Genomic DNA, 55,712 nt, shown 5'->3' with positions numbered 1-55,712 from the left:
TGCTGCGGGCGATGGTGTCATCGGCGCGCAAGGTGAAGATTTCGTAGCCCGTGGCTGTTACCGCCAAGGTGTGTTCCCACTGTGCCGACAGCTTGCGGTCCTTGGTGATGGCGGTCCATCCGTCGCCCAGCACTTTGGTGTCGGCCTTGCCCTGGTTGATCATCGGCTCGATGGTGAAGGTCATGCCTTCCTTGAGTTCCATGCCTTCGCCAGCGCGACCGTAATGCAGAATCTGCGGCTCTTCGTGGAAGACCTTGCCGATACCGTGGCCACAGAACTCGCGCACCACCGAAAAACCGTTCTTTTCCGCGTGCTTCTGGATCACTTCACCGATGTCACCCAGATGGCAGCCGGGCTTGACCCGTTCAATGGCCTTGTACAGGCATTCCTGAGTCACCTGGGACAGCCGTTCGGCCCAGACCGGCACGGTGCCAACGTGGAACATGCGGCTGGTATCGCCGTGGTAGCCGTCCTTGATCACCGTGACGTCGATGTTCAAGGTGTCGCCGTTTTTCAGCGGCTTGTCTCCGGGGATGCCGTGGCACACCACGTGGTTGATCGAGGTGCAGATGGACTTGGGAAAGCCCTTGTAGTTGAGCGGGGCAGGGATGGCGCGCTGCTCGTTGACAATATAGTCATGGCACAGGCGGTCCAGTTCTTCGGTGGTCACGCCAGGCTTGACGTAAGAGGCAATCATCTCCAGTACGTCGGCGGCCAGCTGGCCGGCGATGCGCATTTTCTCGATGTCCTCGTGGGTCTTGATGGTGACGGTCATTACAGGCTCTCTCGGCGCTCGCGGGCGCGGGTGAATACACAAGGCGACCATTCTACCAGAGCACGGGTATGGGATGATTGCTTCTATATAAAGGCTTGATAGGGTGCATTGTCGCGTGATTCAAGGGCTCGCGCCACGGTCCCGCCACCGCTCGACGGAAAAGCCTTGCTGATCAACACCATTACGGGTTTATCTGGCCAGGAATCTGTGATATAAAATGCGCCGCTTTGCGAGGCTTGCCATTGGCGGGCCCGGAAGCATGAACCCCACACACGTGTCGACACGATGACCTGGGTGCCTTCGATGAAAGTCGCTGGTTGGTCATTGGGATACGTGGAGGCCTAACCCGACTTATCAAGGAACTATCATGTCCCAAGTCAATATGCGCGATATGCTGAAGGCCGGTGTGCACTTCGGCCACCAGACCCGTTACTGGAACCCGAAAATGGGCAAGTACATTTTCGGCGCGCGCAACAAGATCCACATCATCAACCTCGAAAAAACCCTGCCAATGTTCAACGAAGCGCTGACTTTCGTTGAGCGCCTGGCTCAGGGCAAGAACAAGATCCTGTTCGTCGGCACCAAGCGTTCCGCTGGCAAGATCGTTGCCGAAGAAGCAGCACGCTGCAACTCGCCGTACGTCGACCATCGCTGGTTGGGCGGCATGCTGACCAACTTCAAGACCATCCGTGCTTCGATCAAGCGTCTGCGCGACCTGGAAACCCAGGCCGAAGATGGCACTTTTGCCAAGCTGACCAAGAAAGAAGCCCTGATGCGCACCCGTGATCTGGAAAAACTGGATCGCAGCCTGGGTGGTATCAAGGACATGGGCGGCCTGCCCGACGCACTGTTCGTCATCGACGTTGATCACGAGCGCATCGCGATCACCGAAGCCAACAAGCTGGGTATCCCGGTCATCGGCGTCGTCGACACCAACAGCAGCCCTGAAGGTGTTGACTACATCATCCCAGGCAACGATGACGCGATCCGCGCCATCCAGCTGTACATGGGTTCGATGGCCGACGCTGTCATCCGTGGCCGCAACCACGTCGCTGGCGGTACTGAAGAGTACGTCCAGGACGCTCCGGCTGCAGCAGTAGAAGGCTGAGACTAGACGCCAGGCGTTTACTCAGTACGCAAAAAGGGGGCTAGGCCCCCTTTTTGCCACCTCAAGAATCAGTCCAAGAGGATTTTAGAAATGGCAGAGATTACTGCAGCGCTGGTCAAAGAACTGCGCGAGCGTACCGGCGAAGGCATGATGGATTGCAAAAAGGCCTTGACCAAGGCTGGCGGCGACATCGAAAAGGCAATCGACGACATGCGCGCTTCCGGCGCCATCAAAGCCGCCAAGAAAGCAGGCAACATCGCTGCTGAAGGCGCTATCGCTGTCAAGGTCGCCGCAGACGGCAAGTCCGCTGTGATCCTGGAAGTCAACTCGCAGACCGACTTCCTGGCTCTGCAGGAAGACTTCAAGAACTTCGTCGCTGCCAGCGTTGAAAAGGCGTTCGCCGACAAGCTGACCGATGCTGCTCCCCTGATCGCTGCTCAAGAGCCTGCTCGTGAAGCCCTGGTGGCCAAGGTTGGCGAAAACGTCAACATTCGTCGTCTGGTTCGCGTTGAAGGCGACGTGGTCGATGCTTACCTGCACGGCGGCAAGATCGGTGTTGTGGTTGCCCTGAAAGGCGGCAACGCCGAACTGGCTCGCGACATCGCCATGCACGTGGCGGCCAGCAACCCTGAGTTCCTGCTGCCATCGCAGGTTTCGGCCGAAGCGATCGAGCGCGAAAAAGGCGTGTTCCTGAGCCTGAACGAAGACAAGATCAAGGGCAAACCTGCCGAGATCGTCGAAAAAATGGTTGGCGGTCGTATCAGCAAGTTCCTGGCTGAAGCCAGTCTGGTCGAGCAAGCCTTCGTCAAGAACCCTGAGATCAAGGTCGGTGACCTGGCCAAGAAAGCTGGCGCTGAAATCGTTTCCTTCACCTACTTCAAAGTAGGCGACGGCATCGAGAAGCCGGTCGACAACTTCGCTGACGAAGTTGCCGCCCAAGTGGCTGCTGCCAGCAAGCAATAAGACGGCGCTTCACCTGCCGTCCCAAAGAGGCCGCCCGCTCACGCGCGCGGCCTCTTTTACAAATGGTGACAAGGTTTTTTGCGGCAATGGGTTCAGCCTCACGGGTGGGGTGGAACCTATTGGCCGAAAGTGGTCAGATGCCGACGTGCGCTCAAGGCGACTAAAGTGGATGGCGTGTACACTGCCGATCCATTGCAGGATCTGTTTCACATGAACAAGCCAGGCGCCCTGCTGAAAAGAGTGGTGGATGGCGCCGAAGTAACTCTGATCGAGGAAGGCGAGCAATGATCAACGAAATCAAGAAAGACGCTCAGGCGCGTATGCAGAAGACCCTGGAATCGCTGGCTCACGCGTTCAGCCGCATTCGTACCGGGCAGGCACATCCGAGCATTCTGAGTGGTGTGATGGTGCCTTACTACGGTTCCGACACCCCGATCAACCAGGTGGCCAACGTCACCGTCAAGGACGCTCGCACCTTGCAGGTCGTGGCATTCGAACGCAATATGCTGGGCGCCGTCGACAAGGCTATCCAGAGCTCGGGCCTGGGTTTCAACCCGACCAACCTGGGCGAGCTGCTGCTGATCTCCATGCCGGCCCTGACCGAAGAAACCCGCAAGGGCTTCACCAAGCAGGCCCGTGATGCTGCCGAAGATGCCCGCGTGGCTGTGCGCAACATCCGTCGTGACGCCCTGAGCCAATTCAAGGATCTGGTCAAGGAAAAGGAAATCAGCGAAGACGAAGAGCGCAAGGCTGCCGACGATATTCAGAAGCTGACCGACAAGTTCGTGGCTGAAATCGAAGTGGCCGTGAAACAGAAAGAAGCGGATCTCATGGCCGTATAAGGACCAGCACTTTTTCATGGAAAAGACCAAGCTGGCAGTGCCTGCCACCGTGCCGCGTCATGTTGCGATCATCATGGACGGCAATAACCGTTGGGCCAAGAAACGTCTGTTGCCGGGTGTCGCCGGGCACAAGGCCGGCGTTGACGCCGTGCGCGCCGTGATCGAAGTGTGCGCGCAGGCCAAGGTAGAAGTGCTGACGTTGTTCGCCTTTTCCAGCGAAAACTGGCAGCGCCCGGCCGAAGAGGTTGGCGCGCTGATGGAGCTGTTCTTCTCGGCTCTGCGCCGGGAAGCCAAGCGGCTCAATGAGAACCGGATCAGCCTGCGCATCATCGGCGACCGTTCCCGTTTCCATCCCGAGCTGCAGGCGGCCATGCGCGAGGCCGAGGCGCTGACCGCCGGTCCCGGGCGTTTCATCCTGCAGATTGCTGCCAACTACGGTGGTCAGTGGGACATTGCCCAGGCTGCCCAGCAACTGGCCCGCAAGGTCCAGGCCGGGCATCTGCAGCCTGAAGAAATTACCCCGCAGTTGTTGCAGACCTGCCTGGCCACCGGCGACCTGCCGGTGCCGGACCTGTGCATTCGCACAGGCGGGGAGCACCGAATCAGCAACTTCCTGCTGTGGCAGCTGGCTTACGCCGAGCTGTACTTCTCCGACCTGTTCTGGCCGGACTTCAAACACGAGGCCATGCGCACTGCCTTGGCCGATTTTGCCTCGCGTCAGCGTCGCTTCGGTAAAACGAGTGAACAAGTCGAGTCTGGAGCCCGCGTTTAATGCTTAAACAACGCATCATCACTGCACTGATCCTGCTGCCCGTTGCTCTGTGTGGGTTCTTCCTGCTCAGTGGCGCCGGTTTTGCCCTGTTCATCGGTCTGGTCGTGACCCTGGGTGCCTGGGAATGGGCGCGCCTGTCCGGCCTTGAAGGCGAGGTCGCGCGGGTGGTGTTTGCGCTGGCAGTGGCCGTGCTGCTGTCCTTCCTTTATCACTCACCAAGCCTGGCGCCGTGGTTGCTGACCGCGGCGGTGGTCTGGTGGGGGCTGGCGACCGGCCTGGTGGTCACCTATCCGCGCACCGCTGCGCGTTGGGGTGGCTTGCCGGGCAAGCTGCTGATCGGTCTGCTGGTGCTCCTGCCGGCCTGGCAGGGCCTGGTGCTGATCAAGCAATGGCCGTTGGGCAACTGGCTGATCATGGCGATCATGGTGCTGGTCTGGGGGGCGGACATCGGTGCCTACTTCTCGGGCAAGGCTTTCGGCAGGCGCAAGCTGGCCCCTGAAGTCAGCCCGGGCAAGAGTTGGGAAGGTTTCATCGGCGGCATGGCCCTGTGCCTGGTGATTGCCTTGGTCGTCGGTCTGTCGCGCCATTGGACGGCTCGCGAATTGGTACTGGGCCTGATCGCGACCGCCATTGTCGTCGCGATCTCGGTGGTGGGCGACCTCACCGAAAGCATGTTCAAGCGTCGCGCCGGGATCAAGGACAGCAGCAATCTGCTGCCAGGCCACGGCGGCGTGCTGGACCGTATCGACAGCCTGACCGCAGCCATACCGGTGTTCACCGTGCTGCTCTGGGCGGCTGGCTGGGGCGCCTTGTGAGCCTGGTACAACGCATTACCGTGTTGGGCGCCACTGGCTCCATCGGCCTGAGTACCCTCGACGTCATCGCCCGGCACCCTGACCGCTATCAGGTATTTGCCCTGAGTGGTCATTCTCGCCTTCAGGAACTGCTGGGCCTGTGTGTGCGTCATCGCCCGCAAGTAGCGGTGGTGCCTGATGATCAGGCGGCCGAGTGGCTGACCACCGGCTTGCGGGCCGAAGGGTTGGTCACCGAAGTACTGGTCGGTGAGGCGGGCCTGTGCGATGTGGCGGCCGCTCCCGAGGTGGATGCGGTGATGGCGGCCATCGTCGGCGCAGCTGGGTTGAGCCCGACCCTGGCCGCCGTGCGCGCTGGCAAGAAAGTGTTGCTGGCCAACAAGGAAGCGCTGGTCATGTCCGGCGCGCTGTTCATGCAGGCCGTGCGCGATAGTGGGGCGGTTCTGCTGCCCATCGACAGCGAGCACAACGCGATCTTTCAATGCCTTCCCGGTGACTTCGGGCGCGGCCTGGAAAAAGTGGGTGTGCGGCGCATTCTGTTGACGGCTTCCGGCGGCCCGTTTCGTCGCACGCCCTTGGCTGAGCTGGCCGAGGTCACCCCCGAGCAGGCCTGCGCCCATCCGAACTGGTCCATGGGCCGCAAGATTTCCGTGGACTCGGCCAGCATGATGAACAAGGGCCTGGAACTGATCGAGGCCTGCTGGCTGTTCGATGTCCGGCCCGAACAAGTGGAGGTCGTGGTGCACCCCCAGAGCGTGATTCATTCTCTGGTGGACTACGTTGACGGTTCGGTGCTGGCGCAATTGGGCAATCCTGACATGCGCACGCCCATCGCCAATGCTTTGGCCTGGCCTGCACGTATCGACTCCGGTGTCGCGCCCCTCGACCTGTTCGCCATCGCGCGGCTGGATTTCGAAGCCCCGGACGAGGTGCGGTTTCCGTGCCTGCGCCTGGCGCGCCAGGCGGCGCAGGCCGGCCAAAGCGCCCCGGCGGCGCTCAATGCGGCCAATGAAGTGGCCGTCTCGGCATTTCTCGAACGTCGCATCCGCTATCCCGAGATCGCGGGTATGATCGAGGACGTGTTGAACCAGCAGGCCGTGGTCCCGTTGGCGGATCTAGGCGCCGTGTTCGACGCCGACGCCCGGTCCCGGCAGTTGGCCGAGCGCTGGCTGCAGCAGCATGGACGTTAGTCGATGAGTACAGTGGCAAAGATTCGGAGAGAGCCATGAGCGCGCTATACATGATTGTCGGCACCCTGGTGGCCCTGGGTGTGCTGGTGACGTTTCACGAGTTCGGTCATTTCTGGGTCGCGCGACGCTGTGGCGTCAAGGTCCTGCGTTTTTCGGTGGGTTTCGGCACACCGTTGTTGCGTTGGAAGGATCGGCAGGGTACCGAGTACGTAGTAGCGGCCATCCCCTTGGGCGGCTATGTGAAAATGCTCGATGAGCGCGAAGGTGAAGTGCCCGAGGCCCTCCAGGAACAATCCTTCAACCGTAAATCCGTACGCCAGCGCATCGCGATCGTCGCGGCGGGCCCTGTGGCAAACTTTCTATTGGCGCTGGTGTTCTTCTGGATCCTGGCGATGCTTGGCAGCCAGCAGCTGCGGCCGGTCATCGGCACGGTGGAGGCGGGGAGTCTTGCCGCCAGTGCCGGGCTGGTCGGTGGTGAAGAAATCATCGCCGTCGATGGTGAACCGACCGTGGGCTGGTCTGCCGTGAATCTGCAGCTGGTACGCCGCCTGGGCGAGTCCGGCAGCTTGCTGTTCAGCGTCCGCGATCAGGCCTCAGGGGCTGAATCGGACAAGCGTCTGACGCTGAACGACTGGCTCAAGGGCTCCGACGAGCCCGACCCGATTCGCTCGCTGGGTATCCGCCCATGGCGTCCTGCGGTGGCCCCGATCCTGGCCGAGTTCGACCCCAAAGGCCCGGCCCAGGCGGCCGGCTTCAAAGCGGGCGATCGCCTGCTGAGCCTTGACGGCCAGCCGCTGACGGACTGGCAGCAGGTGGTAGACAAGGTTCGTACACTGGCTGATACCCGAATTGTGCTGCAAGTGGAACGCGACGGTGCTCCAATCGACATCCCTGTCACCCTGGCCAGCCGCGGCGAGGGCAAATCGGCCACTGGATACCTGGGTGCCGGGGTGAAAGCCATTGATTGGCCGCCTGACATGCTGCGCGAAGTTCGCTTCGGCCCGTTGGACGCCGTGGCCGAGGGGGCTCGACGGACTTGGACCATGAGTGTCCTGACCCTTGATTCTTTGAAGAAAATGCTGTTCGGCGAGCTCTCGGTAAAAAACTTGAGTGGACCGATAACCATTGCTAAAGTGGCGGGCGCTTCGGCCCAGTCGGGCATGGGAGATTTCCTGAATTTCCTTGCCTATCTGAGCATTAGCCTGGGGGTTTTGAATTTGTTACCCATTCCGGTACTGGATGGGGGGCATCTGTTGTTCTATCTGATCGAGTGGGTGCGTGGTCGCCCGGTCTCTGATCGGGTGCAAGGTTGGGGGATTCAAATCGGTATCAGTCTGGTGGTTGGAGTCATGCTCCTCGCCCTGATAAACGATTTGGGTCGACTGTAATGCGTCGCTCGATTGCGAACCTGCCGCATATGCGGCAGTTTGTTTATTGCCAGTTGGAATAAGAAAGGACTTCATGAAACGTCTGTTGCTAACTGCGGTTCTTTCCGTATTGATGATCGCTGAAGTTCAAGCCGAGACCTTCAAGGTCTCCGATATCCGTGTCAATGGCTTGCAGCGGGTTTCCGCCGGCAGTGTCTTTGGCGCCTTGCCGTTGAACGTCGGTGAGGAAGTGGATGACAAGCGCCTGGTGGAATCCACCCGGGCACTGTTCAAAACCGGCTTTTTCCAGGACATCCAACTGGGTCGCGACGGTAACGTCCTGGTCATCAATGTGGTGGAGCGCCCCTCTGTCTCGGCTATCGAGATCGACGGCAACAAAGCTATCACTACAGAAGACCTGCTCAAGGGCCTGAAAAGTTCCGGCCTGGCTGAAGGCGAGATCTTCCAGCGTGCCACCCTCGAAGGCGTGCGTAACGAATTGCAACGCCAATATGTCGCCCAGGGTCGTTATTCGGCCAGCGTCGATACTGAGGTGGTGCCGCAGCCGCGTAACCGCGTGTTGCTGAAAATCAAGATCAACGAAGGCGAAGTCGCCGCGATCAAGCACATCAACGTGGTGGGCAACACCGTGTTCTCCGAGGAGGAGCTGACCGATCAGTTCGAACTCAAGACCACCAACTGGCTGTCGTTCTTCAAGAACGACGACAAGTATGCCCGCGAGAAGCTGTCGGGAGATTTGGAGCGTCTGCGTTCCTACTACCTGGACCGAGGCTATATCAACATGGATATCGCCTCGACCCAGGTCTCGATCACCCCGGACAAGAAAAGCGTCTACATCACGGTCAACATCAACGAGGGCCAGAAGTACTCGGTTCGCAGCGTCAAGCTCAGCGGTGACCTGAAGGTGCCTGAAGATCAGGTCCGTGCCCTGTTGCTGGTACAGCCTGGCCAGGTGTTCTCGCGCAAGGTCATGACCACGACGTCCGAACTGATCACCCGCCGCCTGGGTAACGATGGCTACACCTTTGCCAACGTCAATGGCGTGCCGACCCCGCACGACGATGACCACACCGTCGACATCACCTTCATGGTCGATCCGGGCAAGCGTGCCTACGTGGACCGCATCAACTATCGCGGCAACACCAAGACCGATGACCAGGTGCTGCGTCGCGAAATGCGCCAGATGGAAGGCGGCTGGGCTTCGACCTACTTGATCGATCAGTCCAAGACCCGCCTCGAGCGCCTGGGCTACTTCAAGGAAGTGAAGGTCGAGACGCCGGCCGTACCGGGCGTCGATGACCAGGTCGATGTCAACTATGCCGTGGAAGAACAAGCCTCGGGTTCCATCACCGCCAGCGTCGGTTTCGCTCAGGATGCCGGTCTGATCCTCGGTGGCTCGATCAGCCAGAACAACTTCCTCGGTACCGGTAACAAGGTCTCGCTGGGTCTGACCCGCAGCGAATACCAGACGCGCTACAACGCCAGCTACGTCAACCCGTACTTCACCCCGGATGGCGTGAGCCTGGGTTACAACGCGTTCTACCGCAAGACCAACTATGACGACCTCGATGTCGACATCGCGAGCTACTCGGTCGACAGCGTTGGCGTGGGCACCACCTTTGGTTACCCGATCAGCGAGACCTCGCGTCTGAACTTCGGCTTGACCGTACAGAACGACAAGATCAAGACCGGTACCTACACCGTTGAAGAGATTTTCGACTTTATCGATAAAGAAGGCTCGAACTTCACCAACTTCAAGGGCTCGGTAGGCTGGTCTTCCTCTACGTTGAACAAAGGCACCTTGCCGACCCGTGGTGCCTCTCAGAGCGTGACTGGTGAAATTACCTTGCCGGGCAGTGACCTGTCCTTCTACAAGATCGATTACCGCGGTCAGATGTTCCATCCCATCACTGATAACCTGACCCTGCGTCTGCACAGCGAGCTCGGCTACGGTGATGGCTATGGCAGCACCAACGGCCTGCCGTTCTACGAGAATTACTATGCGGGTGGTTTCAACTCCGTACGTGGCTTCAAAGACAGCACCTTGGGCCCTCGCAGTACGCCAAGTCAGCTGAACGCGGCCCGTGGCACCCTGGCAGACCCTGATCAGTCGCCGCTGGCCTTTGGTGGTAACGTCCAGATCACCGGTGGTGCGGAAGTCATGTTCCCGATGCCTTTCGTCAAGGATCAGCGCTCGCTGCGCACCTCCCTGTTCATGGACGTGGGTAACGTGTTTGACTCCAATTGTTCGGGCAGCACAGAGACGGCAACCGGCGAGAAGATCAAATGCGTCAATATCGACGTCAGCAACATGGCCGTTTCTGCTGGTCTGGGCGTGACCTGGGTCACCGCACTGGGTCCACTGAGCTTCAGCCTGGGCATGCCGATCAAGAAACCGGCGTACTCCGAAACCCAGATCTTCCAATTCTCTCTTGGCCAGACCTTCTAAGGGTCTGAGTCCAGACAACAGCAATGAATTCTGTAGGAGTGTAACGTGCGTAAGTTGACTCAAATGATCGTTCTGGCCGCCACCCTGACTGCTGCACTGGGTGCCACACCAGCGTTTGCCGACATGAAGATCGCGGTACTGAACTACCAGATGGCCCTGCTCGAGTCTGATGCGGCCAAACAGTATGCCGTGGATGCCGAGAAGAAATTCGGCCCGCAACTGACTCAGCTCAAGGCTCTGGAAAGCAGCGCCAAGGCGATTCAGGACCGCCTGAACGGCACCGAGAAGTTGTCTCAGAACGACCGTGACAGCCTGGAGCTGCAATTCAAGCAGAAGGCCCGGGACTTCCAGGTCAACTCCAAGAACCTCAACGATGCCAAGGCTTCCGCCGACCGCGACATGTTGAAAGTCCTCAAGCCTCGTCTGGATGGCGCTGTGGAGGAAGTGATCAAGAAAGGCGCCTTTGACCTGGTGCTCGAGCGTGGCGCGGTAATCGATGTCAAACCTCAGTACGACATCACCCGCCAGGTCATCGAGCGCATGAATCAGTCCAAGTGACGATGACGGCGACCATGAAGCTCGGCCAGTTGGCCGAGTTCCTCGGCGCCACCTTGCGTGGCGACGGGGAAAAGCAGATTACCGGGCTGGCGACTCTTCAAGAGGCCGGCCCGGCTCAGTTGAGCTTTCTGGCAAACCCCCAGTACCGCAAGTACCTCACTGACACGTCGGCCGGCGCTGTGCTGCTCAAGCAGGCGGATGCCGAAACCTATGAAGGTGATGCGCTGGTGGTCCCGGATCCGTATCTGGCTTACGCCCGCATCTCGCATCTGTTCGATCCCAAACCTCGTGCTGCGGCCGGCGTGCACCCCAGTGCGGTGGTTGCTGCCGATGCTCAGGTCGATCCGGCCGCCAGTATCGGGCCATTCGTGGTGATCGAGAGTGGCGCCGTGATTGGCGCCGGTACCACCATCGGCGCACATTGCTTCATCGGCGCGCGCTGTGTGATCGGTGAGGGCGGCTGGCTTGCGCCGCGGGTCACGCTGTATCACGACGTACGGATCGGCCAGCGGGTCGTGGTGCAGTCGGGTGCGGTGCTGGGGGGCGAAGGTTTCGGCTTTGCCAACGAGAAGGGCGTGTGGCAGAAAATCGCCCAGATCGGCGGTGTCAGCATCGGTGACGACGTTGAGATCGGTGTCAACACCGCCATCGACCGCGGCGCCCTGGCGGATACGGTAATCGGTAACGGCGTGAAACTGGACAACCAGATCCAGATCGCCCACAACGTGCAGATTGGCGACCATACCGCCATGGCGGCCTGCGTCGGCATCTCCGGCAGCGCCAAGATCGGTCGACACTGCACCTTGGCCGGTGGCGTCGGGCTGGTGGGGCACATCGAGATCTGCGACAACGTTTTCATCAGCGGGATGACCATGGTCACTCGTTCCATCACCGAACCGGGGGCTTATTCCTCGGGTACGGCGATGCAGCCGATCGCCGATTGGCGCAAGAGTGCGGCGCGGATTCGTCAGCTTGACGACATGTATCGCCGTCTCCAGCACGTCGAAAAGCGTGTCGATTCGGTGACCCAGGACGGCAAAGCATCATCTGATGGCTAAGCCCTTGCTTTGGCAAGGGCATTTTTCAAGTGCAACAGCGGCTAAACTGCCTCCTTCGATGCAACAGGAGTGCTGCGCGTCGGTCGCGCGCTCCCTATCTTTTATACAGGCTTCCCCCAGAAATGATGGACATCAACGAGATTCGCGAATACCTGCCCCACCGTTACCCGTTCCTGCTTGTGGACCGGGTCGTGGAGCTGGATATCGAAGGCCAAAGTATCAGTGCCTACAAGAATGTCAGCATCAACGAGCCTTTCTTCAATGGCCATTTCCCTCAGCACCCGATCATGCCCGGTGTACTGATTATCGAAGCCATGGCTCAAGCGGCGGGGATCCTCGGTTTCAAGATGCTCAACACCAAGCCGGCTGATGGCACCCTGTACTATTTTGTCGGAACCGACAAACTGCGCTTCCGCCAGCCCGTGCTGCCGGGTGACCAGCTTGTGCTGGAAGCGAAATTCCTGCGCAAGAAAGGTCAGATCTGGCGCTTCGCCTGCCGTGCGCTGGTCGATGGAAAGCCTGTATGCTCGGCTGAAATCGTCTGCGCGGAACGCGAGCTATGAGTTTGATTGACCCTCGCGCCATCATCGATCCATCGGCTGTACTGGCCGATGGCGTTGAGGTCGGCCCTTGGTCGATCGTCGGCGCTGGTGTGGAAATCGGCGAGGGTACTGTCATCGGGCCGCATGTGGTGCTCAAGGGCCCGACCCGGATTGGCAAGCATAATCGGATCTACCAGTTTTCCTCGGTCGGCGAAGACACGCCTGATCTCAAATACAAAGGTGAAGACACCCGCCTGGTGATCGGCGACCACAACGTCATTCGGGAAGGGGTGACCATTCATCGGGGCACCATCCAGGACCGCGCGGAAACCACGCTGGGTGATCACAACCTGATCATGGCCTATGCCCACATCGGTCACGACAGCGTCATTGGCAACCATTGCATTCTGGTGAACAACACCGCGCTGGCCGGCCATGTGCATGTGGACGACTGGGCGATCCTCTCCGGTTTCACCTTGGTGCACCAGTTCTGCCATATCGGCGCCCACAGCTTTTCCGGCATGGGCACTGCGATTGGCAAGGACGTGCCGGCCTACGTGACGGTGTTCGGCAACCCGGCCGAGGCGCGCAGCATGAATTTCGAAGGCCTGCGCCGCCGCGGTTTCGGCGATGATGTCCTGCATGCCTTGCGTCGCGCCTACAAAGTGGTCTATCGCCAGGGCCTGACGGCCGAACAGGCGGTGCTCGAGTTGAGCGAGCCGGCGGCCAAATATGCTGAAGTGGCGATCTTTCGAGATTCCATCGTCAACTCCACTCGCGGTATCACTCGCTGATGGTCGAGCTGCAAGGCTTGCGAGTGGCAGTGGTGGCGGGGGAGGCCAGTGGCGATATCCTCGGTGCCGGCCTCATGCGCGCGCTCAAGGCGCGCCATCCGCAGATCGAGTTCATCGGTGTCGGCGGCCCCCTGATGGAGGCTGAAGGTCTGGTCTCGATCTTCCCCATGGAGCGGCTGGCCGTCATGGGGTTGGTGGAGGTACTGGGGCGGTTGCGCGAGCTGCTGGCCCGGCGCAAGGCGTTGATCGAGACCCTGATCGCAGCCCGGCCCGATGTGTTCATCGGTATCGACGCGCCCGACTTCACCCTCAATATCGAACTCAAGCTGCGCCAGGCCGGCATCAAGGCGGTGCACTATGTCAGCCCGTCAGTGTGGGCCTGGCGGCAGAAGCGTGTGCTGAAGATTCGCGAAGGCTGCGACCTGATGCTTACGCTGTTCCCCTTCGAAGCCCGGTTCTATGAAGAAAAGGGCGTGCCGGTGCGTTTTGTCGGCCATACCCTGGCCGACGCCATCCCCCTGCAAGCCGACCGCAGCGCGGCCCGCGCCGCCATCGGCTTGCCCGAGCAAGGCTGCGTCGTGGCGCTGATGCCCGGCAGTCGCGGCGGCGAGGTGGGGCGTCTCGGCGCGCTGTTCTTCGATGCGGCCGAACGGCTGCTGCAGGTGCGCCCACAGGTGCGTTTTGTCCTGCCTTGCGCCAATGCGAACCGTCGCGCCCAGCTGGAAGCCCTGCTGGTCGGTCGTGATTTGCCGATCACCTTGCTCGACGGCCGCTCTCACGACGCCTTGGCCGCCTGTGATGCGGTGCTGATCGCCTCCGGCACCGCCACCCTGGAAGCCTTGCTGTACAAGCGTCCGATGGTGGTGGCCTACCGAGTGGCACCGGTCACTTACTGGATTCTCAAGCGCATGGTGAAAAGTCCTTACGTGTCGCTTCCCAACCTGTTGGCCCAGCGTTTGCTGGTGCCCGAGTTGCTGCAGGACGCCGCCACGCCGCAGGCACTGGTGGACACCTTGCTGCCGTTGCTGGAAGAAGGCCGCGGGCAGACGGACAGTTTTGATGCCATTCACCGCACCCTGCGCTGCAATGCATCGGAGCAGGCGGCAGACGCGGTGCTTGGCTTGATCGAAGGAAAGCTGACATGAGCCGACAAATAGAAATGGGCCTGAACTTCGACCTGGTCGAAGCGTTGGTCTGCGGCGTCGATGAAGTCGGCCGCGGACCGCTGTGCGGTGCCGTGGTAACGGCGGCGGTGATCCTTGATCCTGCGCGGCCGATCCTCGGGCTCAACGACTCCAAGAAGCTCACTGAAGCCAGGCGCGAGCGTCTCTACGAGGAAATCATCGAGAAAGCCCTGAGCTGGAGCATCGCCCGCGCGGAAGTGGCCGAAATCGATTCCCTGAACATCCTCCACGCCACCATGCTGGCCATGCAACGCGCCGTTGAAGGCCTGCACATCACCCCGCGTCACGCGATGATCGACGGCAATCGTTGCCCGCGATTGAGCATGCCAGCTTCGGCGGTGGTGCAGGGCGACGCCTTGGTACCCGCCATCGCCGCCGCGTCGATTCTGGCCAAGGTCAGCCGCGATCGAGAAATGGCGGCATTCGAATTGATCTACCCGGGCTATGGCATTGGCAGTCACAAGGGCTATCCGACGCCCGTTCATCTGGAAGCCTTGGCCCGGATGGGCCCTACACCTATCCATCGGCGCAGCTTCGCCCCCGTGCGGGCGGCCTACGAGGCGCGGGCCCATCTGGATACTGATTTCGCAACGGTCTGACCGGCTGATGTTTTCACCGAGGCCCGGTACAATCCGGGCCTTGTCGTTTTCTGCGCATCTATAGGATCAACATGTCGGTCTCATTTGTTCATCTGCGCTTGCACACCGAATATTCGCTGGTCGATGGCCTGGTGCGCATCAAGCCGCTGGTCAAGGCGCTGAACGGTCTGAACATGCCTGCCGTAGCGGTCACCGACCAGAACAATATGTGTTCGCTGGTCAAATTCTACAAAGCCTCCATGGGCGCAGGCATCAAACCCATTTGCGGCGCCGACCTGTGGCTGTCCAATCGCGATCCGGATGCGCCTTTGAGCCGCATCAGCCTGCTGGCGATGAACGCCGTTGGCTATCGCAACATCACCGAACTGATCTCCCGTGGCTTTATCGACGGGCAGCGCAATGGCCAGGTGATCATCGAGCGCGAATGGGTGGCCGAAGCCAGCGAAGGGGTCATTTGCCTCTCTGCGGCCAAGGAAGGCGAGATCGGCCGTGCGTTGCTCGACGGCAACCCCGATGAAGCCCAGCGTCTGCTGGGCGAGTGGATGGCGGTCTTCCCCCAGCGCTTCTATGTCGAAGTGCAGCGCACCGACCGCGCCAACGACGAAGAATACCTGCACATGGCGGTGGGGTTGGCCGACCGTCTTGGTGCACCGTTGGTGGCCACCAATGATGTGCGCTTCATCCGCCAGGAAGACTTCGAGGCTCACGAAACCCGTGTCTGCATTGGCGAAGGCCGAGCCCTGGATGACCCCCGGCGCTCGAAAAACTACAGCGACCAGCAGTACCTGAAAAGTGCCGACGAGATGGCCGAGCTGTTCAGTGACCTGCCCGAGGCCTTGGCCAATACCGTCGAGATCGCCAAGCGCTGCAACATCGAAGTCAAGCTGGGCAAGCACTTCCTGCCGGACTATCCGATTCCGGACGGCATGACCATCGACGAGTATTTCCGCAAAGTATCATTCGACGGCCTCGAAGACCGTCTGAGTGTCCTGCTGCCCCGCGAGACCACCGAAGACTACGAGGCCAAGCGCCAGGTCTACGTCGATCGGTTGAATTTCGAGCTGGACATCATTATTCAGATGGGTTTCCCCGGCTACTTCCTGATCGTGATGGATTTCATCCAGTGGGCCAAGAGCAATGGCGTGCCGGTGGGGCCGGGCCGTGGGTCGGGTGCGGGTTCTCTGGTGGCCTATGTGCAGAAGATCACCGACCTTGACCCGTTGGAATACGACCTGCTGTTCGAGCGCTTCCTCAACCCGGAGCGGGTTTCCATGCCCGACTTCGACGTCGACTTCTGCATGGACGGTCGCGACCGAGTCATCGAATACGTGGCCGAGAAATACGGCCGCAATGCGGTCAGCCAGATCATCACCTTCGGTTCCATGGCCGCCAAGGCCGTGGTCCGCGACGTGGCGCGGGTCCAGGGCAAGTCCTACGGGCTGGCCGATCGCCTGTCGAAGATGATTCCGTTCGAAGTGGGAATGACTCTCGAAAAGGCCTACGAGCAGGAGGAGATCCTGCGCGACTTCATCAAGATCGATGAGGAGGCGGCGGAAATCTGGGAGATGGCGCGCAAGCTCGAAGGCGTGGTGCGTAACGTCGGCAAGCATGCCGGGGGCGTGGTGATTGCGCCCACCAAGCTGACCGACTTTTCGCCCATCTACTGCGACGAGGCCGGCGACGGTCTGGTAACCCAGTTCGACAAGGACGACGTGGAGGCCGCCGGGCTGGTGAAGTTCGACTTCCTCGGCCTGCGTACCCTGACCATCATCGACTGGGCCTTGAAGACCATCAACCGCGAGCGCGCCAAGGTCGACGAAGCGCCGCTGGACATCGCCTTCATCCCCCTGGATGACAAGCCGACCTACCAGTTGTTGCAAAAAGCCGAGACCACCGCGGTGTTCCAGCTCGAGTCCCGCGGCATGAAGGAGCTGATCAAGAAGCTCAAGCCCGACTGCCTTGAAGACCTGATCGCCCTGGTGGCGTTGTTCCGTCCGGGCCCGCTGCAGTCCGGCATGGTGGACGACTTCATCAACCGCAAGCACGGCCGCGCCGAGCTCGCCTACCCGCACTCAGATTATCAGTACGAAGGCCTCAAACCGGTGCTGGCGCCGACCTACGGCATCATCCTGTATCAGGAACAGGTGATGCAGATCGCCCAGGTCATGGCCGGCTACACCCTCGGCGGTGCCGACATGCTGCGCCGTGCGATGGGTAAAAAGAAGCCCGAAGAAATGGCCAAGCAGCGCGGCGGTTTCATCGAGGGCTGCGCGACCAACAACATTGATGCGGACCTGGCGGGCAACATCTTCGACCTGGTGGAGAAGTTTGCCGGTTACGGTTTCAACAAATCTCACTCCGCCGCCTATGGCCTGGTCTCCTATCAGACCGCCTGGCTGAAGACCCACTACCCGGCACCGTTCATGGCCGCGGTACTGTCAGCGGACATGCACAACACCGACAAGGTCGTGACCTTGATCGAAGAAGTGCGGACCATGAAACTGCGCCTCGATGCGCCGGACGTGAACACCTCGGAGTTCAAGTTCACGGTCAACGACGACGGCCGTATTGTCTATGGCCTGGGCGCCATCAAGGGCGTCGGTGAAGGGCCGGTGGAGGCGATCATCGAGGCCCGTGCCACCGGGCCGTTCAGCGACCTGTTCGACTTCTGCAGCCGGGTTGACCTCAAGCGTATCAACAAGCGCACCCTCGACGGGCTGATCCGCAGCGGTGCGCTGGACCGTCTCGGCCCGCACTTTCACGATGAGCCCAAGCAGTACCAGGCCAGCATCGACAGCAACCGCGCGGTGCTGCTGGCCGCCATGGAAGAGGCGATCAAGGCGGCCGAACAGACCGCACGCACCCACGACAGTGGTCACGCCGACCTGTTTGGCGGGTTGTTCGTCGAGGAAGATGCGGATGTCTACGCCAACCATCGCAAGGCCAAGGAGCTGACGCTAAAGGAGCGTCTGCGCGGCGAAAAGGAGACCCTGGGGCTTTACCTCACCGGCCACCCTATCGACGAATACGAGGGCGAGATTCGCCGCTTTGCCCGGCAGCGCATCATCGACCTGAAACCGGCCCGGGACACGCAAACCGTGGCGGGCATGGTCATCGCCCTGCGAGTGATGAAGAACAAGAAGGGCGACAAGATGGGCTTTATCACCCTCGACGATCGCTCCGGGCGCATCGAGGCGTCGTTGTTCGCCGATGCGTTCATGTCCGCCCAGTCGCTGCTGCAGACCGATGCCATGGTAGTGGTCGAGGGCGAGGTCAGTAATGACGACTTTTCCGGTGGCCTGCGCCTGCGGGTCAAGCGCGTCATGAGCATGGAGGATGCGCGCACCGCGCTGGCCGAAAGCCTGCGCCTGAAGGTGCGCGCCGAAGCGCTCAAAGGTGACCGACTGAGCTGGCTGGGGGATCTTTGCAAGCGCCATCGAGGCGCCTGCCCGATCACCATGGAATACACCGGTCTCGATGCCAAGGCCATGTTGCAGTTTGGCGAGGGCTGGCGGATCGACCCGGCGGACAGTCTGATTCAAGCCCTGCGTGACCAGTTCGGGCGTGAGAACGTCTTTCTGCAATATCGTTGAAACCTGGTACCGGGCCAGTGGTCTTTTCTAGACCAGGCCGGGTGCGCAGGTTCAACGCTGATTATTAAACTCGACCTGAATGCGCCTGTTCCTTTAAGGTATGGCGCCAAACGGATCAACCGGCCGGCCGCCTGGCCGTCGACCCAAGACGGAAGACTATGAACCCGAATTTTCTGGATTTCGAACAGCCGATCGCTGACCTGCAAGCCAAGATCGAAGAGCTGCGGCTGGTGGGCAACGACAACTCGCTGAACATCGGCGACGAGATCTCCCGCCTGCAAGACAAAAGCAGCACGCTGACCGAGAGCATTTTCGGCAATCTGACCAGCTGGCAGATCGCTCGGCTGGCGCGTCACCCGCGTCGCCCGTACACCCTGGATTACATCCAGCACATCTTCACCGAGTTCGATGAACTGCATGGCGATCGGCATTTCTCCGATGACGCGGCCATTGTCGGCGGCATTGCCCGACTGAACGAGCAGCCGGTCATGGTCATTGGCCATCAGAAAGGCCGTGAAGTGCGCGAGAAAGTCCGCCGCAACTTCGGCATGCCGCGTCCTGAAGGCTACCGCAAGGCCTGCCGCCTGATGGAAATGGCCGAGCGTTTCAAGATGCCGATCCTGACCTTCATCGACACCCCGGGTGCCTACCCTGGCATCGACGCCGAAGAGCGCAATCAGAGCGAAGCCATCGCCTGGAACCTGCGGGTCATGGCTCGCCTGAAAACCCCGATCATCGCCACGGTGATCGGTGAGGGCGGTTCCGGCGGTGCGTTGGCCATCGGTGTCTGCGATCAGCTGAACATGCTGCAGTACTCCACCTACGCGGTGATCTCGCCGGAAGGCTGTGCCTCGATCCTGTGGAAAACCGCCGAGAAGGCGCCGGACGCGGCCGAGGCCATGGGTATCACTGCCGAGCGCCTGAAAGGCCTGGGCATTGTCGACAAGGTGATTGGCGAGCCTCTGGGCGGCGCCCACCGTGACCCGGTCACCGCTTCGGCCTCTATCCGCGCGGAATTGACCTCGCAGCTGGAAATGCTCAAGGGCTTTGACACCGAGACCCTGCTCAAGCGCCGTTATGATCGCCTGATGAGTTACGGGTTGTAATCCAGCCGCCGGTGGTGCGCCTATCGCGGGCAAGCCCCGCTCCCACAGATTGAACCCAGTCTCGGGCCCACGCTGTGGGAGCAGGGCTTGCCCGCGATAGCCGTTGCACGGTTTCACAGGGGGACTCGCTTTGCACGAATTGTTGACCTCCCACCTCAACGCCCCCCGCTGGCACATTGCCTTTTCCGGCGGCCTGGACTCCACCGTGCTGCTGCACAAGCTCGTCGAGCTTTCCCGTCAGCAAACGCTGCCCGCACTCCACGCCGTTCACATCCACCACGGCTTGCAAGCTGCGGCCGACGCTTGGCCCGCCCATTGTCAGACCGTCTGCGATGCACTGGGCGTGCCCCTCACGCTCATTCATGTCCAGGTTCAGCCCGGTGCCAGTCTCGAACAGGCCGCTCGTCTGGCCCGCTACGCTGCATTCGAGCAAGTGCTGGGCGTCGACGACGTCTTGCTGACCGCCCAGCACGGCAACGACCAGGCCGAAACCTTGCTGTTTCGCCTGCTGCGCGGCGCCGGGGTGCGTGGTCTCGCGGGTATGCCCAGTCAGCGCGCATTGGGGCAAGGCTGGCTGGTGCGGCCGTTGCTGGGTGAGTCGCGGGCTCAACTTGAGGCCTACGCTCGGGAATACGGGTTACGGGCTATCGAAGACCCGTCCAATCAAGACCTGCGTTACTCGCGTAACTACCTGCGCCAGCAGGTCGTCCCAGTGCTGGAGCAGCGTTGGCCGCAGGCAACTGCGACTATTGCGCGCAGCGCCGGGCACTTGCGCGAAGCCTTGAATCTGCTGGACGAACTGGCGATGGAAGATCTGCGCGCGGCCACGGCCCCAGGCACCTTCGACTGGCTGGGGCTGCCTTCACTTCTGCTGGGCCCCTTGGCGGCGCTGTCCACGGCCCGTCAGCGCAATGCCTTGCAGCATTGGCTGGCCCCGCTGACGCGGCTGCCCGACAGCGTGCATTGGCAAGGCTGGGAGGATTTTCGCGAGGCCGGGGCCAGCGCCCGCCCGATCTGGGCGCTAGGGGATGGCCAGATCCATCGCGGGGCAGGGCGCCTGTGGTGGCTGGCGCCGCTGTGGCAAGCGCCGACTTCGGCCGTTCAGCCCTGGATCGAAGGCTCGGGCTCACAGGTCTTGCCGGGCAATGGCGAGGTCAGGCTCGCTGGCGCACGGCCCGCCGGCCGGTTGCAGATCGGTTACCGCCAAGGCGGCGAAACCCTCGCACTACCGGGCCGTGGCCGGCGCGATCTCAAGCGCCTGCTCAACGAAACCGGGCTGCCGGCCTTTGCTCGTGGGCGCCTGCCGTTGCTGTTCGTCGACGGGCAGTTGCAGGCGGTGGCCAACTTCCCCGGCTTGAGTGCCAGCGAGGCCCGCCTGGACTGGTTGCCACCGACGAACGCGCAACGTTTGAGATGAAACGGTGTTTCCGGTAGACTACGCTCCCTTCTTGATACAACTTCTGTGGATTCTCCTGAATCGCAGTGGTTGCTGATTGCCAGGCACTTTTTTCACGAAAAGGTCAGGCCATCGGGGGCTTCGGCCTTCCTTCGCTTTCCCAGGCGGCACCAGCCGCTATAACGCAGACTTCTAGGGTTTTTCATGACGCGCTACATCTTCGTCACGGGCGGTGTTGTTTCTTCATTGGGGAAAGGCATTGCCTCGGCTTCATTGGCGGCCATCCTGGAGGCGCGGGGGCTTAAGGTCACCATGCTCAAACTGGATCCGTACATCAACGTCGATCCGGGGACCATGAGCCCTTTCCAGCACGGCGAAGTGTTCGTCACACACGACGGCGCCGAGACCGACCTGGATTTGGGTCATTACGAGCGGTTCATCCGCACGACCATGACCCAGAACAACAACTTCACCACGGGCCGTGTCTACGAGCACGTGCTGCGCAAGGAGCGCCGTGGTGATTACCTGGGCGCGACCATCCAGGTCATCCCGCACATCACCGACGAAATCAAGCGCCGCATCATCAAGGGAGCCGGTGACGCCGACGTGGCCATGGTCGAGATCGGCGGCACGGTGGGCGACATCGAGTCCCAGCCGTTCCTTGAGGCGATCCGCCAGCTGCGGTTCGAAGTGGGCTCCAAGCGCGCCATGCTGATGCACCTGACGCTGGTGCCTTACATCGCCACCGCCGGCGAGACCAAGACCAAGCCCACCCAGCACTCGGTCAAGGAACTGCGCTCCATCGGCCTGCAACCCGACGTGCTGGTGTGCCGCTCCGACCACCCGATCGATGTCTCCTCGCGCCGCAAGATCGCCCAGTTCACCAACGTTGAAGAACGTGCGGTGATCGCCCTGGAAGACGCCGACACCATCTACAAGATCCCGGGCATTCTGCACTCCCAGGGTCTGGACGATTTCGTCGTCGAGCGTTTTGGCCTGCAATGCGGCAGCGCCGACCTGTCCGAATGGGAAAAGGTCGTCGATGCCAAGCTCAACCCCGAGCACGAAGTGACCATCGCCATGGTCGGCAAGTACATGGAGCTGCTCGACGCCTACAAGTCGTTGATCGAAGCCATGAGCCACGCCGGCATCAGCAACCGCACCAAGGTCAACCTGCGCTACATCGATTCCGAAGACATCGAAAATCAGGGTACTGGCCTGCTGGAGGGCGTGGACGCCGTTCTGGTGCCGGGCGGCTTCGGTCTGCGGGGTGTGGAAGGCAAGATCACCGCGGTGCAGTTCGCCCGTGAGAACAAGGTCCCGTACCTGGGCATCTGCCTGGGCATGCAAGTGGCGGTGATCGAGTTCGCCCGTAACGTCATGGGCTGGACCGATGCCAACTCCACTGAATTCGACCGCAGCAGCGGCCACCCTGTGGTCGGCCTGATCACCGAATGGGCGGATGCCACTGGCGCTGTCGAAACCCGTACTGAAACCTCGGACCTGGGCGGTACCATGCGTCTGGGTGCGCAAGAGTGCCAGCTGGAGGCCGGTTCCAAGGTCTTCGATTGCTATGCCAAGGAAGTGATCGTCGAGCGTCACCGCCACCGCTATGAGGTGAACAACAACCTGCTGCCACAAATGCTGGAAGCCGGCCTGATCGTCTCCGGCCGCTCCGGCGACGGCGCCCTGGTGGAAGTGGTCGAGGGCCAGGATCATCCGTGGTTCGTGGCCTGCCAGTTCCACCCGGAGTTCACTTCGACGCCGCGTGACGGTCACCCGCTGTTCACGGGCTTCGTCAAAGCGGCGCTGGTCCAGCATCAGAAGAAGGCCTGACCCATGGTTCAGAAGACGATTCGCGTCGGCAACATCGAGATCGCCAACGACAAGCCGATGGTTCTGTTCGGCGGCATGAACGTGCTGGAGTCGCGGGACATGGCCCTCAAGGTCTGCGAAGAGTACGTGCGGGTCACCGAGAAACTCGGCATCCCGTACGTATTCAAGGCCAGTTTCGACAAGGCCAACCGCTCTTCGGTCAGCGCCTACCGTGGCCCGGGTCTGGAAGAGGGCCTGCGTATTTTCGAAGAGATCAAGCGCACGTTCAACGTGCCGCTGATCACCGACGTGCACGAGCCGCACCAGGCCGCGCCGACGGCCGAAGTGTGCGACATCATCCAGCTGCCGGCCTTCCTGTCGCGGCAGACCGACCTGGTGGTGGCCATGGCCAAGACCAACGCGGTGATCAACATCAAGAAGGCGCAGTTCCTGGCGCCCCACGAGATGAAGCACATCCTCGCCAAGTGCGTAGAGGCCGGCAACGATCAGCTGATCCTGTGCGAACGCGGTTCGAGCTTCGGCTACAACAATCTGGTGGTTGACATGCTCGGCTTCGGCATCATGAAGTCGTTCGAGTATCCGGTGTTCTTCGACGTGACCCATTCCCTGCAGATGCCGGGTGGTCGTGCCGACTCCGCCGGTGGCCGCCGCGCCCAGGTCACCGACCTGGCCAAGGCGGGCATCAGCCAAAGTCTGGCCGGGCTGTTCCTCGAGGCGCACCCCGATCCTGACCACGCCAAGTGCGATGGCCCATGCGCCCTGCGCCTGGACAAGCTGGAACCTTTCCTGGCCCAACTCAAGGCCCTGGACGAACTGGTCAAGAGTTTTCCGACGGTAGAAACCGCCTGATCGCTCAAACTCCGGTAAAGTGCTGCTCGTTTGAATGCTCTGGCCTGCGGGCCGGGGCGTGATCGCCCAAGGGCCTGCCCTGTTGTACTGCGCCCGGCGGCGGTTAATGGATTTCCCTCAGCTGCGTCGTTTTCGTCAACTTTGGAGTGTTCACAACAATGGCAAAAATCGTCGACATCAAAGGTCGTGAAGTTCTCGACTCCCGTGGCAACCCCACCGTGGAGGCTGACGTACTTCTGGACAACGGCATCATCGGCAGCGCTTGCGCACCGTCCGGCGCCTCGACCGGCTCGCGCGAAGCACTGGAACTGCGCGATGGCGACAAGAGCCGTTACATGGGCAAGGGCGTGCTGAAAGCTGTGGGCAACATCAACGGCCCGATCCGTTCCGCACTGCTGGGCAAGGACCCTGTGGACCAGAAAGCGCTGGACCGCATCATGATCGACCTCGACGGCACCGAGAACAAGGCCAGCCTGGGCGCCAACGCGATTCTCGCCGTGTCCTTGGCGGCCGCCAAGGCCGCTGCCCAGGATCAGGACCTGCCGCTGTACGCGCACATCGCCAACCTCAACGGTACGCCGGGCGTGTACTCGATGCCGGTGCCGATGATGAACATCATCAACGGTGGCGAGCATGCCGACAACAACGTCGACATCCAGGAGTTCATGATCCAGCCGGTGGGCGCGAAGACCTTCTCCGATGCGATGCGCATGGGCACCGAGATCTTTCATCACCTCAAGGCTGTGCTCAAAGGGCGTGGTCTGAGCACCGCCGTCGGTGACGAGGGCGGTTTCGCACCGAACCTGGCGTCCAACGAAGACGCACTGTCGGCCATCGCCGAAGCCGTTGGTAACGCCGGTTACAAACTGGGCACCGACGTGACCCTGGCGCTGGACTGCGCAGCGAGCGAGTTCTACAAGGACGGCGTCTACGATCTGGCTGGCGAAGGCCACAAGTTCGACGCGGCCGGCTTCGCCGATTACCTGGCCGGCCTGACCGAGCGTCACCCGATCATCTCCATCGAAGACGGCCTGGACGAGTCCGACTGGGCCGGCTGGAAAATCCTCACCGACAAGATAGGTGAGAAGATTCAGTTGGTGGGCGACGACCTGTTCGTGACCAACACCAAGATCCTCAAGGAAGGCATCGACAAGTCGATCGCCAACTCGATCCTGATCAAGTTCAACCAGATTGGCACGCTGACGGAGACGCTTGAAGCCATCCAGATGGCCAAGGCCGCGGGTTACACCGCCGTGATTTCCCATCGTTCCGGTGAAACAGAAGACTCGACCATTGCCGACCTCGCCGTGGGCACTGCAGCAGGTCAGATCAAGACGGGTTCGCTGTGCCGTTCTGACCGTGTGTCCAAGTACAACCAACTGCTGCGTATCGAAGAGCAGTTGGGCGCCAAGGCTGTCTACAATGGCCGCAGCGAGTTTCGCGGTTAAGCCAGAGATGTTAAAAAGACGTCTGCGCTGACTGAATCACCCGCCCAGGCCCGGTTTGCTCACAATGCGTGCGCCGGGCCTGGTATCCAGAAACCGGGATGCCACAAGCCGCAGGCTGGCGCGGTCGTCTTTTTACAGTGGCTTTATTTTCAGTGGATAGAGTGATGCGCAGTCCTTATTGGTTGTTCCTGGTTCTGCTCCTGCTGCTCGGCGGCTTGCAGTACCGTCTGTGGGTGGGTAACGGCAGCCTCAAGCAAGTGGCCGAACTCCAGGCACAGATTGCCGATCAGCATCACGAGAACGAACAGTTGCTTGAACGCAACCGCGTGCTCGACGCCGAAGTGGCCGAATTGAAAAAAGGCATGGAAACCGTCGAAGAACGTGCCCGGCATGAGCTGGGTATGGTCAAGGACGGCGAAACCCTCTACCAGCTTGCACAGTGATCTCCCCTAATTGACAACCCCCTCTTTGACCGGCTTCTGGGCAGTCGTCCCAGCGGCAGGCGTCGGTGCGCGTATGGCTGCCGACCGTCCCAAGCAATACCTTACCCTGGGTGGACGAACCATCCTGGAGCACAGCCTGGATTGCTTTCTCGGCCATCCCGCGCTCAAGGGTTTGGTGGTCAGCCTTGCGCCTGAGGACCCTTATTGGCCGAGCCTGGCGTGCGCCGCCGACCACCGAATCCAGCGAGTGGCAGGTGGCAGTCAGCGGGCTGATTCGGTGCTCAATGCATTACTGCATCTGCACGCCAGTGGCGCCGACGATGACGACTGGGTGCTGGTACACGATGCTGCGCGACCGAACCTGGCGCGCGACGACCTCGACCATCTGTTGCTCGAGCTGGCCGAAGACCCCGTGGGCGGACTGCTGGCAGTGCCGTCCCGCGACACCCTGAAACGCGCCGACGCCAGCGGGCGGGTAGTCGAGACGGTAGACCGCAGCGCGATCTGGCAGGCTTTCACGCCGCAGATGTTCCGCTTGGGGCCGCTGCATCGGGCACTGGCAGACAGCCTGGTGGCCGATGTGGCAATCACCGACGAAGCCTCGGCCATGGAGTGGGCGGGTTCCGCGCCTCGCTTGATCGAGGGGCGCAGCGATAACATCAAAGTGACCCGGCCCGAGGATCTGGAATGGCTGCGCGCGCGCTGGACGCGGTCGTTATAGATCCAGGCAGGACATCGATGGCGGGTGGCAACCCTGCAGGACCGAGCGTGCTCGGGAACCCGGTGCCACCTTCCGTGCGCGCTCGGTCCTGCAAGGCCAGTGTCTCCCTCAGGTTTTGTACTCTGCCCGCCCGGCCAGGCCCTCGCGCAGATAATCCACCAGTTTCCTGACCTTCGGCGATAGATGCCGCTGTTGCGGATACAACCCCCACACCGCCGTATCCGGCGGCTGATGCCCTTCAAGCAGAGACACCAGCGCGCCGCTGTGCAGGTGTTCGAGCACGTAATAGTCCGGCAGCTGACACAGTCCGACCCCGGCCAGCGCGGCCTCCAGCACGGACTGGCCGCTGTTGCAACGCCAGTTGCCCTGGACTCGGTGGGTTGCGTCACGGCCGTCCTGCACCAATTGCCATAGGTCAGAACTGCCCACCAGGCAATTGTGGCGCGCCAGTTCCGACAGGCTATGGGGGCGGCCGTAGCGTTCCAGATAGGCCGGGGATGCACACAGATACAGGCGCCGCGGCGCCAGGCGCGCCGCCACCAGCCGAGACTCTTGCAAGCGACCCAGGCGAATGGCCAGGTCCATCCCCTCATGCAACAGGTCGAGCGGACGGTTGCTCAGTTCGATGTCGACCCGCAACTGTGGGTACAACGTCATGAAGCGCGTCACCAGCGGCACGATGAAGCGCTCACCGTAGGCCACCGCGCAGGTCATGCGCAGCAGCCCCTTGGGCTCGCCGCCCAGGTCGCTGATGGCGCGCAGGGCTTCTTCGCGGCTGTCCTGCAAGCGCTGGCAGTGGTGCAGAAATGTCTGGCCGGCTTCGGTCAGGGTGACGCGACGGGTGCTTCGATAGAGCAGGCGAGTCTGCAAGCGCTCCTCCAGGCGCGCCACCTGACGGCTGATGTGAGACGACGAAACCCCCAGGCGTTCGGCGGCGGCGGTGAATTGGTTGGACTCGGCGACGGCGACGAACTCGTCGATGCCTTCCCAGCGGCTTTCCATCCGATTGTCCCTGTATGGCAATAATATTTTGCTAACTGCCTGATTATTCATCAGTAGGCGATGAATTACACTCCTCGTCTTATTTATCCTTGCTGGAGTCGACTTCATGATCAAGTCCCGTGCCGCCGTAGCCTTCGAAGCGAAAAAGCCGTTGGAAATCGTCGAGGTCGATGTCGCCATGCCCAAGGCCGGTGAAGTGCTGTTGCGCGTGGTTGCTTCCGGCGTTTGCCACACTGATGCCTACACCCTCTCGGGCGCCGACCCGGAAGGCATCTTCCCGTCCATCCTTGGGCACGAAGGCGGCGCCATCGTCGAAGCCATCGGTGAAGGCGTGAACTCGCTGGCCGTGGGCGATCACGTGATTCCGCTGTACACCGCCGAATGCCGTCAGTGCAAATTCTGCCTGTCGGGCAAGACCAACCTCTGTCAGGCGGTCCGCGCGACCCAAGGCAAAGGCTTGATGCCCGATGGCACCAGCCGTTTCTCCTACAAAGGCCAGCCGATTTTCCACTACATGGGTACCTCGACCTTCTCCGAGTACACCGTGCTGCCGGAAATCTCCGTGGCCAAGATCCAGAAAGAAGCGCCGCTGGAAAAAGTCTGCCTGCTGGGTTGCGGCGTGACCACCGGGATCGGCGCCGTGCTCAACACCGCCAAGGTCAAGCCCGGTGACACTGTGGCCATTTTCGGCCTGGGCGGGATCGGCCTGTCGGCGATCATCGGCGCAGTCAAGGCCAAGGCCAGCCGCATCATTGCCATCGACATCAACCCGGCCAAATTCGAAATCGCCCGTCAACTGGGCGCCACCGACTGCATCAACCCCAAGGAATATGACCGCCCGATCCAGGAAGTCATCGTCGACTTGACGGATGGCGGTGTGGACTTTTCCTTCGAGTGCATCGGCAACGTACAACTGATGCGCGCGGCGCTGGAATGCTGCCACAAGGGCTGGGGCGAATCGGTAATCATTGGCGTGGCCGGGGCAGGGCAGGAAATTGCCACCCGTCCGTTCCAGCTGGTGACCGGTCGCGTCTGGCGCGGTTCGGCGTTCGGCGGCGTGCGCGGCCGTACCGAGTTGCCGAGCTACGTCGAGATGGCCGAGAAGGGTGAAATCCCGCTGGACACCTTCATTACTCACACCATGGGTTTGGAAGATATCAACAAGGCATTCGACCTGATGCACGAAGGCAAGAGCATCCGCTCGGTCATCCACTTCTGATCATCGCTCAAGGAGTGCGGCCATGAGCCTGGAAAACCTGTCCAGCCAGAAGAGTTTTGGCGGTTGGCACAAACGTTATCGCCATGCTTCCAAGGTGCTGGGTTGCGACATGACCTTTGCCGTCTACCTGCCACCCCAGGCAGAGCACAACGCCCGGCTGCCGGTGCTGTACTGGCTGTCGGGGCTGACCTGCACCGACGAAAACTTCATGCAGAAGGCGGGTGCTCACCGGTTGGCGGCCGAGTTGGGTCTGATCCTCGTCGCGCCGGACACCAGTCCGCGGGGCAAGGACGTCCCGGGTGATCCTGATGGCGCCTGGGATTTCGGCCTGGGTGCCGGCTTCTACCTCAATGCGACCCAGGAGCCTTGGGCACGCCATTATCGGATGCATGATTACGTGGTGCGGGAACTGCCTGCTCTGATCGAGACGCATTTTCCGGCCTCGGACCGGCGCGGTGTGAGCGGCCACTCCATGGGGGGTCACGGCGCCTTGGTCTGCGCTTTGCGCAACCCAGGTCGGTACCGGTCCGTGTCAGCGTTTGCCCCCATCAACAATCCGATGGATTGCCCGTGGGGCCAGAAAGCATTCTCGCGCTTTCTCGGCGAAGACCGCTCGCGCTGGAAGGAGTGGGACGCCTGTGCGTTGATTGCCCAGGCCGCCGAGAAGCTGCCGTTGCTGGTGGATCAGGGTGATCGTGACGACTTCCTGGCCACTCAGCTGAAGCCCGAAGCGCTGGCGCAAGCCTGCAAGCAGGCCGGTCATGACCTTGAGTTGCGCTTGCAGCCAGGGTACGACCACAGCTATTACTTCATCGCCAGCTTCATTGATGAGCATCTGCGTCATCACGCAGCGGCCTTGCAGGGCTGAGAGGGCGTCAAGCAGATTTGACGCCAGAACTCATCGCCTTGAGAAATGTTCGCAGCGACAAGGTAGAATCTCGCCCTGACTCAATCGGGGCGTTTTATTTTATGCGTATTGGCCACGGCTACGATGTGCACCGTTTCACCCAAGGCGAATTCATCACGCTGGGCGGCGTCAAGATCGCCCACAGCTTCGGCCTGCTGGCGCACTCCGACGGCGACGTGCTGTTGCATGCGTTGAGCGATGCCTTGCTGGGCGCGGCAGCCCTGGGGGACATCGGCAAGCATTTTCCCGACACCGACCCGCAATTCAAAGGCGCAGACAGCCGGGTGCTGTTGCGCCATGTGGTGTCGATTGTCGAGGCCAAGGGCTGGAAAGTCGGCAACGTCGACGCCACCATCGTTGCCCAGGCACCGAAGATGGCACCGCACATCGAGGCCATGCGCGCGAGCATCGCCGCCGACCTGAATGTCGACATCGACCAGGTCAACGTCAAGGCCACGACCACTGAAAAACTGGGCTTTACGGGGCGCGAAGAAGGCATTGCCGTGCATGCTGTCGCCTTGTTGCTGCGCCCATGAACGAACTTGACCTGTTAGGCCCTCTCGCCAGTGGCGCAGCCTTGGGGACGGCGGTACTCAAAGCCACGGCCGAAGATTTCCAGGTTGATGAAGTGCTGGATATTCCGCTTTCCGGGGAAGGCGAACATCTCTGGCTGTGGGTAGAAAAACGCAACCTCAATACCGAAGAGGCCGCGCGCCGTCTGGCCAAGGCGGCGGGTGTGCCCTTGCGCACGGTCAGTTATGCAGGCCTGAAAGACCGCCAGGCCTTGACCCGGCAATGGTTCAGCCTGCACCTGCCGGGCAAGGCCGACCCGGAGCTGGTCGCTGCTGAAAACGAAAGCCTGAGCATCCTCAAGCGCACCCGTCATCAGCGCAAGCTGCAACGCGGTGCCCATGCGGCGAATGGCTTCACCCTGCGTCTGACCCAACTTGTCGCCGACCACGTTGCCCTCGATGCGCGGCTCGAACACCTGAAAGTGAGCGGCGTTCCGAACTATTTCGGCACCCAGCGTTTTGGTTATCAAGGCGGCAATCTGGTCGACGCGCGCCACTGGGCCGAGCGCCAGGCGCTGCCCGAGCAGCGCAATGTGCGTTCGCGGCTGCTGTCCACCGCCCGCAGCTATCTGTTCAATCGGGTGCTGGCGGCGCGCGTCACGAACGGCACGTGGTGCCGGGCGCAGGTGGGCGATCTGCTGGCCTTTACCGACAGTCGCAGCTTTTTTTCGGCCGGAGAGGCCGAGTGCAGCGATCCGCGCCTGGCGATTCTCGACCTGCACCCGACCGGTCCCTTATGGGGCGAAGGTGACTCGCCGGCCAGCGGCGAGGCGTTCGCGCTCGAGCAACAGATGGGTTTGCGCGAGGCCGAACTGGCCACGTGGTTGAAAAAAGCGGGCATGGCGCAAGAACGCCGCATCCTGCGACTGCCCATTAGCGGTTTGTCGTGGCATTATCCGGAGCCTGACATTCTGCAACTGGAATTCGTCCTTCCGGCCGGATGCTTCGCCACCGTCGTGGTGCGCGAACTCATCGACCTGGTCTCGGCAGGGCAGACGGACAGCTCATGCGTATTCTGATATCCAACGACGACGGGGTCAGCGCTCCCGGTCTCGCCGCGCTTCATGCTGCGCTGGCGGATTATGCCGAGTGCGTGGTGGTGGCCCCCGACGGCGACCGTAGCGGCTCCAGCAGCTCGCTGACCCTCGACCGTCCGCTGCACCCGATTACGTTGCCCAACGGCTTCATCAGCCTGAATGGCACGCCGACGGACTGCGTGCACCTGGGCCTCAATGGCCTGCTGGCGGAGGAACCGCACATGGTGGTCTCAGGCATCAACATGGGCGCCAATCTCGGCGACGACGTGCTGTATTCCGGGACAGTGGCGGCAGCCCTGGAGGGGCGCTTCATCAACGGCACCTCCCTGGCGTTCTCGCTGGCCTCGCGTCAGGTCGACAACTTGCCGACGGCGGCTCATTTCGCGCGTCTGCTGGTGGAAGCCCAGGCGCAGTGGCATCTGCCTGCGCGCACGGTGTTGAACATCAACATCCCCAATCTGCCCCTTGACCACATTCGCGGGATTGCCCTGACTCGGCTCGGCCATCGAGCTCGTAGTGCGCGGCCCAACTACGTGGTCGATCCACGAGGCAAGCCGGGCTACTGGATCGCTGCGGCCGGGGATGCCGAGGACGGCGGCATCGGCACCGATTTTCATGCTGTGATGCAAGGTTATGTGTCCGTCACGCCCTTGCGGCTCGATCGAACTTTCAACGAGGCGTTTGGTGCCCTTGAAGGCTGGCTCGAGGAGCTGCACTGATGCGCGAGCAGGATGACTTGCAGCGTCGGGGCATCGGCATGACCTCGCAACGGACCCGCGAGCGGCTGATCCAGCGCCTCTATGAGGAGGGTGTCACCAATAACCATGTGCTGGATGTCATCCGGCGTACGCCCCGCCACCTGTTCGTGGATGAGGCCCTGGCACACCGGGCCTATGAAGATACGGCGCTGCCTATCGGTCACAACCAGACCATTTCCCAGCCCTACATGGTCGCCCGCATGAGCGAGCTGCTGCTGGCGGCGGGCCCCCTGGACAAGGTCATGGAGATCGGTACGGGCTCGGGTTATCAGACCGCCGTGCTGTCGCAACTGGTCGAGCGGGTGTTCTCGGTGGAGCGCATCAAGGTGCTTCAGGACCGGGCAAAGGAGCGGCTGATCGAACTCAACCTGCGCAACGTGGTGTTTCGCTGGGGTGATGGCTGGGAGGGCTGGCCGGCGTTGGCCCCATACAACGGCATCATTGTCACCGCCGTGGCGGCGGACGTGCCCCAGGCCTTGCTGGACCAGTTGGCGCCCGGCGGACGTCTGGTGATTCCCGTGGGCTCGGGCGAGGTTCAACAGCTGATGCTGATCGTGCGGGAAGAGCATGGGTTCACTCGACATGTCCTCGGCGCCGTGCGCTTCGTGCCACTGCTCAATGGGCCCCTGGCCTGACGTACTGAATTCTGCCGAAGCGGACATGTCAGAGGGCCTGAACGGAAAATAAAGTATTTATTTGTTTTACCGAATCAGGCCCTCTTGATAGCGAACCGTTATAATTGCGACACACAATTTATATTTTTACAAGGGAGCGGCGGGTGAGTCTCACAGTCAATCGGCAGCGTTTAGGTGTATCGAGTTTGAAGCTTCTGACGACTGGCTTGGCCCTGGCGATCACCTTGGCGGGGTGCTCCAGCGCTCCCTCGAACAATGGCGTACGTGTGGTTGATCGTAGCAATTCGTCCGGCGTTTCGTCGTCGGCTGCGGCGGCGGTGCCGCAGCGTCCTATGGTGACCACGGGCCAATACGTGGTGCGTCGCAGCGACACGCTTTATTCGATCGCCTTTCGCTACGGCTGGGACTTCAAGGCGCTGGCCGAGCGCAACCGCATTCCGCCACCCTATGTGATCTACCCCGGCAGGGTCATTCGATTCGATGGCGGCTCGGGCTCCTCCTCCCGTGTCGTGGTTGCACCGGTCCCGGTCCCGACTCCGCCCTCGGCATCATCGGTCACCTCCGCTTCCAGCCCGTCTTCATCCTTCAAGACAACGGTCATTCGTCGGCCAGTTGCTGGCGGTCCTGCCGTCGTGGCGCCCGTCGCGGGGACCACCCCGGTTCCGTCCTCCGCTGTCGCACCGGCGACCAACCCAGTGCCAGCCGGAGAACGCCTGTCGGGCAACTGGGCGTGGCCCGCCAACGGCGTTCTGATCAGCAAATTTGCTTCAAACGGTAGTTTGAATAAAGGAATTGATATCGCAGGTGATTTGGGACAGCCTGTTTTTGCCGCCGCTGATGGATCAGTTGTATACGCCGGGAGTGGGTTACGGGGCTACGGCGAATTGATCATCATCAAGCACGGCGACACCTACGTCAGTGCCTACGGTCACAACCGCAGGCTTTTGGTTCGGGAGGGGCAGCAGGTCAAAGTCGGGCAAGCCATTGCCGAGATGGGTTCTACGGGTACTGACCGTGTGAAGCTGCACTTTGAAATCCGCCGTCAGGGCAAACCTGTGGATCCGCTGCAATTTTTGCCGCGTCGTTGATATGTATGCCAGCCTGTTCTTTCACGTAGTGGGGACAGGCTCCAGCGTTGCCAAGGAAAGTGGCGCCGCTAGAGCTTGAGGTCGAACTCAGCAAAGGACTATAACAATGGCTCTCAACAAAGAAGCGCCGGAGTTTGACATCGACGACGAGATGCTCCTGATGGAAGCCTCGATCGTCCTGGATGCAGAGTCGGAAGAAGAACCTGTTCAACCGGCAGTTCGGGCCAAGGCGAAAAGCTCAACGGCACTCAAGCAACACAAATACATCGACTATACCCGGGCGCTTGATGCGACCCAGCTATATCTCAACGAAATCGGTTTCTCCCCCCTGCTCTCGCCCGAAGAAGAAGTGCACTTCGCGCGGCTGTCGCAAAGCGGCGACCCGGCGGGCCGCAAGCGCATGATCGAAAGCAACCTGCGACTGGTGGTCAAGATTGCCCGGCGATACGTCAACCGTGGCCTGTCGCTGCTCGACTTGATCGAAGAGGGAAACCTGGGCCTGATACGTGCCGTCGAGAAATTCGACCCCGAGCGCGGCTTTCGCTTCTCGACCTACGCGACCTGGTGGATTCGGCAGACCATCGAACGTGCCATCATGAACCAGACCCGGACCATCCGGCTGCCCATTCATGTGGTCAAGGAGCTCAACGTCTATCTGCGTGCGGCTCGCGAGCTGACTCAGAAACTTGACCACGAGCCATCGCCTGAAGAAATTGCCAGTCTGCTGGAAAAACCCGTGGGCGAGGTCAAGCGGATGTTGGGCTTGAACGAGCGCGTTTCTTCGGTGGACGTTTCGTTGGGGCCGGATTCCGACAAGACCCTGCTCGACACGTTGACTGATGACCGCCCTACCGACCCTTGCGAGCTGCTGCAGGATGATGATCTGTCCCAGAGCATCGACCAGTGGCTTTCGGAGCTTACCGACAAGCAGCGTGAGGTGGTGGTGCGTCGCTTTGGCTTGCGTGGTCATGAAAGCAGCACGTTGGAAGACGTGGGTCTGGAGATTGGTTTGACGCGTGAGCGCGTACGGCAGATACAGGTAGAAGGCCTGAAGCGGCTTCGTGAAATCCTTGAGAAAAACGGCTTGTCCAGTGAGTCGCTGTTTCAGTAACTCTGGCCTGGCACCCAAACGCCCCGACTGGTTCGGGGCGTTTTTGTTTCCGGTGTTCGAAGGGGGGTTCGCTGTGGCGTGTTGTCAGTGATCACTGACAAGTTGCGTGGGCGAATGGCGAAAAACCGCAGTGGTTATTTAGCTGAATAGTTTCAGCCTTTATAACCTATTGATACACAAGGTTTATAAATCCTGATTGAATGGTCAGTTGACTTCGTTTGTATTATTTGTCGAGTTGCGGTCAGTTTTGGAGGCGTTACTATCAAGGCGTGTTCAGGGAGTAGAACACAGGCTTTCAAGGATGTTGGCCAGGACGTCGCAAGAAGCGATTTCATCAGGATGATGACAAGGAATACAGGGAGCAAGGATGGAAATGTGGGCGGGTCATACCGCCCCTTTTTTTTGCCTGAAGAAAAGCAGTTCCAGGTCCGCTCACTCCCGCGCTGCTCCATTCGGCGTGCCGAGGGCGCGGACCGTCGATAGCCAGATCCCAGGCAGATTCGTGCAGCCTGCAGGTCAGGTGGTCAACGTCGCTATTGGGAAGTCGGTATGGGCCCGAATAAAAAAAGGCCCACGAGGGGCCTTTCGATCGAAACCTTGGTCGGACTTTTAACGTTCCAGATCCTTGATCTTGCCCTTCACGCCATCAAATTCTTCAGCGTCGGCCATGGCCTCTTTCTTCTCGGTGATGTTCGGCCAGACTTCCGCCAGCTCCACATTCAACTGGATAAACTCCTGCATATCCTCAGGCACCTCGTCTTCCGAAAAGATCGCCTGTGCCGGGCACTCTGGTTCACACAGCGCGCAGTCGATGCACTCATCCGGGTGGATCACCAGGAAGTTCGGGCCTTCGTAAAAGCAGTCCACCGGACACACTTCTACGCAGTCGGTGTACTTGCACTTGATGCAGTTGTCGGTGACGACGAAGGTCATTTCTCTTTCTCTCCTCAGGCGGCGGCAGCGAAGCCCTGCTGAAAGGGCCGCTTGGCTTGGGATTGGCCGCCATGCCCCAGGCTAATAGGTCACGGCATTCCCAAACCGCGCGGGATTCTAACAGCTTGTTACCGATGGCGTTAGACCCGTGTCTTCAATGTATAGAGCATTTCCAAGGCCTGACGCGGCGTCAGGCCATCGATGTCCAGCTTGGCGAGCTGGTCCAGCACGGGGTGCGGCAGGCTCGCGAACAAATCACGCTGGTGCGGCACTTTGACCTTGCCGGGCTTCGTCGCCTCGATGTCCCTGGGCAGGCTGGAGGTCTCCAGGCGGCTCAAATGCTCCCGCGCGCGTTTGATCACCGGCGTCGGCACACCTGCCAACTGGGCCACGGCCAGGCCATAACTCTGGCTGGCCGGGCCGGGTAATACGTGGTGCAGAAACACGATCCGCTCATTATGCTCGGTGGCACTGAGGTGCACGTTGGCAACCAGCGGTTCACTGTCCGGCAATACCGTCAGCTCGAAATAATGCGTCGCGAACAACGTATAGGCACGCAGTTGTGCCAGGCGTTCCGCAGCGGCCCAGGCAAGCGACAGGCCGTCGAAAGTACTGGTGCCGCGACCGACTTCATCCATCAGCACCAGGCTGCGCTCGGTAGCATTGTGCAGGATATTGGCGGTCTCGCTCATTTCCACCATGAAGGTCGAGCGGCCCCCGGCCAGGTCATCGCTGGAGCCGATCCGGGTGAAGATTCGGTCCACCAGCGACAATTCGCAGCGCGCGGCCGGTACGTAGCTGCCGATATGCGCCAGCAGCACGATCAGTGCGGTTTGCCGCATATAGGTGGATTTACCCCCCATGTTCGGTCCGGTGATCACCAACATGCGGGTGTTGTCATCCAGCGCCAGGTCGTTGGCCACGAAAGGCGTCGTCAGGACTTGCTCCACCACCGGGTGACGACCTTGAGTGATGCGCATGCAAGGCTCTTCGACGAAGCCGGGGCAGTTGAGGTCGAGGGTCAACGCGCGTTCGGCCAGGTTGCTCAGCACGTCCAGCTCCGCCAGCGCGGCGGCGGTGTCCTGCAAGGGTGCCAGATGACCGATCAAACCCTCCAGCAGCGCTTCGTAGAGCATTTTCTCGCGGGCCAGTGCGCGGCTTTTCGCCGACAGCGCCTTGTCCTCGAACTCTTTGAGCTCGGGGGTAATGAAGCGCTCGGCACCCTTCAGGGTCTGGCGCCGGATATAGTCAGCGGGTGCCTGTTCGGCTTGCTTGCTCGGCAGCTCGATGAAGTAGCCGTGCACACGGTTGTAACCGACTTTCAGGTTGGCCAGGCCGGTGCGGGCCTTTTCACGGGTTTCCAGGTCGATCAGGAACTGTCCGGCGTTCTCGCTGAGGGACAGCAACTCGTCGAGTTCGCTGTCGTAGCCGGTCTTGAGCACGCCGCCATCGCGGATCACGGCGGGCGGGTTGTCGATGATGGCGGTTTGCAGCAGCTCGGCCAGCTCCGGGTAGGTGCTGGCGATTGCCGCCAGGTGCGCCAGGTGCGGCGCTTCCAGATCCGCCATGGCAATCTGCAGTTGCGGCAGCGCGCTCAGGGCATCGCGCAGGCGCGCGAGGTCGCGCGGGCGAGCGTTGCGCAGGCCGATACGGGCCAGGATGCGCTCGATATCGCCGATTTCCTTGAGCTGAGGTTGCAGCTGTTCGAAGCGGTAGCCTTCGAGCAGGCAGCCAATGGATGTCTGACGGGCACGCAGGACAGTCAGATCGCGCAACGGCCGGTTCAGCCAGCGGGTCAGCAAGCGACTGGCCATGGCGGTCTGGCAGCGGTCGATGACCGATTGCAGGGTATTGTCCCGGCCACCTGCCAGGTTGGTATCCAGCTCCAGATTGCGCCGGCTGGCGCCGTCCAGAATCACCGTATCGTCCAGCCGTTCGTGGCGCAGGCTGCGCAAATGGGGCAGGGCGGTACGCTGGGTTTCCTTGGCGTAGCCGAGCAGGCAGCCCGCGGCGCCGATGGCCAGGGTCAGGTTCTCGCAGCCAAAACCTTTGAGGTCCTGGGTCGAGAACTGCTGGCACAGGCTTTTGAGCGCGCTGTCGCGTTCGAAGTCCCAGGGCGCGCGACGCCGGGCGCCACGGCGCTTCTCCGCCGGCAGGCCTTGGGGCCAGTCGTCAGGGATCAGGAACTCTACCGGGTTGATCCGCTCAAGTTCCGCCAGCAGGGTTTCCCAGCCATTGATTTCCAGGACCGTGAAGTTGCCGCTGGTGATGTCCAGGACCGCCAGACCGAACAACCGCTCGTCGCCCAGTACCGCGGCGATCAGGTTGTCGCGACGCTCGTCCAGCAGCGCTTCATCGCTGACCGTGCCGGGGGTGATGATGCGCACCACCTGGCGTTCCACCGGGCCCTTGCTGGTGGCCGGATCGCCGATCTGCTCGCAGATCACCACCGACTCGCCCAGCTTGACCAGCTTGGCCAGATACCCCTCGGCCGCATGGTACGGAATGCCGCACATCGGAATCGACTGCCCGGCCGAACTGCCACGGGCGGTCAGGGTGATGTCCAGCAATCTGGCGGCTTTTTTCGCGTCTTCGTAGAAGATTTCGTAAAAATCGCCCATGCGGTAGAACATCAGCTGGTCCGGGTGCTGGTTCTTCAGGCGCCAGTATTGCTGCATCATCGGGGTGTGGTTGGAAAGGTCAGACATTCAAGGACTTGGCTCGTGTCGGAGGTGCAGGGAAGCTGACCGGCCATGGTACAGGGATTTTTTCGAGGTTGCCGCAGGTCGCGACCCCGGACGCTTGAAACTGCGCGTCGCTGGTGTACGGTAACGGCATTCAAATGTCTGGGAGTCGTTGCCATGGATGCTGTCACCACCCTCGCCACCACTTTGGGGCAGCGCTTGCGCGACCTGGATGCCCAGGTCAGTACGGCGGAATCCTGCACCGGTGGCGGCATCGCCGAGGCCATTACCCGCATCGCCGGCAGTTCAGCCTGGTTCGAGGCGGGTTACGTCACCTATTCCAATGCTCAGAAAACCCGGCAATTGGACGTACCAACGACGTTGTTCGGGCAGGTGGGCGCGGTCAGCCGCGAAGTCGTGGAGGCCATGGCCAGTGGCGCTCGAGATAAAAGCGCCGCGCGTTTCGCAGTGGCGGTCAGCGGGGTGGCTGGTCCCGGCGGCGGTTCGGCCGAGAAGCCGGTGGGCACCGTGTGGCTGGCGTGGGCCGATGGTGCGCAGACCTACAGCGTGCGCCGGCAGTTCTCGGGGGATCGTGAAGCAGTCCGCCGACAAACGGTGATCGCCGCGCTAGAGGGGTTGTTACACCTTGCCGCAGGAGAAATACCAACACAGGGGTAGGCGCGCGCCAACCACTGTGGAATAATACTGGCTACTTATACAGGTGTTCAGGCCTTCCGGCCTTATTGATTACGTGAGGACTTCAATGGACGACAACAAGAAGCGTGCCTTGGCTGCGGCCCTGGGTCAGATCGAACGTCAATTCGGCAAAGGCGCCGTCATGCGCATGGGCGATCACGACCGCCAGGCGATCCCGGCCATCTCGACCGGCTCGCTCGGTCTGGACATCGCGCTGGGTATCGGCGGTCTGCCTAAAGGCCGTATCGTCGAAATCTACGGCCCGGAGTCCTCGGGTAAAACCACGCTGACCCTGTCGGTCATCGCCCAGGCGCAGAAAAGTGGCGCCACGTGTGCGTTCGTCGATGCCGAGCATGCCTTGGACCCCGAGTACGCTGGCAAGCTGGGCGTCAATGTCGACGACCTGCTGGTGTCGCAGCCGGACACCGGTGAGCAGGCCCTTGAAATCACCGACATGCTGGTGCGTTCCAATGCCGTTGACGTGATCATCGTCGACTCCGTGGCTGCTCTGGTGCCCAAGGCTGAGATCGAAGGCGAGATGGGCGACATGCACGTCGGCCTGCAGGCCCGTCTGATGTCTCAGGCGCTGCGCAAGATCACCGGCAACATCAAGAACGCCAACTGCCTGGTTATCTTCATCAACCAGATCCGCATGAAGATCGGCGTGATGTTCGGCAGCCCGGAAACTACCACCGGTGGTAACGCGCTGAAGTTCTACGCTTCGGTTCGTCTGGACATCCGTCGTACCGGTGCGGTGAAGGAAGGCGATGAAGTGGTCGGCAGTGAAACCCGCGTCAAGGTTGTAAAGAACAAGGTGGCACCGCCATTCCGTCAGGCTGAGTTCCAGATTCTGTACGGCAAGGGCATCTACCTCAACGGCGAGATCATCGACCTGGGTGTGGCCAATGGTCTGCTGGAGAAGTCCGGCGCCTGGTACAGCTATCAGGGCAGCAAGATCGGCCAGGGCAAGGCCAACTCGGCCAAGTTCCTCCAGGACAACCCGGAGATTGGCGCTACCCTCGAGAAGCAGATTCGCGACAAGTTGCTCACTGGCGGCCAAGCGGCTCAGGACGTCAAGGATGCCAGTGCCAAGGAAGCCAAAGAGGCCAAAGGTAAGGCAGCCGTAGTTGCCGACTCTCCGGCGGATGATCTGGTTGACGCCGACGCTGACTTCTAAGCATGCCAGCGGTACTCGATACACCCGTCGCCGTACGACGGACTGCCATGGACCTGCTCGCTCGTCGCGAGCATGGTCGAGTCGAGCTGACGCGTAAACTGCGCCAGCGCGGCGCCAGCGATGAAATGATTGGTGTCGAACTCGATCGTCTAGCTGAAGAAGGGCTGCTGTCCGAAGCCCGCTACCTGGAAAGCTTTATCGGTTACCGGGCTCGCTCTGGCTATGGGCCGGCGCGTATCCGTGAAGAACTTAACAAGCGTGGTCTGGCCCGTCCGGACGTCGAACAGGCGTTACGGGAATGCGGTTTTGACTGGGCTGTGCAGTTAACCGATACCTGGCAGCGCAAGTTCGCCGGATGCCTGCCTGCCGACATGCGCGAGCGTGCTCGGCAAACGCGGTTTCTGGTGTATCGAGGCTACTCGATGGACATGGTTGGGCGCTTGCTGAGTGGGCGTGATATCGACGATTGAGTCAGTTGTAAGCCGGGCTCGTACGCGAGCCCGGGCAGCCCTGCAAGGTCACTTTCCTTCGGATTCAGTCCTCCAATTCCCCGCCTCATTGATACAGTCCACCAACTCCCGCAACCGCCCGTGATGCCTGCCGTTGAACACGAAGGTCAACTTGTCCAGGTGGACGAAGTGTGGGTCATCAAGGGCTTCACTGTTGCCGGCATGCTGCTGGAAGTCGCCGCTCAACTTGATATCGGCAAACTCGGTCTGCAGGCGGTCTAGCGTCGCGCTGCTCAGGGCATGATGCATTCGAATCACAAACAGGTTGTCCAGCCAACGGCTTGAATGGAAGTTGCTGTAGAAGCGGTTGATCTCCTCGACGGCCGCTTCGGCGCTATCCACCAAGCGCAATAGTTTCAAGTCACTGGGCAGGATGTAGCGATGGGCTTCCAGCTGATTGCGAATGAACGTCAATGCATCGTGCCAGAATCGCCCGTCCGGGGTATCGAGCAAGACCACCGGGACCAGAGGGCTTTTGCCGGTCTGGATCAGCGTCAGCACTTCCAGCGCCTCGTCCAGCGTTCCAAAGCCGCCGGGGCAGAGCACCAGCGCGTCGGCCTCCTTGACGAAGAACAGCTTGCGAATGAAGAAAAAGTGGAACGGCAGCAGGTTGTGGCTGCCTTCCATGGTTGCATTGGCATGCTGTTCGAAGGGCAGAGTGATGTTGAACCCGAGGCTGTGCTCAAGCCCTGCTCCTTCATGGGCTGCCGCCATGATGCCGCCGCCCGCGCCGGTGATGACCATGAGGCCTGTTGCCGCGAGTGCCGCACCCAGCTCCCGGGCTTGCGCATACAAAGGGTGTTCGGCAGGTGTGCGGGCCGAGCCGAACACGGTGACCTTGCGCCGGGTCTTGAACCGGTCCAGCAGGCGAAAGGCATGTTCCAGTTCACGCAGGGTTTGCAGGGTGATCTTGGCGTTCCAGCGGTTGCGGTCGTCTTCGGCCATGCGCAGTACCGTGAGCAGCATGTCGCGATAGAGCGGCAGGTTGGCGCTGCCGGGCGCCACCTGAGCCAGCTGCCGTTCAATGCTGGTGGTAAGGTCCAGGCCCTTGCTGTTGAAATGGTGGGCTAGCGCATCATCGGATTTATAGGGCATTCAACTCTCCTTGGGCGCCGTTCGCACGGCGGCAGGGCATTGATCATGGCCCTGGGAAAAATGACTGGCAACCTTTTCTCTGACCCATCGCGCAGAGGGAACGGCCGCTGGTCAGGTCGGAGACAGCCGGTGACGGGTTCTGATTTACTTGAAGAAGCAGGACGCCGATCAACGGACTATCAAGGAGATACGAATGGCCAGGCTCATGCTTGAGGTCGACGAGCGTGTCTACGCCATGCTCAAAGAGGCCGCCCAGGTCAATCAGTTGACCCTGGAGCAGGAATGCCTGCGGCGATTGGGGGGAGGGGAGCGCCACTCGCGCTATGTGCAGGCGCTGGTGGCTGAGATGCGCGCCGAAGATGAGCAACGGCGCGTCGACGGGAGCCACGGCTGACTACTGTTTTTTCTTGGCCGGCGCCTTGGCCTCGCAATCGCTGGCCTTGAAACGCTGGGTCATGATTTCACGGTTGGTCTGGTACTCGGTGAAGTCATAGCGCATGATCGCGCCCTTGGCCATCAGTTGACGATAGCCGTCGTTGCGGCAGACGCTGGCGCCCAGTTGGAAGTAGACAGTCTTGGGGTCGGCACGCATCTGTGCGGCCTGGCCTTCACGTACGCTCAGGTGGTCGATCAGCTCCTTGCCTTGAACGGTATAGCCCTGATCGATGATGTCTTCGCTGATATCTCGCGGAGTGCCGACGCTGCTTTGCTGGGCCACTTCCTGGAGCATCTTGTTCAGTTCGTAATCCTGTTTGGACGCAGCCTGAACAGCCACAGGCAAAGCCAGCAACAGGGCAACGGACGGGACGATAAAGCGCAGCATGCATCTCTCCTGGTTCGGTGACAGTGGGTTTGGACCTGTCATCCGGGTATGCGTTCACAATTGGCGGTGGATTATAGGACGTCGCGCGTGCAGGGACTACCTCGGGCAGGTGAAGCCTCGCTCAGCGACTGCTAGAATGCGCGCCCTCTCCTCGATACCTGCCAGTGACTTCCATGACCCACGCCGTCTTCCATCTGCGCGCCCGGCGCCTTGTCCAGGGCGATCCAGCGGAAGCCATGCGTGGCTGGCGAGCACCGCGCTGTCCGCGCTGCCGGGTCCTGGCCGATTATTGCCTGTGCGCCTGGAAACCGGGTGTTGAAGCCCGTTCGGCCATGTGCCTGATCATGTCCAAGGGCGAACCCCTGAAACCCAGCAACACCGGCTGGTTGATCGCCGATGTGATCGAGCAGACCACCGCCTTCGAATGGGAGCGCACTGACGTCGACCCAGGCTTGCTGGCGCTGCTGAATGACCCGCAGTGGCAGCCTTATCTGGTGTTTCCGGGCGAGTTTGTCGAGCCGCAACGGGTGGTCAGTGAAGTCACCTGCAGTGAAGGCAGGCGGCCATTGTTCATTCTTCTGGACGCTACCTGGACCCAGGCGCGCAAAATGTTTCGCAAGAGCCCCTACCTGGATCGTCTGCCGGTGTTGAGCCTGGCCCCTGAACAAATATCGCGCTACAAATTGCGCCGCTCCAAGCGTGACGAGCATTTTTGCACCGCTGAAGTCGCGGCGCTCTGTCTGGAGCTGGCAGGCGATCAAGTCGCGGCGCAGGTACTGGATGCCTATCTTGACGTGTTCAGTGCCCACTACCTGTGTGGCAAAGCACGGTTGCCGGTGGATCATGAGGATGCGAGCCACCAGTTTCTGCGTCCGTTCCTGCAGGCTTGACCGCCCCGGTCGCGCTCGTCATTCTTGGGCCGCCTGCCCCACTGACCTGCATTGCACAGGATGAACCACGATAGATGGCCACGTACGAAATCCTGATCGCCGACGACCACCCGCTGTTTCGCAGCGCTTTGCATCAAGCGCTGACCCTTGGGCTTGCCAGCGGCGTGCGCCTGGTGGAAGTGGCGAGCATCGCCGAGCTGGAGACGCGCCTGGACGAGAAGTCGGACTGGGACTTGGTTCTGCTGGACCTCAACATGCCGGGTGCCTACGGGTTTTCCGGGCTGGTACTACTGCGTGGTCAATACCCACAGATTCCGGTGGTAATGGTCTCGGCGCAGGAAGAGGCATCGGTGATGGTCAAGTCGCGGGAGTTCGGTGCCAGTGGCTTCATTCCCAAATCCAGTTCGCTGGAAGTGATTCAGCAGGCCGTGCGGGCGATCCTCGACGGTGATGCCTGGTGGCCGCCGCAGGCCTTCGAGGTCATCAGCGTTTCGGCGCAAGCCAAGGCCGCCAGCGAAGGCCTGGCCAGTCTGACCCCTCAGCAGTTCCGGGTGCTGACGATGGTCTGTGAAGGCTTGCTGAACAAGCAGATCGCCTTTGAGCTCAGCGTCTCCGAGGCCACGATCAAGGCTCATGTGACGGCTATTTTCCGCAAGCTCAACGTGCGCACCCGGACCCAGGCGGCCTTGCTGTTGCAACAGTTGGAATCAATTTCGTCAAGCTGATGGGTTCACGTTTTTTTGACCTGAGCCCGCGTACATTCCCCCCCTTTTATAAGTAGCAGACCCTTTATATGTCGCCATTCAAGGGCCAGACCGGCCTTAAACGTATCGTCAATGCCGCCGGCTACTCATTCGACGGTCTGCGGGCCGCCTTTACCGGCGAAGCCGCGTTTCGCCAACTGGTGTTGCTCAACGTGATACTGGTGCCGTGCAGCTTTCTGCTGAATGTCAGCCGTGCCGAGCGGGCCATCATGATTGCCGTGTGCCTGTTGGCGTTGATGGTCGAATTGCTCAATTCGGCAATCGAGGCGGCCATCGACCGCATTTCACTGGACCTCCACCCCTTGTCGAAGAACGCCAAGGACATGGGCAGCGCCGCTCAGTTCGTCGCGCTGACCGCCATTGCGCTAGTCTGGGCGGTCATCCTGCTGTAACGCGGCTCAAACAATGCTTTGCAGGACGATCTCGTCGCTGCGCCGCACCCCCGCGGTGAAGACGCGGCACAGGTCGAGAAACTCGCGCATCGCCGAGGTCTGGTACTTCTGCTTGTGCCAGATGAAATAGAACTGTCGCAGCAGGTCCAGATCGGGTGTCTCCAGGGCGACCAGGCTGCCGCGACGAAACGCGTCGCGCAGCGCGAGGCGCGAGATGCAGCCAATCCCCAGTCCTGACTCCACCGCCCGCTTGATGGCCTCGGTGTGCTCCAGTTCCAGGCGGATGTTCAGCGCCGAACGGTGGTGGCGCATGGCCTGATCAAAGGTCAGGCGCGTACCTGAACCCTGTTCGCGCAAGATCCACGCTTCATGGGTCAGCTCCTCCATGCTTGCCCGCGCCTGGCGCGCCAAAGGGTGGTCAGGCGCGCAGAACACCACCAGTTCGTCCTCGACCCAAGGTTTTACTTCGATGTCCGGGTGGCTGCAATCGCCTTCGATCAAGCCCAGGTCAATCTCGTAGTGAGCGACCTGCTGCACCACGTGCTGAGTATTGTGCACCTGGAGCTTTACCTGGCTTTCCGGGTGTAGCTGCATGAAGCGGCCGATGAGCAGGGTCGCCAGGTAATTGCCGATGGTCAGCGTGGCGCCGACAGCCAGAGAGCCGAATCCGGATTTGCCATTGAGCAGGTCTTCGATTTCCTTGGCCTGGTCGAGCAGGGCGACGGCCTGGGGCAGCAGCTGTTGGCCGAGCGCATTGAGGCTCAGGCGCTTGCCGGCGCGGTCGAACAGTTGGCAGCTGGACTGGCGTTCGAGCTCGGTGATGGATGTGCTGGCGGCCGATTGCGACAGGGACAACAGCACGGCAGCGCGGGACACGCTTTCCTGCTGAGCGACGGTGACGAAGACCTGGAGTTGCCGGAGCGTGAATCGCATATCTATATAACCGATAACCCATATCTTGATAATTCAGTTAACAGATATTGTGGCTGCCTTTAGAATAGTGCGCAATCGCGCTTTTGTCGGCGCACGCGTATTTTCGAGGAGCCCAAGTCCCATGAGCAACATGAACCACGAACGAGTTCTCAGTGTTCATCACTGGAACGACACCCTGTTCAGCTTCAAGTGCACCCGTGATCCGGGCCTGCGCTTCGAGAACGGGCAGTTCGTGATGATCGGCTTGCAGCAGGAAAGCGGCCGGCCTCTGATGCGTGCCTATTCGATTGCCAGCCCGAACTGGGAAGAACATCTGGAGTTTTTCAGCATCAAGGTTCCAGACGGTCCGCTGACCTCGCAGCTGCAGCACCTCAAGGAAGGCGACGAGATCATCATCAGCAAGAAGCCCACCGGCACTCTGGTCCTTGATGACCTCAAGCCGGGCAAGCATCTCTACCTGCTGAGCACCGGCACTGGTCTGGCGCCATTCATGAGCGTCATTCAGGACCCTGAAACCTACGAGCGTTTCGAAAAGGTCATTCTGTGCCACGGCGTGCGCTACGTGAACGAAGTCGCCTACCGCGAATTCATCACCGAGCACCTGCCGCAAAACGAGTTTTTCGGTGAAGCCCTGCGGGACAAGTTGATCTATTACCCCACCGTGACCCGCGAGCCGTTCGAAAACGAAGGCCGCCTGACTGACCTGATGCGCAGCGGCAAGCTGTTCAGCGACATCGGTCTGCCACCGATCAACCCGCAGGACGATCGCGCAATGCTGTGCGGCAGCCCGAGCATGCTCGACGAGACCAGTGAAGTGCTGAACAGCTTCGGTCTGACCGTTTCGCCACGTATGCGCGAGCCGGGTGACTACCTGATCGAGCGCGCATTCGTCGAGAAGTGATCTCCCCTTGCCACAGGAGCGCGCCGGTCCGGCGCGGTCCTACGGGGTGACTGTCAGTACGCAGATTACCCCCGCCTGCGGATAGTGCCAGCGCACATCGACATCCCAGAGCTTCGCGCCATACACTCGCTCCGGCGCTGGTACCTGATAGGCCGGCCGCGGATCCTGAGCCAGACACTGTTCGATCAGCTCGACCAACGGCTCAGCCAAGCGCTGCCCATGTTCGCGTGCCTGCAACAACGCCCCGTCACCCCACTGCACCTCGATAAGCTGCGGCGCCGCGCTGGCGATAGCGTTCACGGCATCGTCCACCTGATCGGCGTAGGGCACATAGGGCTTGATGTCCAGCACCGGGGTTCCGTCCAGCAGATCGATGCCGGACACATACAGGCGCGAGGCTTCGACGCGGTCCAGCTTGACCACCGATTGGCCGATGCCGTTGGGACGGTGCGTAGCCCGTGTGGCGAACACGCCCATGGTCTTGTTGCCGCCAAGGCGCGGTGGTCGTACTTTCAGGCGAGGTGTGGTTTCCAGGGCCTGGTGGAACAGGAAGATCAACCACACATGGCTGACGTGCTCCAGCCCTTGCACCGCATCGCCGTTGTCAAACGGCGCCACCAGCTCCAGCACGCCGCGGGCGGCCGGTGCCAGCTGGGGCTGACGGGGGATGGCGAACTTCTCCTTGAAACAGGAGCGCACGAAGCCCACGGGCGTCACGGCATAGGTCATCGGCTTGATCAGCCGCGTATGCGCAGGGTCAGGCCCTTGAGGAAGTTACGCAGCAACTGGTCGCCGCAGGGGCGGTAGTTGTTGTGGCCGAACTTGCGAAACAGTGCGCTGAGCTCCGGCTTGGACACCGGGAAGTCTGCCGCCTTGAGGATGGCGTGCAGGTCGTCTTCCTTGAGCTCGAAGGCCACTCGCAGCTTTTTCAGGATGACGTTGTTGGTGACCGGCAGCTCCACCGGCAACAGCGGCCGGGTTTCATCGCGACCGCGCTTGAGGACCACCAGACCATCGAGAAAATGCGCCATGGCTTCATCAGGCAAATGCACAAAACCTTCTTCCTCATCCTTCTTCAGCCAGCCGGCCACGTCTTCCTTGGTGGCGGCAAATCCCGAAAGCTGGATGAGGTCGAGGACCTTGGCATCGCTGATGTCCAGCATGTAGCGCACGCTGCGCAATACGTCGTTGTGAATCATTGGGCAGATCCTGAAAGAGTGGCACCGACAGTCCGGTGCGCCAAAAGGGGTTAGAACTTTTCGTTATTGGCCATGTAGCGCCACTGCCCTGCGGGCAGCTTGCCCATGGACACGCCACCGATGCGCAGGCGGCGCATGGAGACGATGGTCAGGCCGACGCTGGCGCACAGTTGGGCGAGCAGGCCGGGCTGCGGGTTTTTCATGGCAAAGCGCAGGCGAGTCTCGTTCTGCCAGCTGCATTTGACCGGTGGCAGCTCGCGGCCTTTGTAGGTCGCACCGTGGTGCAGGCGGTTGAGGCCGTGAGGGCTCATCTCGCCTTTGATCTCGACCAGGTATTCGTGTTCGATCTTGCCTTTGTCGTCGGCCAGTTTGCGCAGAATGCGAAAGTCCTGGGTGAACACCTGCAGGCCCCCGGCATGGGCTTGCAACTCGCCCGCGCAGGTCAGGCGCACGAAGTGGCCCTTGAGTGGGCGCTTGCCATAGCGGTGCTCATCACCGAGGTGATCGGGTATCAGCAGTGCCAAGGCCTGTTCCAGGCTCAGGTCGGCGGGTTGATGCAGCAACAGGGTCACCGGCTCCGGCGCCACGGCCTTGGCTTCGGGGTCCAGCACCACGGCCTGGGCCTCGACCTTGAACTGCGGCTCGTCGATGACTTGCCCGTCCACCGTTACCCAACCGCCCTCAATGAACAGTTCGGCCTCGCGGCGGGAGCAACCCACCAGTTCGATGAGGCGCTTGGAGAGACGAATGGGTTCAGACATGACGGGAGCCGCTGTAAAGAAAGGGCGTTAGTGTACTCGCCTGGGCGTCTTTAAGCCCGCGCAGATTGCGCTTGCACCCGGCGCATGCGCAGTAGCGGGTAGGGCTGGCCCATGCCGTCGACGGGCGAGCGGCTGATGACTTCGAAGCCTTGCTTTCGATAAAACCCCAAAGCCTTGGGGTTTTGTTCATTGACTTCCAGCTCGCTGGCATTGAGGTGTAGCACGGCATATTGCAACAAGCGGGTGCCGATGCCGTGGCCACGGTGGCGGGGGTGGATGAACAGCATTTCCACCTTGCCCATGGCAATGCCGGCAAAGCCCGTCATGTAACCGCGCCGGTCGCGGCAGCAGATCAGCATCACGGCGTTCAGGTAATGGTTTTCCACCAGAGGGCGCAACAGCCTGATGTAGCTGTCGGGTAAAAAGTGATGGGTGGCACGGACGGACTTTTCCCAGAGCTGGGCCAGTTCCGGGTATTCGCTGGGGTGGGGAGTGAAGACTTCCAGTTCGTCACGCATCGCAGCCCTTGGGGTGAGGGGGGTGCATGAAAATTAGCACAGGAATGGCATGAGACCGTGCGGTCTTGTTTCTGCCGGACCGATCGGACTCGTGCACGAGCCCGATCGGTCCGGCAGAATTGGTTGCTGTCAGATCAATTCGGCCCACAAATCATATTCATCGGCATCCACCACCCGGCACATCACCTTGTCCCCAGGCTTGATGTCGGCGGTGGTTTCGATGAACACGCTGCCGTCGATCTCCGGGGCGTCGAAGAAGCAGCGGCCCACGGCGCCTTGCTCGTCGACTTCGTCGATCAGCACTTCGATGTCGCGGCCGATCTTCAATTGCAGGCGTGCGGCGCTGATGGCTTGCTGGTGCTCCATGAAGCGGTCCCAACGCTCCTGCTTGATCTCGTCCGGCACCACCGGCAGGTCGAGCAGGTTGGCCGGTGCACCTTCCACCGGCGAGTACTGGAAGCAGCCCACGCGGTCGAGTTGCGCTTCGGTCAACCAGTCCAGCAGGTACTGGAAGTCTTCTTCGGTTTCGCCCGGGAAGCCGACGATGAAGGTCGAGCGAATGATCAGGTCCGGGCACTGTTCGCGCCAGTTCTTGATCCGCGCCAAGGTCTTGTCCTCGAACGCAGGACGCTTCATGGCCTTGAGCACCTTGGGGCTGGCGTGCTGGAACGGGATGTCCAGGTACGGCAGGATCTTGCCGGCGGCCATCAACGGAATCAGCTCGTCGACGTGGGGGTATGGGTACACGTAGTGCAGGCGCACCCACACGCCGAGGCTGCTCAGGGCTTCGCACAGTTCGGTCATGCGGGTCTTGACCGGCTGGCCGTTCCAGAAGCCGGTGCGGTATTTGACGTCGACGCCGTAGGCGCTGGTGTCCTGGGAGATCACCAGCAGCTCCTTGACGCCAGCCTTGACCAGGCGCTGGGCTTCGTCGAGCACGTCGCCCACCGGACGGCTGACCAGCTTGCCGCGCATGGAAGGGATGATGCAGAAGCTGCAGCTGTGGTTGCAGCCTTCGGAAATCTTCAGGTACGCATAATGACGAGGGGTCAGTTTCACCCCTTGCGGTGGCACCAGATCGATCAGCGGGTTATGGTCCAGTTTGGGCGGCACGGCGTCGTGGACAGCATTGACCACCTGCTCGTACTGCTGCGGGCCGGTGACCGAGAGCACGCTGGGGTGCACGCTGCGGATCACGCTTTCGTCGACGCCCATGCAACCGGTGACGATGACCTTGCCGTTTTCGGCCAGGGCTTCACCGATGGCCTCGAGGGACTCGGCCTTGGCGGTGTCGATGAAGCCGCAGGTGTTGACCACGACCACGTCGGCATCCTGGTAGCTGGCCGACACCTGATAGCCTTCCATGCGCAACTGGGTCAGGATGCGTTCGGAATCGACCAGGGCCTTGGGGCAACCCAGGGAGACGAAGCCGACCTTGGGGGCGGCGGACGTGGGGACGGTGGACATGACTAACCTCGGTGTGATGACAGCGGCCCGGTGGGGACGGCCTGGCTGGGCGCTCAATGGGCGCCTCTGATCAAAAAGTGCGCAATTCTAGCGGTGACAAACGCACTTGACCAGCATTATGCAGGGAAATACGACGAGTGCTGCGCTATGCTTCGCCGCGTCAAGCTCAGTCAAGTTTTGAAAGCATCGTTTCAGGAGTGGTAGATGTCTCAGGCAAGCAGTGCGGCAGGTGCCGAACATTCAGCGGTCAAGCCGCTGGGCATGTTGGTGGCGGCCGTGGGGGTCGTGTATGGCGACATCGGAACCAGCCCGCTTTACACCCTTAAAGAGGTGTTCACCGGCGGGTACGGCATCAGTGTCGACCACGATGGCGTTCTGGGCATTTTGTCGCTGATTTTCTGGTCGCTGATCTGGGTCGTGTCGATCAAGTACATGCTGTTCGTGCTGCGCGCCGATAACCAGGGCGAGGGCGGCATCATGGCCCTGACGGCACTCGCTCGCCGAGCATCGGCGGGCTATCCGCGCCTCAGCGCGGCGCTGGTGGTGTGCGGGTTGATCGGTGCGGCGCTGTTCTACGGCGACAGCATGATCACCCCCGCAGTGTCGGTGCTCTCGGCTATCGAGGGCCTGGAACTGGCGTTCGACGGCATCGAGCACTGGGTGGTGCCGCTGTCGCTGATCGTCCTCGTCGGGCTGTTTCTGATCCAGCGCCACGGCACGGCGCGCATCGGCAAGCTCTTCGGGCCGGTCATGGTGCTGTGGTTTCTGGTGCTGGGTGCACTGGGCGTCTACGGCATCTGCCAGCACCCCGAGGTGTTGCAGGCGCTCAATCCGAAGTGGGGCGTGCGATTTTTCACCGCACATATCGGGATTGCGGTGGCCGTGCTCGGCGCGGTGGTGCTGGCCTTGACCGGTGCCGAAGCCCTCTACGCGGACATGGGCCACTTTGGCCGCAAGCCGATTGCCCGCGCCTGGTTCATCCTGGTGCTGCCGGCCCTGGTGCTCAACTACTTCGGTCAGGGCGCGCTGATGCTCGGTGACGCCGAGGCTGCGCGCAACCCGTTCTATCTGCTGGCGCCGAGCTGGGCCCTGCTGCCGCTGATCGGCCTGTCCACGGTGGCGACAGTGATTGCTTCGCAAGCGGTGATTTCCGGTGCGTTCTCGCTGACCCAGCAGGCTATCCAGTTGGGTTACATCCCGCGCATGCAGATCCAGCACACCTCCAGCAATGAACAGGGGCAGATTTACATCGGAGCGGTCAACTGGGCGCTGATGTGCGGCGTGATTCTGCTGGTATTGGGCTTCGAGTCTTCGGGGGCACTGGCCTCGGCGTACGGCGTGGCTGTGACCGGAACCATGCTGATGACCACCTTGCTGGTGTCGGCGGTGATGTTGCTGCTATGGAAATGGCCGCCGATCTTCGCTGTCCCGGTGTTGATCGTCTGCCTGCTGGTGGATGGTCTGTTTTTCGCCGCCAACGTGCCGAAGATCGTTCAGGGCGGGGCATTCCCGGTCCTGGCGGGCACGGTGCTGTTCATCCTGATGACCACCTGGAAGCGTGGCAAGCAGTTGCTGGCCGGCCATATCGACGAGGGCGGCTTGCCGCTGCCGATCTTCATCAGCAGCATTCATATCCAGCCACCCCACAGGGTACAGGGCACGGCGGTGTTCCTCACGGCCCGCTCCGACGCCGTCCCTCATGCGCTGTTGCACAACCTGCTGCACAACCAGGTCTTGCACGAGCAAGTGGTGTTGCTGACGGTGAGCAACGAAGACACACCACGCGTGCCACCGTCGCAACGGTTCGAGGTGGAAGCGTTCGATGAGGGGTTCTTCCGGGTGATCCTGCACTACGGCTTCATGGACGAGCCTGACGTGCCGGCGGCCTTGAAGTTGTGCCACCTGCCGGAGCTGGACTTCAGCCCGATGCGCACAACCTACTTCCTCAGTCGGGAAACGGTCATCCCTTCGAAGATCATGGGCATGGCGCGCTGGCGTGAAGGGTTGTTCGCGTTCATGTTGAAGAACGCCAACGGCAACTTGCGGTTCTTCCGTTTGCCGGTGAACCGGGTGATCGAGTTGGGGACGCAGGTAGAAATGTAGAAACTGGTCTGGCGAACCCTGCAGGACCGCGCAAGCACGGTCCTGCAGGCGTGTTTCGTCAGCCATCACACCTTGGGCGTATCCAGCGCATCATTTCCGGTCACGGTTGCCTCTTTGGTGGCCTGAACCGCCTTGTCCTTGAGCTGAACCAGCTCATCTCCCGCACGCTCGATCGAACCCCGCGCTTCATCCAGGCTTTCACGACCCCGCTGGAGCATGCTCTTGGCTTCGCTGTGGCCTGTAAAACCGCGTTTCAGGGCAACACCGCCCAAGGCGATCTGCACCAGCCCGAAAATCCCACCGCGGGCCACGCCCTTGCCTAGCAGGATCACCCCGGCGGCGAGGGAACCTGCGCGCTCCCAGCCGTGCACATTGTGCTCGGCGGGGGTGGTGAAAGGTGTGTTCAGCAGTTGCAAGGCTTTGTTGTCGCTCATGATCGCTTCCTGATGGGCATTGATAATAAGCTGACTGCCAAAGTGCCGGGCTGTTCCCTCGGGCTTACTTGAATTTGGGCCCGGAGCGGGTGTTGTTGCCCTTGGCCATGCGGTCGTAAAGCACAACGTTGACGGTGGCGGCGAGGTTCATGCAGCCACTGGTGGGGATGTAGATGGTGTCCTCGCACCAGTCGCGGATGCTGGCGTCGAGACTGCCGTCTTCCGGGCCGAAAATGTAGATGGCACGGTCTGGATGGGTGTACTCCGGCAGCGGGCGCGCGCCGTCCACCAGCTCCACCGCCACCGGCGTGCAGCCCAGCGGGATGATCTTCTGCAGGTCGTCGATGCCGATCAGCGGAATGTCATAGTGGATGCGCTTGGTATCGGTGATGAAGTCACGGGCTCGCTCATAACGCTTGCCGGTGTAAAACACTGAATTGACCCCATAGCAGCCGGCGGCTCGCATTACGGAGCCGACGTTCTCAGGTGATTTGGGGTTGAACAGGCCGATACAACTGTAACGTTTGTTGGCCACGCTCAATCCTTCTTCATCAGGCCGGCGAGGGCCGCGAAGGGGTTATGGGTCGCCTTGGCTATGGTCGGGCTGCTGGTGGAGCCTTCGCCGTAATACTGCTGGTCGGTGTACCGCGAATGCTCGTTGTCGTGGCAGTACAGGCACAGCAACTCCCAGTTGGAGCCGTCCTGGGGGTTGTTGTCATGGTTATGGTCGCGGTGGTGCACGGTCAGTTCGCTCAGCCGCTTGCCGGCGAATTCACGTGCACAGCGGCCGCAGACGTGGGGGTACATCTTCAGTGCCTTGTCGCGGTAGCCGCTTTCGCGTTCGCGCTGGGCTTCGGCCAGGATCTTGTCGAGTTTGGCGGTGTGGGGCGTGGACGAACTCATGGGTTCACCTCGGGCTGATAACGGTAGGCGCTCATTCTACAGCTTCTGCGCGATCCAGATGGTGTGCCGCGTGCCCTTGTTGCCATGGGCAAACACCTGGACTTCCTCGGCCTTGAAGCCGGCCTTGCGTAGCTTGTCGGAAAACTGCCGGTCGGCGCTGGCCGACCAGACTGCCAACACGCCCTTGTTGCGCAACGCCTTGGCACAGGCGCCGAGGCCGCCGCTGGAGTACAGCCAGCTGTTGGCTTTCTGTGTCAGCCCTTCGGGTCCATTGTCGACATCCAGCATGATGGCGTCGAAGCCCTGAGGCTCGGCCTGGATCACCTTCGCCACATCCTCCAGACGGATGGTCGTGCGCGGGTCATCCAGCGGGCGACCGGCTTTTTCGCCCAGCGGGCCGCGGTTCCATTCGACGACACCGGGGACCAGTTCGGCCACCACCACCTCCGCCGTCTTGCCCAGTTGCTTGAGCGCGGCGGCCAGGGTAAAGCCCATGCCCAGACCGCCGATCAGCACTCGGGAACCGGGGCGTCCGGCGACTTTGCGGCAGGGGATTTCGGCCAGCGCATCTTCTGATCCGTGCATGCGCGTATTCATCAGCTGCCCGCCATCGCCGCCTTGGATCTTGATGACAAAGTCTTCGCCATACTCGAAGAGGCACAAGGCACCGCCGTTTTCTGGAATGGGCGCGGTGTCGAGTAATACGAAACGTTTCATGTTGATCCTGTTAGTAGTAGCCTCCACGACTTCAAACCCGGATGGTCAGGCAAGAGTTGGAAGCATCAATGAAGTCAATCATGTTGTCGGTCGTTATCGGCCTGGCCTGCTGGATAGGCGTTGCCGTGGCCGAAGACGCGCCTTTCGGTCCGGGAACACCCGGTGCAGGTGCGTCCAGTGCTCCGGCGCCGACCCCTTACCCGCAGTTGACGGTACCGCCCCCGCCCGGCAACGGCGGTATCAACCACGACTCGCCGCTGTTGCCGACGATCAAGGCACCCAGCCCGCCGAAGGAGCAAGACTCATCGGCGCTGGGGAGTGTGGAGAACAAGGCGCGGGCGCCGGGCACATGAGTGTCTGGTTCACGCCAGCTCAGGCCTGTTTGGCCAACAGCTGGCCGTCGACCATTCGCAGCCGGCGTGACAGCGCTACGGCCAGCGCGCGGATGATCTTGGCTGCGACCTTGGGCGCATCGTTGATCATCTTGTCCAGCGAGTCCTTGCCCAGGTTCAGCAGGTAGCAGTCGGTGGCAGCGATGCAGGTGGCCGAGCGACGCTCACCGTCGAGAACGGCCATTTCCCCGAACGTGCCCTTGCGCAGCACCGCCATTTCCACCTGGACGTTGTCCTGGTTGGTCTTTTGCACCGACACATGGCCCGAGTGGATGATGCACATGAAGGTGCCAGCGTCGCCTTCATGGAAGATCTCTTCGCCCTTCTTCATCGAACTGATGATGAAATAGCCGGCCGCCGTGGTCAGCTCCACCGGCGGAATATGATTGAACAGCCCGCAGTCCATCAGCTTGTCACGTATTTCCTGTTTGAGCATCGCTTGGTCAGTCATGGCTCACGTTCTTCGATTTTTTATCGTCTGGGGAAGCACTGGCACATGGCCTGCGTCGTTCGCTGATTGTTGCACCAACCCGGCTTCCTGAACAGAAAGCACCTTGAATACAAAACTGTACTCCAGTGCCACGTCACGCAGCCCCTGATAGCGACCGCTCATCCCGCCATGCCCGGCACCTAATTCGGTCTTGAGCAACAGCAGGTGGTCGTCCG

At 61.1% G+C, this 55,712-nt stretch carries 57 protein-coding genes and 2 pseudogenes (2 of these 59 only partly in view); 41 read left to right on the top strand and 18 right to left on the bottom strand.

Annotated features, from left to right (window positions below):
* Window positions 1-775, bottom strand: partial view of a type I methionyl aminopeptidase gene (gene map / locus HB675_RS06665; RefSeq protein ID WP_213876908.1) — the 5' portion only. It extends 5 nt beyond the left edge of the window; 775 of the gene's 780 nt are visible here — the first part of the coding sequence; it begins with the start codon at window positions 773-775; the stop codon falls past the left edge of the window.
* 367 nt (window positions 776-1,142) lie between these two features.
* Between map and rpsB the strand changes: the two genes are divergently transcribed.
* From rpsB to ispD, 23 genes and pseudogenes are all read left to right on the top strand, one after another.
* Window positions 1,143-1,883 carry a 30S ribosomal protein S2 gene (gene rpsB / locus HB675_RS06660; protein ID WP_213876905.1) on the top strand — a complete coding sequence of 247 codons (741 nt, stop codon included), beginning with the start codon at window positions 1,143-1,145 and terminating at the stop codon, window positions 1,881-1,883.
* A 90-nt stretch (window positions 1,884-1,973) separates the two neighbouring features.
* Window positions 1,974-2,846, top strand: a complete 873-nt coding sequence (gene tsf / locus HB675_RS06655) for a translation elongation factor Ts (protein WP_213876903.1) — start codon at window positions 1,974-1,976, stop codon at window positions 2,844-2,846.
* A gap of 136 nt (window positions 2,847-2,982) precedes the next feature.
* Window positions 2,983-3,134 (top strand): annotated as a pseudogene (locus HB675_RS06650) (UMP kinase); the annotation flags it as partial.
* On the top strand, window positions 3,131-3,688 hold the full coding sequence (gene frr, locus HB675_RS06645) for a ribosome recycling factor (protein ID WP_213876901.1): 558 nt from the start codon (window positions 3,131-3,133) through the stop codon (window positions 3,686-3,688). The pseudogene HB675_RS06650 and the gene frr, both read left to right, overlap by 4 nt.
* A gap of 16 nt (window positions 3,689-3,704) precedes the next feature.
* Window positions 3,705-4,460 carry a polyprenyl diphosphate synthase gene (gene uppS, locus HB675_RS06640; RefSeq protein WP_213876899.1) on the top strand — a complete coding sequence of 252 codons (756 nt, stop codon included), beginning with the start codon at window positions 3,705-3,707 and terminating at the stop codon, window positions 4,458-4,460.
* Window positions 4,460-5,275, top strand: a complete 816-nt coding sequence (locus HB675_RS06635; protein ID WP_213876891.1) for a phosphatidate cytidylyltransferase — start codon at window positions 4,460-4,462, stop codon at window positions 5,273-5,275. The genes uppS and HB675_RS06635 overlap by 1 nt, the downstream gene beginning before the upstream one ends.
* Window positions 5,272-6,462: a 1-deoxy-D-xylulose-5-phosphate reductoisomerase gene (gene ispC / locus HB675_RS06630; protein ID WP_213876889.1), complete on the top strand. Its 1,191-nt coding sequence runs from the start codon at window positions 5,272-5,274 to the stop codon at window positions 6,460-6,462. The genes HB675_RS06635 and ispC overlap by 4 nt, the downstream gene beginning before the upstream one ends.
* Window positions 6,463-6,497: 35 nt before the next feature.
* Window positions 6,498-7,850, top strand: coding sequence for a sigma E protease regulator RseP (rseP, locus tag HB675_RS06625; RefSeq protein WP_213876887.1), 1,353 nt, complete (start codon window positions 6,498-6,500; stop codon window positions 7,848-7,850).
* A 73-nt stretch (window positions 7,851-7,923) separates the two neighbouring features.
* Window positions 7,924-10,299: an outer membrane protein assembly factor BamA gene (gene bamA, locus HB675_RS06620; protein WP_213876885.1), complete on the top strand. Its 2,376-nt coding sequence runs from the start codon at window positions 7,924-7,926 to the stop codon at window positions 10,297-10,299.
* Between the two features lie 45 nt (window positions 10,300-10,344).
* The gene (locus tag HB675_RS06615) at window positions 10,345-10,857 is read left to right on the top strand and encodes an OmpH family outer membrane protein (protein WP_213876883.1); all 513 of its coding nucleotides are present in this window, start codon (window positions 10,345-10,347) and stop codon (window positions 10,855-10,857) included.
* A 2-nt stretch (window positions 10,858-10,859) separates the two neighbouring features.
* Entirely contained in the window at window positions 10,860-11,915 is a 1,056-nt protein-coding gene (gene lpxD, locus HB675_RS06610) for a UDP-3-O-(3-hydroxymyristoyl)glucosamine N-acyltransferase (protein ID WP_213877291.1), read from the top strand.
* Between the two features lie 122 nt (window positions 11,916-12,037).
* Window positions 12,038-12,478, top strand: a complete 441-nt coding sequence (gene fabZ / locus HB675_RS06605) for a 3-hydroxyacyl-ACP dehydratase FabZ (protein WP_213876880.1) — start codon at window positions 12,038-12,040, stop codon at window positions 12,476-12,478.
* Window positions 12,475-13,251, top strand: coding sequence for an acyl-ACP--UDP-N-acetylglucosamine O-acyltransferase (gene lpxA / locus HB675_RS06600; RefSeq protein ID WP_213876878.1), 777 nt, complete (start codon window positions 12,475-12,477; stop codon window positions 13,249-13,251). The genes fabZ and lpxA overlap by 4 nt, the downstream gene beginning before the upstream one ends.
* Window positions 13,251-14,396, top strand: a complete 1,146-nt coding sequence (gene lpxB, locus HB675_RS06595; protein WP_213876876.1) for a lipid-A-disaccharide synthase — start codon at window positions 13,251-13,253, stop codon at window positions 14,394-14,396. The genes lpxA and lpxB overlap by 1 nt, the downstream gene beginning before the upstream one ends.
* 8 nt (window positions 14,397-14,404) lie before the next feature.
* A complete protein-coding gene (gene rnhB, locus HB675_RS06590) occupies window positions 14,405-15,034 on the top strand; it encodes a ribonuclease HII (protein ID WP_213877290.1) in 630 nt (209 codons plus the stop codon).
* A 71-nt stretch (window positions 15,035-15,105) separates the two neighbouring features.
* Window positions 15,106-18,627, top strand: coding sequence for a DNA polymerase III subunit alpha (gene dnaE, locus HB675_RS06585; RefSeq protein WP_213876874.1), 3,522 nt, complete (start codon window positions 15,106-15,108; stop codon window positions 18,625-18,627).
* A gap of 158 nt (window positions 18,628-18,785) precedes the next feature.
* Window positions 18,786-19,733, top strand: coding sequence for an acetyl-CoA carboxylase carboxyltransferase subunit alpha (locus HB675_RS06580; protein ID WP_213876872.1), 948 nt, complete (start codon window positions 18,786-18,788; stop codon window positions 19,731-19,733).
* Between the two features lie 130 nt (window positions 19,734-19,863).
* Window positions 19,864-21,150, top strand: a complete 1,287-nt coding sequence (gene tilS / locus HB675_RS06575) for a tRNA lysidine(34) synthetase TilS (protein WP_213876870.1) — start codon at window positions 19,864-19,866, stop codon at window positions 21,148-21,150.
* Between the two features lie 183 nt (window positions 21,151-21,333).
* Entirely contained in the window at window positions 21,334-22,965 is a 1,632-nt protein-coding gene (locus tag HB675_RS06570; RefSeq protein ID WP_213876868.1) for a CTP synthase, read from the top strand.
* Window positions 22,966-22,968: 3 nt separating this feature from the next.
* The gene (gene kdsA, locus HB675_RS06565) at window positions 22,969-23,814 is read left to right on the top strand and encodes a 3-deoxy-8-phosphooctulonate synthase (RefSeq protein WP_213876866.1); all 846 of its coding nucleotides are present in this window, start codon (window positions 22,969-22,971) and stop codon (window positions 23,812-23,814) included.
* A gap of 158 nt (window positions 23,815-23,972) precedes the next feature.
* Window positions 23,973-25,262, top strand: a complete 1,290-nt coding sequence (eno, locus tag HB675_RS06560; RefSeq protein ID WP_213876864.1) for a phosphopyruvate hydratase — start codon at window positions 23,973-23,975, stop codon at window positions 25,260-25,262.
* Window positions 25,263-25,426: 164 nt separating this feature from the next.
* On the top strand, window positions 25,427-25,705 hold the full coding sequence (ftsB, locus tag HB675_RS06555; protein WP_213876862.1) for a cell division protein FtsB: 279 nt from the start codon (window positions 25,427-25,429) through the stop codon (window positions 25,703-25,705).
* A gap of 25 nt (window positions 25,706-25,730) precedes the next feature.
* Window positions 25,731-26,426: a 2-C-methyl-D-erythritol 4-phosphate cytidylyltransferase gene (gene ispD / locus HB675_RS06550; RefSeq protein ID WP_256737490.1), complete on the top strand. Its 696-nt coding sequence runs from the start codon at window positions 25,731-25,733 to the stop codon at window positions 26,424-26,426.
* A 108-nt stretch (window positions 26,427-26,534) separates the two neighbouring features.
* Here the strand turns inward: ispD and HB675_RS06545 are convergent, their stop codons facing one another.
* Entirely contained in the window at window positions 26,535-27,428 is an 894-nt protein-coding gene (locus HB675_RS06545) for a LysR family transcriptional regulator (protein WP_213876858.1), read from the bottom strand.
* A 106-nt stretch (window positions 27,429-27,534) separates the two neighbouring features.
* On the opposite strand from HB675_RS06545, the gene HB675_RS06540 reads away from it, so the two are divergent.
* From HB675_RS06540 to rpoS, 8 genes are all read left to right on the top strand, one after another.
* Window positions 27,535-28,647: an S-(hydroxymethyl)glutathione dehydrogenase/class III alcohol dehydrogenase gene (locus HB675_RS06540; protein WP_213876856.1), complete on the top strand. Its 1,113-nt coding sequence runs from the start codon at window positions 27,535-27,537 to the stop codon at window positions 28,645-28,647.
* 22 nt (window positions 28,648-28,669) lie between these two features.
* Window positions 28,670-29,515, top strand: a complete 846-nt coding sequence (fghA, locus tag HB675_RS06535) for an S-formylglutathione hydrolase (RefSeq protein WP_213876854.1) — start codon at window positions 28,670-28,672, stop codon at window positions 29,513-29,515.
* A 101-nt stretch (window positions 29,516-29,616) separates the two neighbouring features.
* Window positions 29,617-30,090, top strand: coding sequence for a 2-C-methyl-D-erythritol 2,4-cyclodiphosphate synthase (ispF, locus tag HB675_RS06530; RefSeq protein ID WP_213876852.1), 474 nt, complete (start codon window positions 29,617-29,619; stop codon window positions 30,088-30,090).
* Window positions 30,087-31,145, top strand: a complete 1,059-nt coding sequence (gene truD, locus HB675_RS06525) for a tRNA pseudouridine(13) synthase TruD (protein ID WP_213876850.1) — start codon at window positions 30,087-30,089, stop codon at window positions 31,143-31,145. The genes ispF and truD overlap by 4 nt, the downstream gene beginning before the upstream one ends.
* Complete coding sequence (gene surE, locus HB675_RS06520; protein ID WP_213876848.1) at window positions 31,133-31,882, top strand: 5'/3'-nucleotidase SurE; 750 nt, start codon at window positions 31,133-31,135, stop codon at window positions 31,880-31,882. Before truD ends, surE begins: the two co-directional genes overlap by 13 nt.
* A 38-nt stretch (window positions 31,883-31,920) precedes the next feature.
* Entirely contained in the window at window positions 31,921-32,556 is a 636-nt protein-coding gene (locus tag HB675_RS06515; RefSeq protein ID WP_213877288.1) for a protein-L-isoaspartate(D-aspartate) O-methyltransferase, read from the top strand.
* A 143-nt stretch (window positions 32,557-32,699) separates the two neighbouring features.
* The gene (locus HB675_RS06510; RefSeq protein WP_213876846.1) at window positions 32,700-33,644 is read left to right on the top strand and encodes a peptidoglycan DD-metalloendopeptidase family protein; all 945 of its coding nucleotides are present in this window, start codon (window positions 32,700-32,702) and stop codon (window positions 33,642-33,644) included.
* Between the two features lie 106 nt (window positions 33,645-33,750).
* Window positions 33,751-34,755, top strand: coding sequence for an RNA polymerase sigma factor RpoS (gene rpoS, locus HB675_RS06505; protein WP_213876844.1), 1,005 nt, complete (start codon window positions 33,751-33,753; stop codon window positions 34,753-34,755).
* 609 nt (window positions 34,756-35,364) lie between these two features.
* On the opposite strand, the gene fdxA is transcribed toward rpoS, so the two are convergent.
* Both fdxA and mutS read right to left on the bottom strand, forming a co-directional pair.
* On the bottom strand, window positions 35,365-35,688 hold the full coding sequence (gene fdxA, locus HB675_RS06500; protein WP_213876843.1) for a ferredoxin FdxA: 324 nt from the start codon (window positions 35,686-35,688) through the stop codon (window positions 35,365-35,367).
* 140 nt (window positions 35,689-35,828) lie between these two features.
* Window positions 35,829-38,396 (bottom strand): DNA mismatch repair protein MutS, encoded by a 2,568-nt coding sequence (gene mutS, locus HB675_RS06495; RefSeq protein ID WP_213876842.1) that lies wholly within the window; start codon window positions 38,394-38,396, stop codon window positions 35,829-35,831.
* Between the two features lie 153 nt (window positions 38,397-38,549).
* Here mutS and HB675_RS06490 point away from each other — a divergent pair, with 153 nt between their 5' ends.
* The 3 genes from HB675_RS06490 (at window position 38,550) to recX (ending at window position 40,715) form a co-directional block, all read left to right on the top strand.
* Window positions 38,550-39,050, top strand: coding sequence for a CinA family protein (locus HB675_RS06490; RefSeq protein WP_213876840.1), 501 nt, complete (start codon window positions 38,550-38,552; stop codon window positions 39,048-39,050).
* A gap of 85 nt (window positions 39,051-39,135) precedes the next feature.
* Window positions 39,136-40,245, top strand: coding sequence for a recombinase RecA (gene recA / locus HB675_RS06485; RefSeq protein WP_213876838.1), 1,110 nt, complete (start codon window positions 39,136-39,138; stop codon window positions 40,243-40,245).
* Between the two features lie 2 nt (window positions 40,246-40,247).
* Window positions 40,248-40,715: a recombination regulator RecX gene (recX, locus tag HB675_RS06480; protein ID WP_213876836.1), complete on the top strand. Its 468-nt coding sequence runs from the start codon at window positions 40,248-40,250 to the stop codon at window positions 40,713-40,715.
* A gap of 48 nt (window positions 40,716-40,763) precedes the next feature.
* Here the strand turns inward: recX and HB675_RS06475 are convergent, their stop codons facing one another.
* Window positions 40,764-41,849 (bottom strand): LOG family protein, encoded by a 1,086-nt coding sequence (locus HB675_RS06475; protein WP_213876834.1) that lies wholly within the window; start codon window positions 41,847-41,849, stop codon window positions 40,764-40,766.
* 193 nt (window positions 41,850-42,042) lie between these two features.
* On the opposite strand from HB675_RS06475, the gene HB675_RS06470 reads away from it, so the two are divergent.
* On the top strand, window positions 42,043-42,243 hold the full coding sequence (locus HB675_RS06470) for a hypothetical protein (RefSeq protein ID WP_213876832.1): 201 nt from the start codon (window positions 42,043-42,045) through the stop codon (window positions 42,241-42,243).
* Here the strand turns inward: HB675_RS06470 and HB675_RS06465 are convergent, their stop codons facing one another.
* Window positions 42,244-42,672, bottom strand: a complete 429-nt coding sequence (locus tag HB675_RS06465; protein WP_213876830.1) for a quorum-sensing-regulated virulence factor family protein — start codon at window positions 42,670-42,672, stop codon at window positions 42,244-42,246.
* A 173-nt stretch (window positions 42,673-42,845) separates the two neighbouring features.
* Between HB675_RS06465 and HB675_RS06460 the strand changes: the two genes are divergently transcribed.
* The 3 genes from HB675_RS06460 (at window position 42,846) to HB675_RS06450 (ending at window position 44,718) form a co-directional block, all read left to right on the top strand.
* Window positions 42,846-43,562 carry a tRNA-uridine aminocarboxypropyltransferase gene (locus HB675_RS06460; protein WP_213876828.1) on the top strand — a complete coding sequence of 239 codons (717 nt, stop codon included), beginning with the start codon at window positions 42,846-42,848 and terminating at the stop codon, window positions 43,560-43,562.
* 74 nt (window positions 43,563-43,636) lie between these two features.
* A complete protein-coding gene (gene erdR / locus HB675_RS06455) occupies window positions 43,637-44,287 on the top strand; it encodes a response regulator transcription factor ErdR (protein WP_213876826.1) in 651 nt (216 codons plus the stop codon).
* A gap of 68 nt (window positions 44,288-44,355) precedes the next feature.
* Window positions 44,356-44,718: a diacylglycerol kinase gene (locus HB675_RS06450; RefSeq protein ID WP_213876824.1), complete on the top strand. Its 363-nt coding sequence runs from the start codon at window positions 44,356-44,358 to the stop codon at window positions 44,716-44,718.
* Between the two features lie 6 nt (window positions 44,719-44,724).
* Here HB675_RS06450 and HB675_RS06445 read toward each other — a convergent pair whose 3' ends face one another.
* Window positions 44,725-45,651, bottom strand: coding sequence for a LysR family transcriptional regulator (locus HB675_RS06445; RefSeq protein WP_213876822.1), 927 nt, complete (start codon window positions 45,649-45,651; stop codon window positions 44,725-44,727).
* 121 nt (window positions 45,652-45,772) lie between these two features.
* On the opposite strand from HB675_RS06445, the gene fpr reads away from it, so the two are divergent.
* Window positions 45,773-46,552 (top strand): ferredoxin--NADP reductase, encoded by a 780-nt coding sequence (gene fpr, locus HB675_RS06440; protein WP_213876820.1) that lies wholly within the window; start codon window positions 45,773-45,775, stop codon window positions 46,550-46,552.
* 39 nt (window positions 46,553-46,591) lie between these two features.
* On the opposite strand, the gene tsaA is transcribed toward fpr, so the two are convergent.
* The 5 genes from tsaA to rimO all read right to left on the bottom strand — a co-directional run bounded on the left by tsaA (window position 46,592) and on the right by rimO (window position 50,497).
* Window positions 46,592-47,281 carry a tRNA (N6-threonylcarbamoyladenosine(37)-N6)-methyltransferase TrmO gene (tsaA, locus tag HB675_RS06435; protein ID WP_213876819.1) on the bottom strand — a complete coding sequence of 230 codons (690 nt, stop codon included), beginning with the start codon at window positions 47,279-47,281 and terminating at the stop codon, window positions 46,592-46,594.
* A gap of 8 nt (window positions 47,282-47,289) precedes the next feature.
* The gene (locus tag HB675_RS06430) at window positions 47,290-47,751 is read right to left on the bottom strand and encodes a DUF1456 family protein (RefSeq protein WP_213876817.1); all 462 of its coding nucleotides are present in this window, start codon (window positions 47,749-47,751) and stop codon (window positions 47,290-47,292) included.
* A gap of 50 nt (window positions 47,752-47,801) precedes the next feature.
* Window positions 47,802-48,512: an rRNA pseudouridine synthase gene (locus HB675_RS06425; RefSeq protein WP_213876815.1), complete on the bottom strand. Its 711-nt coding sequence runs from the start codon at window positions 48,510-48,512 to the stop codon at window positions 47,802-47,804.
* Between the two features lie 50 nt (window positions 48,513-48,562).
* Window positions 48,563-49,030 carry a GNAT family N-acetyltransferase gene (locus tag HB675_RS06420; protein ID WP_213876813.1) on the bottom strand — a complete coding sequence of 156 codons (468 nt, stop codon included), beginning with the start codon at window positions 49,028-49,030 and terminating at the stop codon, window positions 48,563-48,565.
* A 129-nt stretch (window positions 49,031-49,159) separates the two neighbouring features.
* Window positions 49,160-50,497 (bottom strand): 30S ribosomal protein S12 methylthiotransferase RimO, encoded by a 1,338-nt coding sequence (rimO, locus tag HB675_RS06415; protein WP_213876811.1) that lies wholly within the window; start codon window positions 50,495-50,497, stop codon window positions 49,160-49,162.
* A gap of 204 nt (window positions 50,498-50,701) precedes the next feature.
* On the opposite strand from rimO, the gene HB675_RS06410 reads away from it, so the two are divergent.
* Entirely contained in the window at window positions 50,702-52,600 is a 1,899-nt protein-coding gene (locus HB675_RS06410; RefSeq protein WP_213876809.1) for a potassium transporter Kup, read from the top strand.
* Window positions 52,601-52,665: 65 nt separating this feature from the next.
* Here the strand turns inward: HB675_RS06410 and HB675_RS06405 are convergent, their stop codons facing one another.
* The 4 genes from HB675_RS06405 to HB675_RS06390 all read right to left on the bottom strand — a co-directional run bounded on the left by HB675_RS06405 (window position 52,666) and on the right by HB675_RS06390 (window position 54,654).
* Window positions 52,666-53,034, bottom strand: coding sequence for a DUF2892 domain-containing protein (locus HB675_RS06405; RefSeq protein WP_213876807.1), 369 nt, complete (start codon window positions 53,032-53,034; stop codon window positions 52,666-52,668).
* Between the two features lie 64 nt (window positions 53,035-53,098).
* Entirely contained in the window at window positions 53,099-53,569 is a 471-nt protein-coding gene (locus HB675_RS06400) for an RNA methyltransferase (protein WP_213876804.1), read from the bottom strand.
* A gap of 2 nt (window positions 53,570-53,571) precedes the next feature.
* Window positions 53,572-53,937 carry a YajD family HNH nuclease gene (locus HB675_RS06395; RefSeq protein WP_213876802.1) on the bottom strand — a complete coding sequence of 122 codons (366 nt, stop codon included), beginning with the start codon at window positions 53,935-53,937 and terminating at the stop codon, window positions 53,572-53,574.
* 36 nt (window positions 53,938-53,973) lie between these two features.
* Complete coding sequence (locus HB675_RS06390; protein ID WP_213876800.1) at window positions 53,974-54,654, bottom strand: hypothetical protein; 681 nt, start codon at window positions 54,652-54,654, stop codon at window positions 53,974-53,976.
* 80 nt (window positions 54,655-54,734) lie between these two features.
* On the opposite strand from HB675_RS06390, the gene HB675_RS06385 reads away from it, so the two are divergent.
* The gene (locus HB675_RS06385; protein ID WP_213876798.1) at window positions 54,735-55,007 is read left to right on the top strand and encodes a hypothetical protein; all 273 of its coding nucleotides are present in this window, start codon (window positions 54,735-54,737) and stop codon (window positions 55,005-55,007) included.
* Window positions 55,008-55,026: 19 nt separating this feature from the next.
* Here HB675_RS06385 and HB675_RS06380 read toward each other — a convergent pair whose 3' ends face one another.
* On the bottom strand, window positions 55,027-55,497 hold the full coding sequence (locus HB675_RS06380) for a cyclic nucleotide-binding domain-containing protein (protein ID WP_213876797.1): 471 nt from the start codon (window positions 55,495-55,497) through the stop codon (window positions 55,027-55,029).
* Between the two features lie 84 nt (window positions 55,498-55,581).
* Window positions 55,582-55,712 (bottom strand): annotated as a pseudogene (locus tag HB675_RS06375) (S9 family peptidase); its annotated part runs 1,903 nt beyond the window's last position; the annotation flags it as partial.

It is taken from the genome of Pseudomonas sp. dw_358 (assembly GCF_018449655.1).
GTDB lineage: Bacteria > Pseudomonadota > Gammaproteobacteria > Pseudomonadales > Pseudomonadaceae > Aquipseudomonas.
This window is presented reverse-complemented; position numbering and strand designations above follow the sequence as displayed.

Bases quoted from the DNA above. Each gene is read 5' to 3' on its own strand.
- fdxA (WP_213876843.1), bottom strand. From the start codon at position 35,688: ATGACCTTCGTCGTCACCGACAACTGCATCAAGTGCAAGTACACCGAC.
- rimO (WP_213876811.1), bottom strand. From the start codon at position 50,497: ATGTCCACCGTCCCCACGTCCGCCGCCCCCAAGGTCGGCTTCGTCTCC.
- HB675_RS06420 (WP_213876813.1), bottom strand. From the start codon at position 49,030: ATGCGTGACGAACTGGAAGTCTTCACTCCCCACCCCAGCGAATACCCG.
- fabZ (WP_213876880.1), top strand. From the start codon at position 12,038: ATGATGGACATCAACGAGATTCGCGAATACCTGCCCCACCGTTACCCG.
- HB675_RS06635 (WP_213876891.1), top strand. From the start codon at position 4,460: ATGCTTAAACAACGCATCATCACTGCACTGATCCTGCTGCCCGTTGCT.
- dnaE (WP_213876874.1), top strand. From the start codon at position 15,106: ATGTCGGTCTCATTTGTTCATCTGCGCTTGCACACCGAATATTCGCTG.
- HB675_RS06515 (WP_213877288.1), top strand. From the start codon at position 31,921: ATGACCTCGCAACGGACCCGCGAGCGGCTGATCCAGCGCCTCTATGAG.
- fghA (WP_213876854.1), top strand. From the start codon at position 28,670: ATGAGCCTGGAAAACCTGTCCAGCCAGAAGAGTTTTGGCGGTTGGCAC.
- ftsB (WP_213876862.1), top strand. From the start codon at position 25,427: ATGCGCAGTCCTTATTGGTTGTTCCTGGTTCTGCTCCTGCTGCTCGGC.
- fpr (WP_213876820.1), top strand. From the start codon at position 45,773: ATGAGCAACATGAACCACGAACGAGTTCTCAGTGTTCATCACTGGAAC.
- bamA (WP_213876885.1), top strand. From the start codon at position 7,924: ATGAAACGTCTGTTGCTAACTGCGGTTCTTTCCGTATTGATGATCGCT.
- truD (WP_213876850.1), top strand. From the start codon at position 30,087: ATGAACGAACTTGACCTGTTAGGCCCTCTCGCCAGTGGCGCAGCCTTG.
- lpxB (WP_213876876.1), top strand. From the start codon at position 13,251: ATGGTCGAGCTGCAAGGCTTGCGAGTGGCAGTGGTGGCGGGGGAGGCC.
- HB675_RS06395 (WP_213876802.1), bottom strand. From the start codon at position 53,937: ATGAGTTCGTCCACGCCCCACACCGCCAAACTCGACAAGATCCTGGCC.
- HB675_RS06470 (WP_213876832.1), top strand. From the start codon at position 42,043: ATGGCCAGGCTCATGCTTGAGGTCGACGAGCGTGTCTACGCCATGCTC.
- HB675_RS06460 (WP_213876828.1), top strand. From the start codon at position 42,846: ATGACCCACGCCGTCTTCCATCTGCGCGCCCGGCGCCTTGTCCAGGGC.
- HB675_RS06475 (WP_213876834.1), bottom strand. From the start codon at position 41,849: ATGCCCTATAAATCCGATGATGCGCTAGCCCACCATTTCAACAGCAAG.
- HB675_RS06405 (WP_213876807.1), bottom strand. From the start codon at position 53,034: ATGAGCGACAACAAAGCCTTGCAACTGCTGAACACACCTTTCACCACC.
- surE (WP_213876848.1), top strand. From the start codon at position 31,133: ATGCGTATTCTGATATCCAACGACGACGGGGTCAGCGCTCCCGGTCTC.
- HB675_RS06445 (WP_213876822.1), bottom strand. From the start codon at position 45,651: ATGCGATTCACGCTCCGGCAACTCCAGGTCTTCGTCACCGTCGCTCAG.
- HB675_RS06450 (WP_213876824.1), top strand. From the start codon at position 44,356: ATGTCGCCATTCAAGGGCCAGACCGGCCTTAAACGTATCGTCAATGCC.
- recA (WP_213876838.1), top strand. From the start codon at position 39,136: ATGGACGACAACAAGAAGCGTGCCTTGGCTGCGGCCCTGGGTCAGATC.
- uppS (WP_213876899.1), top strand. From the start codon at position 3,705: ATGGAAAAGACCAAGCTGGCAGTGCCTGCCACCGTGCCGCGTCATGTT.
- HB675_RS06490 (WP_213876840.1), top strand. From the start codon at position 38,550: ATGGATGCTGTCACCACCCTCGCCACCACTTTGGGGCAGCGCTTGCGC.
- rseP (WP_213876887.1), top strand. From the start codon at position 6,498: ATGAGCGCGCTATACATGATTGTCGGCACCCTGGTGGCCCTGGGTGTG.
- HB675_RS06410 (WP_213876809.1), top strand. From the start codon at position 50,702: ATGTCTCAGGCAAGCAGTGCGGCAGGTGCCGAACATTCAGCGGTCAAG.
- frr (WP_213876901.1), top strand. From the start codon at position 3,131: ATGATCAACGAAATCAAGAAAGACGCTCAGGCGCGTATGCAGAAGACC.
- ispF (WP_213876852.1), top strand. From the start codon at position 29,617: ATGCGTATTGGCCACGGCTACGATGTGCACCGTTTCACCCAAGGCGAA.
- tsf (WP_213876903.1), top strand. From the start codon at position 1,974: ATGGCAGAGATTACTGCAGCGCTGGTCAAAGAACTGCGCGAGCGTACC.
- kdsA (WP_213876866.1), top strand. From the start codon at position 22,969: ATGGTTCAGAAGACGATTCGCGTCGGCAACATCGAGATCGCCAACGAC.
- HB675_RS06430 (WP_213876817.1), bottom strand. From the start codon at position 47,751: ATGATTCACAACGACGTATTGCGCAGCGTGCGCTACATGCTGGACATC.
- HB675_RS06380 (WP_213876797.1), bottom strand. From the start codon at position 55,497: ATGACTGACCAAGCGATGCTCAAACAGGAAATACGTGACAAGCTGATG.
- HB675_RS06570 (WP_213876868.1), top strand. From the start codon at position 21,334: ATGACGCGCTACATCTTCGTCACGGGCGGTGTTGTTTCTTCATTGGGG.
- recX (WP_213876836.1), top strand. From the start codon at position 40,248: ATGCCAGCGGTACTCGATACACCCGTCGCCGTACGACGGACTGCCATG.
- rpsB (WP_213876905.1), top strand. From the start codon at position 1,143: ATGTCCCAAGTCAATATGCGCGATATGCTGAAGGCCGGTGTGCACTTC.
- HB675_RS06385 (WP_213876798.1), top strand. From the start codon at position 54,735: ATGTTGTCGGTCGTTATCGGCCTGGCCTGCTGGATAGGCGTTGCCGTG.
- eno (WP_213876864.1), top strand. From the start codon at position 23,973: ATGGCAAAAATCGTCGACATCAAAGGTCGTGAAGTTCTCGACTCCCGT.
- erdR (WP_213876826.1), top strand. From the start codon at position 43,637: ATGGCCACGTACGAAATCCTGATCGCCGACGACCACCCGCTGTTTCGC.
- HB675_RS06465 (WP_213876830.1), bottom strand. From the start codon at position 42,672: ATGCTGCGCTTTATCGTCCCGTCCGTTGCCCTGTTGCTGGCTTTGCCT.
- lpxD (WP_213877291.1), top strand. From the start codon at position 10,860: ATGACGGCGACCATGAAGCTCGGCCAGTTGGCCGAGTTCCTCGGCGCC.
- HB675_RS06580 (WP_213876872.1), top strand. From the start codon at position 18,786: ATGAACCCGAATTTTCTGGATTTCGAACAGCCGATCGCTGACCTGCAA.
- rpoS (WP_213876844.1), top strand. From the start codon at position 33,751: ATGGCTCTCAACAAAGAAGCGCCGGAGTTTGACATCGACGACGAGATG.
- lpxA (WP_213876878.1), top strand. From the start codon at position 12,475: ATGAGTTTGATTGACCCTCGCGCCATCATCGATCCATCGGCTGTACTG.
- HB675_RS06545 (WP_213876858.1), bottom strand. From the start codon at position 27,428: ATGGAAAGCCGCTGGGAAGGCATCGACGAGTTCGTCGCCGTCGCCGAG.
- HB675_RS06390 (WP_213876800.1), bottom strand. From the start codon at position 54,654: ATGAAACGTTTCGTATTACTCGACACCGCGCCCATTCCAGAAAACGGC.
- mutS (WP_213876842.1), bottom strand. From the start codon at position 38,396: ATGTCTGACCTTTCCAACCACACCCCGATGATGCAGCAATACTGGCGC.
- HB675_RS06540 (WP_213876856.1), top strand. From the start codon at position 27,535: ATGATCAAGTCCCGTGCCGCCGTAGCCTTCGAAGCGAAAAAGCCGTTG.
- HB675_RS06425 (WP_213876815.1), bottom strand. From the start codon at position 48,512: ATGTCTGAACCCATTCGTCTCTCCAAGCGCCTCATCGAACTGGTGGGT.
- tsaA (WP_213876819.1), bottom strand. From the start codon at position 47,281: ATGACCTATGCCGTGACGCCCGTGGGCTTCGTGCGCTCCTGTTTCAAG.